The 44,773-nt window shown below is 60.7% G+C and carries 36 protein-coding genes and 2 pseudogenes; 20 read left to right on the forward strand and 18 right to left on the reverse strand.

Translation table 11 applies throughout. The annotated features are described in order from the left end of the window. Nucleotides 1-200 precede the first annotated feature (200 nt). Together ACIQTS_RS17755 and ACIQTS_RS17760 are read left to right on the forward strand one after the other, a co-directional pair. Nucleotides 201-1,733, forward strand: a complete 1,533-nt coding sequence (locus tag ACIQTS_RS17755; protein WP_365945776.1) for a dGTP triphosphohydrolase — start codon at nucleotides 201-203, stop codon at nucleotides 1,731-1,733. 630 nt (nucleotides 1,734-2,363) lie between these two features. Further along, a complete protein-coding gene (locus tag ACIQTS_RS17760) occupies nucleotides 2,364-2,861 on the forward strand; it encodes a hypothetical protein (protein WP_365945775.1) in 498 nt (165 codons plus the stop codon). Nucleotides 2,862-3,410: 549 nt separating this feature from the next. Here ACIQTS_RS17760 and ACIQTS_RS17765 read toward each other — a convergent pair. Together ACIQTS_RS17765 and ACIQTS_RS17770 are read right to left on the reverse strand one after the other, a co-directional pair. Then, nucleotides 3,411-5,633: an NADP-dependent isocitrate dehydrogenase gene (locus tag ACIQTS_RS17765; protein WP_402474244.1), complete on the reverse strand. Its 2,223-nt coding sequence runs from the start codon at nucleotides 5,631-5,633 to the stop codon at nucleotides 3,411-3,413. A 212-nt stretch (nucleotides 5,634-5,845) separates the two neighbouring features. Further along, nucleotides 5,846-6,439: a TetR/AcrR family transcriptional regulator gene (locus ACIQTS_RS17770; protein WP_400343547.1), complete on the reverse strand. Its 594-nt coding sequence runs from the start codon at nucleotides 6,437-6,439 to the stop codon at nucleotides 5,846-5,848. A 147-nt stretch (nucleotides 6,440-6,586) separates the two neighbouring features. Between ACIQTS_RS17770 and ACIQTS_RS17775 the strand changes: the two genes are divergently transcribed. Both ACIQTS_RS17775 and ACIQTS_RS17780 read left to right on the forward strand, forming a co-directional pair. Next, a complete protein-coding gene (locus tag ACIQTS_RS17775) occupies nucleotides 6,587-8,047 on the forward strand; it encodes an MDR family MFS transporter (RefSeq protein ID WP_402474247.1) in 1,461 nt (486 codons plus the stop codon). A 756-nt stretch (nucleotides 8,048-8,803) separates the two neighbouring features. After that, nucleotides 8,804-10,239, forward strand: a pseudogene (locus ACIQTS_RS17780) (IS1380 family transposase). Nucleotides 10,240-10,683: 444 nt separating this feature from the next. On the opposite strand, the gene ACIQTS_RS17785 reads toward ACIQTS_RS17780, so the two are convergent. After that, nucleotides 10,684-11,235, reverse strand: a complete 552-nt coding sequence (locus ACIQTS_RS17785) for a hypothetical protein (RefSeq protein WP_400291381.1) — start codon at nucleotides 11,233-11,235, stop codon at nucleotides 10,684-10,686. 777 nt (nucleotides 11,236-12,012) lie between these two features. Between ACIQTS_RS17785 and ACIQTS_RS17790 the strand changes: the two genes are divergently transcribed. The 7 genes from ACIQTS_RS17790 (at nucleotide 12,013) to ACIQTS_RS17820 (ending at nucleotide 20,467) form a co-directional block, all read left to right on the forward strand. Continuing rightward, nucleotides 12,013-13,698: a formate--tetrahydrofolate ligase gene (locus tag ACIQTS_RS17790; protein WP_402474249.1), complete on the forward strand. Its 1,686-nt coding sequence runs from the start codon at nucleotides 12,013-12,015 to the stop codon at nucleotides 13,696-13,698. A gap of 165 nt (nucleotides 13,699-13,863) precedes the next feature. Beyond that, a complete protein-coding gene (locus ACIQTS_RS17795; protein ID WP_166650680.1) occupies nucleotides 13,864-14,013 on the forward strand; it encodes a hypothetical protein in 150 nt (49 codons plus the stop codon). A gap of 225 nt (nucleotides 14,014-14,238) precedes the next feature. Beyond that, entirely contained in the window at nucleotides 14,239-14,997 is a 759-nt protein-coding gene (locus ACIQTS_RS17800) for a LamB/YcsF family protein (protein WP_402474252.1), read from the forward strand. Beyond that, entirely contained in the window at nucleotides 14,994-16,598 is a 1,605-nt protein-coding gene (locus ACIQTS_RS17805) for a carboxyltransferase domain-containing protein (RefSeq protein WP_402474253.1), read from the forward strand. Before ACIQTS_RS17800 ends, ACIQTS_RS17805 begins: the two co-directional genes overlap by 4 nt. Before the next feature lie 9 nt (nucleotides 16,599-16,607). Then, a complete protein-coding gene (locus ACIQTS_RS17810; protein WP_402474255.1) occupies nucleotides 16,608-18,347 on the forward strand; it encodes an acetyl/propionyl/methylcrotonyl-CoA carboxylase subunit alpha in 1,740 nt (579 codons plus the stop codon). A gap of 52 nt (nucleotides 18,348-18,399) precedes the next feature. After that, the gene (locus tag ACIQTS_RS17815) at nucleotides 18,400-19,074 is read left to right on the forward strand and encodes a GntR family transcriptional regulator (protein WP_105661647.1); all 675 of its coding nucleotides are present in this window, start codon (nucleotides 18,400-18,402) and stop codon (nucleotides 19,072-19,074) included. A 397-nt stretch (nucleotides 19,075-19,471) separates the two neighbouring features. Then, nucleotides 19,472-20,467: an adenosine deaminase gene (locus ACIQTS_RS17820; protein WP_402474257.1), complete on the forward strand. Its 996-nt coding sequence runs from the start codon at nucleotides 19,472-19,474 to the stop codon at nucleotides 20,465-20,467. A gap of 116 nt (nucleotides 20,468-20,583) precedes the next feature. On the opposite strand, the gene ACIQTS_RS17825 is transcribed toward ACIQTS_RS17820, so the two are convergent. Then, nucleotides 20,584-21,393, reverse strand: a complete 810-nt coding sequence (locus tag ACIQTS_RS17825; protein ID WP_402474258.1) for a putative hydro-lyase — start codon at nucleotides 21,391-21,393, stop codon at nucleotides 20,584-20,586. A gap of 13 nt (nucleotides 21,394-21,406) precedes the next feature. Continuing rightward, nucleotides 21,407-22,624 carry an NRAMP family divalent metal transporter gene (locus tag ACIQTS_RS17830; RefSeq protein ID WP_105661644.1) on the reverse strand — a complete coding sequence of 406 codons (1,218 nt, stop codon included), beginning with the start codon at nucleotides 22,622-22,624 and terminating at the stop codon, nucleotides 21,407-21,409. On the opposite strand from ACIQTS_RS17830, the gene ACIQTS_RS17835 reads away from it, so the two are divergent. Beyond that, nucleotides 22,578-22,799 (forward strand): hypothetical protein, encoded by a 222-nt coding sequence (locus ACIQTS_RS17835; protein ID WP_402474279.1) that lies wholly within the window; start codon nucleotides 22,578-22,580, stop codon nucleotides 22,797-22,799. The genes ACIQTS_RS17830 and ACIQTS_RS17835 overlap by 47 nt on opposite strands. Nucleotides 22,800-22,978: 179 nt before the next feature. Here the strand turns inward: ACIQTS_RS17835 and purH are convergent, their stop codons facing one another. Both purH and ACIQTS_RS17845 read right to left on the reverse strand, forming a co-directional pair. Next, on the reverse strand, nucleotides 22,979-24,649 hold the full coding sequence (gene purH / locus ACIQTS_RS17840) for a bifunctional phosphoribosylaminoimidazolecarboxamide formyltransferase/IMP cyclohydrolase (protein WP_332595201.1): 1,671 nt from the start codon (nucleotides 24,647-24,649) through the stop codon (nucleotides 22,979-22,981). Nucleotides 24,650-24,746: 97 nt separating this feature from the next. Continuing rightward, nucleotides 24,747-25,484 (reverse strand): hypothetical protein, encoded by a 738-nt coding sequence (locus ACIQTS_RS17845; protein WP_402474260.1) that lies wholly within the window; start codon nucleotides 25,482-25,484, stop codon nucleotides 24,747-24,749. Between the two features lie 187 nt (nucleotides 25,485-25,671). On the opposite strand from ACIQTS_RS17845, the gene ACIQTS_RS17850 reads away from it, so the two are divergent. Next, nucleotides 25,672-27,009 (forward strand): MFS transporter, encoded by a 1,338-nt coding sequence (locus ACIQTS_RS17850; RefSeq protein WP_402474261.1) that lies wholly within the window; start codon nucleotides 25,672-25,674, stop codon nucleotides 27,007-27,009. A 49-nt stretch (nucleotides 27,010-27,058) separates the two neighbouring features. On the opposite strand, the gene ACIQTS_RS17855 is transcribed toward ACIQTS_RS17850, so the two are convergent. After that, nucleotides 27,059-27,628, reverse strand: a complete 570-nt coding sequence (locus ACIQTS_RS17855) for a TetR/AcrR family transcriptional regulator (protein WP_402474262.1) — start codon at nucleotides 27,626-27,628, stop codon at nucleotides 27,059-27,061. A 207-nt stretch (nucleotides 27,629-27,835) separates the two neighbouring features. On the opposite strand from ACIQTS_RS17855, the gene ACIQTS_RS17860 reads away from it, so the two are divergent. Both ACIQTS_RS17860 and ACIQTS_RS17865 read left to right on the forward strand, forming a co-directional pair. After that, on the forward strand, nucleotides 27,836-28,504 hold the full coding sequence (locus ACIQTS_RS17860) for a histidine phosphatase family protein (protein WP_133833192.1): 669 nt from the start codon (nucleotides 27,836-27,838) through the stop codon (nucleotides 28,502-28,504). Nucleotides 28,505-28,612: 108 nt separating this feature from the next. Continuing rightward, entirely contained in the window at nucleotides 28,613-31,633 is a 3,021-nt protein-coding gene (locus ACIQTS_RS17865; protein WP_402474264.1) for an alpha-mannosidase, read from the forward strand. Between the two features lie 195 nt (nucleotides 31,634-31,828). On the opposite strand, the gene ACIQTS_RS17870 is transcribed toward ACIQTS_RS17865, so the two are convergent. Both ACIQTS_RS17870 and purN read right to left on the reverse strand, forming a co-directional pair. Beyond that, the gene (locus ACIQTS_RS17870; protein WP_105661637.1) at nucleotides 31,829-33,343 is read right to left on the reverse strand and encodes an SDR family oxidoreductase; all 1,515 of its coding nucleotides are present in this window, start codon (nucleotides 33,341-33,343) and stop codon (nucleotides 31,829-31,831) included. Nucleotides 33,344-33,375: 32 nt separating this feature from the next. Further along, the gene (gene purN / locus ACIQTS_RS17875) at nucleotides 33,376-33,945 is read right to left on the reverse strand and encodes a phosphoribosylglycinamide formyltransferase (protein WP_133833195.1); all 570 of its coding nucleotides are present in this window, start codon (nucleotides 33,943-33,945) and stop codon (nucleotides 33,376-33,378) included. A 146-nt stretch (nucleotides 33,946-34,091) separates the two neighbouring features. Here purN and ACIQTS_RS17880 point away from each other — a divergent pair, with 146 nt between their 5' ends. Beyond that, entirely contained in the window at nucleotides 34,092-34,622 is a 531-nt protein-coding gene (locus ACIQTS_RS17880) for a DinB family protein (protein ID WP_402474266.1), read from the forward strand. A gap of 105 nt (nucleotides 34,623-34,727) precedes the next feature. Next, nucleotides 34,728-35,366, forward strand: a complete 639-nt coding sequence (locus tag ACIQTS_RS17885) for a hypothetical protein (RefSeq protein WP_400291394.1) — start codon at nucleotides 34,728-34,730, stop codon at nucleotides 35,364-35,366. A gap of 18 nt (nucleotides 35,367-35,384) precedes the next feature. On the opposite strand, the gene ACIQTS_RS17890 is transcribed toward ACIQTS_RS17885, so the two are convergent. The 4 genes from ACIQTS_RS17890 to ACIQTS_RS17905 form a co-directional block, all read right to left on the reverse strand. Next, entirely contained in the window at nucleotides 35,385-36,716 is a 1,332-nt protein-coding gene (locus tag ACIQTS_RS17890) for a DUF6350 family protein (RefSeq protein WP_286172070.1), read from the reverse strand. 62 nt (nucleotides 36,717-36,778) lie between these two features. Then, nucleotides 36,779-37,588, reverse strand: a complete 810-nt coding sequence (locus ACIQTS_RS17895) for an aldolase/citrate lyase family protein (protein WP_402474268.1) — start codon at nucleotides 37,586-37,588, stop codon at nucleotides 36,779-36,781. Next, a complete protein-coding gene (gene hpaH, locus ACIQTS_RS17900) occupies nucleotides 37,573-38,358 on the reverse strand; it encodes a 2-oxo-hept-4-ene-1,7-dioate hydratase (protein ID WP_105657357.1) in 786 nt (261 codons plus the stop codon). Before hpaH ends, ACIQTS_RS17895 begins: the two co-directional genes overlap by 16 nt. 236 nt (nucleotides 38,359-38,594) lie before the next feature. Further along, the gene (locus ACIQTS_RS17905; protein WP_332489150.1) at nucleotides 38,595-39,278 is read right to left on the reverse strand and encodes a CE1759 family FMN reductase; all 684 of its coding nucleotides are present in this window, start codon (nucleotides 39,276-39,278) and stop codon (nucleotides 38,595-38,597) included. Between the two features lie 152 nt (nucleotides 39,279-39,430). Here ACIQTS_RS17905 and kynA point away from each other — a divergent pair, with 152 nt between their 5' ends. Together kynA and ACIQTS_RS17915 are read left to right on the forward strand one after the other, a co-directional pair. Continuing rightward, nucleotides 39,431-40,297, forward strand: coding sequence for a tryptophan 2,3-dioxygenase (kynA, locus tag ACIQTS_RS17910; RefSeq protein WP_332728464.1), 867 nt, complete (start codon nucleotides 39,431-39,433; stop codon nucleotides 40,295-40,297). 109 nt (nucleotides 40,298-40,406) lie between these two features. Further along, nucleotides 40,407-41,126: a PaaX family transcriptional regulator C-terminal domain-containing protein gene (locus tag ACIQTS_RS17915; protein ID WP_332489148.1), complete on the forward strand. Its 720-nt coding sequence runs from the start codon at nucleotides 40,407-40,409 to the stop codon at nucleotides 41,124-41,126. 1,380 nt (nucleotides 41,127-42,506) lie between these two features. On the opposite strand, the gene ACIQTS_RS17920 is transcribed toward ACIQTS_RS17915, so the two are convergent. From ACIQTS_RS17920 to ACIQTS_RS17930, 3 genes are all read right to left on the reverse strand, one after another. Continuing rightward, nucleotides 42,507-43,133: a helicase associated domain-containing protein gene (locus tag ACIQTS_RS17920; protein WP_402474272.1), complete on the reverse strand. Its 627-nt coding sequence runs from the start codon at nucleotides 43,131-43,133 to the stop codon at nucleotides 42,507-42,509. A 169-nt stretch (nucleotides 43,134-43,302) separates the two neighbouring features. Further along, nucleotides 43,303-43,869, reverse strand: coding sequence for a type II toxin-antitoxin system RelE/ParE family toxin (locus ACIQTS_RS17925; protein ID WP_402474275.1), 567 nt, complete (start codon nucleotides 43,867-43,869; stop codon nucleotides 43,303-43,305). Continuing rightward, nucleotides 43,866-44,174, reverse strand: coding sequence for a type II toxin-antitoxin system Phd/YefM family antitoxin (locus ACIQTS_RS17930; RefSeq protein ID WP_400291405.1), 309 nt, complete (start codon nucleotides 44,172-44,174; stop codon nucleotides 43,866-43,868). The genes ACIQTS_RS17925 and ACIQTS_RS17930 overlap by 4 nt, the downstream gene beginning before the upstream one ends. 66 nt (nucleotides 44,175-44,240) lie before the next feature. Here ACIQTS_RS17930 and ACIQTS_RS17935 point away from each other — a divergent pair. Next, nucleotides 44,241-44,315: pseudogene (locus tag ACIQTS_RS17935) on the forward strand (hypothetical protein); the annotation flags it as partial. Between the two features lie 92 nt (nucleotides 44,316-44,407). Here the strand turns inward: ACIQTS_RS17935 and ACIQTS_RS17940 are convergent. After that, on the reverse strand, nucleotides 44,408-44,773 hold a 366-nt coding region (locus tag ACIQTS_RS17940; RefSeq protein WP_402474278.1), incomplete at its 5' end, for a hypothetical protein.

Genomic DNA, 44,773 nt, shown 5'->3' on the forward strand with positions numbered 1-44,773 from the left:
CACTACAACTAGCGCCCCCCCCACTCCACCACCGCCTCTTGGTTGGGTTTCTGGTGGGGGGGGGGCGGCCGGGGGGGGGGGGGGGGGGCCCGCCCCCCCCCCCCCCCCCCCCCCACGGCACTGGACGTTCGTCGCCCCGAAACGAAGTTGCACCAATTCGCGTGGCTTCTCTTGCTCGATCGCCTAGGCTAGTTCATACGATGGAAACTAGAGCACAGACACATCAGACCGGCGGCCGCGACCGCGCGATCGCCGAACGGAATCGCACCGGTGAAGATGAGTTCCGCGTAGACATTGAGCGCATCCGCTTCTCCCCGTACTTCTCCCGGCTGTCCTCGGTGACGCAGGTGATTCCCCAGGCGGGTTCAGGCACCCTGGTCCACAACCGATTGACCCATTCGCTGAAGGTTTCGGCGGTGGCCCGTTCCATCGCCATCGGCCTCCGAAGGCGTGACGAACCTACTAGGCGACTAATCTCCGACTTAGGAGGGTGCGACCCGGTAGTTGTCCAAGCAGCGGCAGCCGCCCACGATCTGGGCCACCCGCCTTTCGGGCATCTGGGAGAGCAGGAACTCGACCGGGTCGCCCGCGATACCTTGGGGCTTCCCGACGGATTCGAAGGCAATGCACAGACCTTCCGGATCCTCACCGCCCTCGATAGCTGCGATGCCACACCGCGCGGCATGAACCTGACTCGCGCGGTTCGCGCGGCTGTACTCAAATATCCCTGGACGCGCAATGAATGGCGCAGCCAGGCCCCGGTCGCCCCGGAGCTGCTCCCCCGTGGCGTCGGCGCGAATCCGGCTGCTGGCGCCATGAAGTATTCAGCCTACGATATCGAGGCTGAGGAAATGGACGACGTCCTGTCGGTCTTCCCGGGCATCGGAAAATACCAGCAGACGCTGGAAAGCTCGGTTATGGATATCGCAGACGATATCGCCTACGCGGTTCATGACCTCGATGATTTCTATCGCGCTGGCATATTGCAATACACCAGCGTCTCCGCTGAACTGCGAGCGTGGCTGGATCAGTCTGTCCGCTTCCAAGCCCTGAAGGCCCCAGAGCTGGACCAGCGGCAGCCGGGCCACGCGCTGGAAATTACGTGGCGCCATGTCCTGGCGAAGGATCCTTGGATTGCCAATCCAGACGCATTCCGCGCCTCGGTGCAACGGGTCGGCCATGACCTCGTCGATGGCTTGCTCGCAGTTCCCTACGACGGCGGCCTGCAGGCGGACCGTGCGGTTACCGCCTTCACTCGGCGATGGATTGACCGGTTGCAGGAATCGATCACCGTTGAACGCACGCCTAATGTGCGCAGCGGCCATATCCGCTTGAGCGATGAAGCATGGCATGACGTCGTAGTACTCAAGTTCGTCCATGCCCGCTTCGTCTTGGACCGTTCAGACCTGGCGGTATACCAGCGTGGGCAAACGCGAATTATCCGTTCCCTGGCAGAAGGCTTCAACACCTGGCTCAATGATCCGGAGGATGCAGGGCGCGCACCGCGACGGTTGCTGGACTCGGTGGAAGCTACCACCGAGGAATACCGCCAATTGCGCGAGAGCACCCCGGAGCTGTTCTCGCAGTCCGGCCCGCAAGAGATCCAACGGCTGGGCCAGGCCCGGGCCATCGTCGATTACATTGCTTCCTTCACCGATGCCCAAGCCGTCTCGTTGAATTCGCTGCTAACCGGCACCTCGGACAATCTCTGGGAAGCCGGCCGCGGGCTCTAGTCAACGGCCTCTCGCGCACCTGCCCGCGGCAAAATCGCTAGTCCGATTAACGAGCCATTGGCCGTTGCTCGCCCACATGAGCAACGGCCAATGTCACCAACTCGAAAGTTGCGCTCAGGGGTTAGAGGCCCAGGCTTCGGATGAGTTCCACCAGGGTTGCAAGAAGATCGCTCAACATCAAAATACCTCGTTCTAATCAGTTGGATTGCTGTTTCGTTCCGGGTCGGAATTCCCGTTCCGGCACTTAGTACATTAGCGCAAAATATCCCTAGTCAAAGCGATTTTCGGCATTGTGAGAAACCTTTAACACAATGTAAATCGCCCCTTTACGCCACGTTTCTCATTGCCCGTATTTGGACCAGAAATACCGTCGCTGCGGCATGCGCCCCGCCCGGAGCGTGACAGATTATGACGACGTGCTCCTGCACGCCGGGCAACGCTTACGCGCCAAAGGCGTGGCGTTGAGCGGTGCATGAGCCGCACCGGAGGCCACGGGCCCAATTGCCCTGCAAACTGGTCTCCGCGCATGATCGGCGAAGAGCCTTTTCAGTCCGTGCCAATGAGTCGGTGGCCCGTGGGAGCATGTACTTGCAAGCGTCCATCTACTGTTGAGGAACATCAGGCCTGACCATGGATTCACAATTGGCTGTCAGAATTATCGAAGCTGTTCGGCTTCTCCACAGCCTGGGCTATCGCGGGTTGAGAATTCTCCCGGGAATCAACGCTTCAGGAACTGCCTGGAGAATTGCCGTCTTCAACGTGACGGAGTGGCGCGCCGATGATCGATTCGGCGGGCCTTTCCTGGCCCGGGAAAGTTGCCTCTACTCGACGGCCGATGAAAATGTGTTCAACCAGAAAATCCAGTTCCCCCACGACGTCAGCCATGTCAACGTTGCAGAAGCCATCCTCATTGGCATGCCATCGCTACAGCGTTCAAGCATGGAGGACACCGGCAATCGCGAATACGTTCAGTGGTATGCGCAATTGGCAGCTCGGGTCAACCAGCTCACCGATTTGCCGGTAGCGTACGCCGATTACTTCGACGACACGGAAGGTTGGGAAATCGGCTGGGGAAGCGAACAGCGCTTTCCGCATCCTCCTGCCTACGCGCCTGAGAACGCAGACTAGGATAGAAGCTCGGCATCCAGGTCTGCTCCATCTGCTTGAGCTATGCATGCATTTGGCTCCACCAGCGAGAACCAGAAGTCCCTTCCATGGCTCCTAGGTGATCCGTCGTTGAAAAACCAAACCTGGAAGAAGCTGCCGGTCGACGAGCTCTGAGATGACCATGATCCGGTTGTTGAATGCCACGAAAAACAGCACACTGAGCCAGTACCGTTCTTCGATTCAAGGACCACCTCGACTGGTATGCCACGCAGAGTACAGCGGAAAATCTATGATGCGCGGAAAGCCGGGCAAATCCCCGAGAACGGGAAAAGCTGGTCATCATCGACTACCGCGAGTTTCGGCACCCTAACGGGAAAATGATCAAGAATCCGGGACATGACCTCCGGGTGGTAGCCTCCATCCTGGAAAAGGCCATAAGAAGCTCGCGTCCCGAAATTATTATCATTTTCAAGGTACCCGGGCAGTCGAATAGTTGAAACGGTTCCACAGGTTGAAGCAGCTGGCCCCAATCCTCACTGAGGATTGAGGCCAGCTGATTGGCTGCAAGGACTACTTGGTCAGCAGTTCAAGAGCCTTGTTCAGGGTTGCGCTTGGGCGCATGGCCGCTGCGGTCTTGGCTTCGTCTGGGCGGTAGTAGCCACCCAGCTCGACAGCCTTGCCCTGCACCTCGGCCAGCTCGGCAACGATGGCTTCTTCATTCTCGCCCAGTGCCTTGGCAACTGCGGAGAAGGCCTCGGCCAGTTCTGCGTCCTTGTCCTGCTTTGACAGCTCTTCAGCCCAGAACTTGGCCAGGTAGAAGTGGCTGCCGCGGTTATCCAGCTCGCCCACCTTGCGCTTAGGCGACTTGTCTTCCAACAGGAAGGTGCCGGTTGCAGCGTCGAGGGTATCGGCCAGCACCTGGGCGCGGGCGTTGTTGGTAGTCACTGCCAGGTGCTCGAAGGAAGCACCCAGGGCCATGAACTCGCCCAGCGAATCCCAGCGCAGGTGGTTCTCGTTCACCAGCTGCTGCACGTGCTTCGGAGCCGAGCCGCCGGCACCGGTCTCGAACAGGCCGCCGCCAGCCAGCAGCGGAACGATCGAGAGCATCTTGGCCGAAGTGCCCAGTTCCAGGATCGGGAACAGGTCGGTCAGGTAGTCGCGCAGCACGTTGCCGGTCACCGAGATGGTGTCCTCGCCCTTGCGGATGCGGTCGATCGAGTACTGGGTCGCTTCGACCGGGGACAGGATCTCGATGGTCAGGCCCTCGGTGTCGTGCTCCTTGAGGTACTCGTTGACCTTGGTGATCAGCACTGCGTCATGGGCGCGGTTCTCATCGAGCCAGAAGACAGCCGGGGTCTGGGAGGCGCGGGCACGGTTCACTGCCAGCTTCACCCAGTCGCGGATGGCTACATCCTTGGTCTGGCAGGCGCGCCAGATGTCGCCAGCGAAGACCTGGTGCTCGATGAGCACTGCATCGTTCTCGTCGACGATCTGCACGTGGCCGTTGCCAGCGATTTCGAAGGTCTTGTCGTGCGAGCCGTATTCCTCGGCCTTCTGCGCCATCAGGCCGACGTTCGGCACGGTGCCCATGGTGGTCGGGTCGAACGCGCCGTTGGCACGGCAGTCGTCGATGGCCACCTGGTAGATGCCTGCGTAGGAGGAATCCGGGAGCACAGCCAGGGTGTCTGCGGTGTCGCCCTTGGCATCCCACATCTTGCCGCCCAGGCGGATCATGGCCGGCATCGAAGCGTCGACAATCACGTCCGATGGAACGTGCAGGTTGGTGATACCCTTGTCGGAATCGACCATGGCAACTGCCGGGCCCTCTTCCAGGCCCTTGGCGATCAGCTTCTCCACGCCGGCGCGCACCTCGTCGGACAGCTCGTCCAGGCCGCCGAGGATGGCTGCCAGGCCGTTGTTCGGGTTCAGGCCGGCTGCTGCCAGCTCGTCGCCGTAGGTTTCGAACAGCTCGGAGAAGTAGGCCTTCACCACGTGGCCGAAGATGATCGGGTCGGAGACCTTCATCATGGTGGCCTTCAGGTGCGCCGAGAACAGCACGCCCTCTTCCTTGGCGCGGGCCACGGAGTTCTTCAGGAACTCGGACAGGGCCGCGGCGTGCATGACGGTGCCGTCGATGACTTCGCCGGCCAGCACGTCGAAAGGCTTCTTCAGGACCTTGACTTCGCCGTCTTCGCCGACGAAGCGGATCGAGATCTTCTTGTCCGCGTCGATGACTACGGACTTCTCGTTGGCAGCAAAGTCGTCAACGCCCATGGTGGCCACGTTGGTCTTCGAATCAGCGGCCCACTCGCCCATGGAGTGCGGGTACTTGCGAGCGTAGTTCTTCACGCTCAGCGGTGCACGGCGGTCCGAGTTGCCCTCGCGCAGGACCGGGTTCACAGCCGAACCCTTGATCTTGTCGTAGCGTGCGCGGACGTCGGTCTCTTCATCCGAGGTCGGGTTATCCGGGTAGTCAGGCAGTGCGTAGCCGGCAGCCTGCAGCTCGGCGATGGCAGCCTTCAGCTGCGGAATCGAAGCCGAGATGTTCGGCAGCTTGATGATGTTTGCATCCGGGGTCTTGGCCAGGTCGCCAAGTTCTGCCAGAGCATCACCGATGCGCTGCTCTTCGGTGACATAATCCGGGAAGGTAGCGATGATGCGACCAGCCAGCGAGATGTCGCGGGTCTCAAGTTCCACACCGGCGGTCGAGGCGAAGGCCTCCACGATTGGCAGGAACGAGTGGGTCGCCAGCATAGGCGCTTCGTCGGTGTGGGTGTAAATAATCTTTGCCATAGGTGTGGCGTCTCCCTGAACGTCGTGCGGAAGCGGTGTTACCGCCCTGAACTCAACGTTCCAAATCTACCTGATTTTGCTCTGCACCACACTTTGCGGCAGCGGGAAATACGCGCGGCAACGCCGTTTATTCACCGAAATGCCGGGCTGGACAGCCTGCAAGCAGTTCGTCACATTTAAGTTAATCAGCGATAACTCAACAGAGTTATTCGCTATTCGGCTCTTCCGCCGGCCAGCGCTTCGAGATTCGCCATGGCCTCATCGAAGAGCTCAACTGGATCTGCAGGCTCCCCGGCGCTTTCCGCCTGGCCGAAGCTCTGCCAGGCCACGCGCCAGAGGGCGGCCAAGGCTTCGCCAATCATCAAGGCTGGCATGGCCGGCACCAGCCCGCGGCGGCGCAGCTCCTGCGAGGTGGCAGCGCAGAAGGCTTGATCTTGCCGGGTGATGGCCAATAGCAGCTTCGGCTCCGTGGCAATCAACCGGGAAATGCGCCGGTATTCGTTGCCGCGAATCTCGGCAACAAGGATTCGGCGGCATTCGTTGGCCAGCAGCCGAAAAATCTGCGCGCTCGTGGATCCGTCAGCGATGGGGCATTCGGTCACGGCCTGGATCAATTCATGCTGCGCCGGCACCATGGCCGCTTCCCTGGATTCGCAGTAGCGGAAGAAGGTCCGCTCGGAAATGCCGGCCCGGGCAGCGATCTGCCCCACGGTCACCGACTCCAGGCCCTGGAGTTCCACCAGCTCCAGGGTTGCTGCCCGGATGGACTGGATCGTTGCCTCTTTGCGTTCCTCGCGAATCCCCATGGCGCTCTCCGATGCTCCGGACTGCCTGTACTGCGCAGGCCTCGTCCACCAAATTTGTTTCCTGTCACAGTCTGACAGATTCGCTTACGAAAAAGTGGCAGAGTGTGACAGTATTTAGCGGTTGACACTCCACAGGAAGAAGACTTCGTGACTACAAATCCCCCTAGAACCAGCGCCAAGCCAAGCGCGGCGCCCGCCGGGCAACTCTCCACCAAAACCCTGACAGGCATCATCGCCTCGCTGGCCCTGGCCGCTTTCATGATGATCCTGAACGAGACCGTGCTCACGGTAGCGCTGCCCGGCATCATGCAGGACATGGGCATTTCGGCGTCCACCGGCCAGTGGCTCACCACCGGATTCCTGCTGACCCTGTCAGTCGTCATCCCCACCACTGGCTTCCTGCTGCAGCGCTTCGCGCACCGGTCGCTGTTCTTCTTCGCCATCATCAGCTTCATCCTCGGCACCGTCATCGCGGTGCTGGCGCCGAGCTTCGCCTTCTTGCTGCTGGCACGCGTTATCCAGGCCATCGGCACGGCCATCGTCCTGCCCTTGCTGATGACCACCACCTTGACGCTGGTGCCCGTCCACCAGCGCGGCACCATCATGGGCCTGAACTCGATCGTCATCGGCGTCGGCCCGGCTATCGGGCCTACCGCCTCGGGAGCCATCGTGCACGCATTGGGCTGGCATTACATCTTCATCCTGATGCTGCCGATCGCCGTGGCGGTCCTGGTACTGGGCGCCATCTTCTTCAAGATCCCTTCCAGTGCACGCAAGATCAAGGTGGATTCGGCTTCGGTGCTACTTTCCGCCTTGGCCTTCGGGTTCCTGGTGTACGGCATTTCCAGCATCGAGCATGCCGCGGATAACGCCACGATGATGATCGCCAGCTTCGCCATCGGCCTGGTGGCCCTGGCACTGTTCATCATCCGCCAGGTCAAGCTGGCCGCCAGCGGCCGCGAACTGCTGAACCTGACCCCGTTTGCCTCGCGCAGCTTCAGCTTCGCGATCGCGATGATCATGATTGCCTTCGGCACCCTGCTCGGTTCGCTGATGATCGTGCCGATCCTGCTGGAATCCGGGCAGGGCATCGACTCGCTGCAGATCGGCATCATGCTGCTTCCCGGCGGGCTGGCCCAGGCCATCGCCTCGCCGATTTTCGGGCGGATCTACGACAAGCGCGGACCGCGCCCGGTGCTGATCCCCGGCGCCGTGCTCCTGGCCGCCGGGCAGTGGATGTACACCACTGTCACCGCGCAGACCGAATTGTGGATGTTCATGCTCTGCCACATCGTCTTCTCCATCGGACTGGCCCTGCTGATGACCGGCTTGATGTCCTCCGCGATGGCTTCGGTGGATCCGCGCCTGTTCGGCCACGGTTCGGCAATCTTCAATACCGCGCAGCAGCTGGGCGGCGCCATCGGCACCACGGTCTTCGTGACCGTGATGTCGCTGCTGTCAAAGGTCCAGCTGGACGCCGGGTCCGAGCTGGCCGAGGCCTTGTTCTCTGGCGCGCATATCTCGTTCATCGTCGGCGCCGTGCTGGCCACGATCGGGATCGTCTTCGCCTTCATGATCAAGGGCGAGAAGCCGCACGCGAATCACTGAGGCGCCACTTCGGCGTTGCTGGCCCTCAAGGCCTGGAGGGCGGGAGCGCTGGCACCCGGACCAGCGGCAGATGGCCCAGATAAGAGAGCAATCAGCCCGAGCGATGGAATTCCTTTTGGCATTACACCGCTCGGGCTTCATTTGTCCTATGAATGCTTTTCTACCGGCCGGGAACGTGCCGAGGCGCTAAGCCGACTCCGCAAGGCAGGCCGTCCTTACACATCGGAAGATAGTGGGCAAACGACAAGAATGACGAAATGTCTAGAAACAGATAACCACCCGACCTCGGTCACCATTGCCCAGCGTGCTCCAATCATGCGCCAGCTAGGCAGTTCAATACAGCCTGAGCGGACCATTTATTGGAGGCAACTAATGGTAGAACCGGGTCGTGCGCCGTTAAGCATTCATTCATCGGAAAACGCGAGAACGAAGGATAAGACCTACGCCATCGAAACAGAAAACAGGCTCGGAGCATGACCGCACGCACAACATCAGCGAAGAGCTAAAAATCGACTCGAGTCATGGAAAGCAGAAGCCCCCTATTGTGATCCTGAAGTAGCAAAGGCGTAAATAGACTGTGTTCATGATCGTGATTGCTAAAGGCAGGTAATCGCTGCCGTTACTGCAGTCAGCTTAGCCCGGGTGTTTCATGATGGGTGCCGTAATTAACTGTCATTAAAGACGAAAGAGTGATCTGAACTGGGAAAATAAAGGTGTCTAAGCCAAAATTCCATGAGTTCAAGGATCACTCTTTCAGTGAATAATCATACCGGTCTTTACCCGCAGCTCCCAACCGTGACCATATCCCAGAATCTGGTGTCCCATGCTGGGCTGTCCACGCTGACCGGCCTGCTCAACAGCCTCGGGTTCCGGCAACTGGCCGAGGACCGGCTCGGCCAGTTCGTCCCCGCCACCGCGACCCACCGTCCAGGGAAAATGATCAGCGACCTGGTGCTGACCCTCGCCGCTGGCGGGGAGCACGTCACCGACACCGACCAGCTACGCGTTGCCCGAGGCGTGTTCGGGTCGGTGGCTTCCGAATCAACGTTCAGCCGCTTCTTCACCCGCCTCGCCGAGCATCCCGGCGCGTTCGACTAGCCTTCGCGACCATGCAAAGGGAGGTCCGTTCCCGGCTCTGGGCCGCTGCTGGCCGGCGCAGCCCGGCCGTGCGGACAACCCGCGCCAACCCGCTCATCTTGGATATCGATGCCTTATTGGTGCATGTGCACTCCGACAAGGAAGGCGCCAAAGGCACTTACAAGCGCGGGTACGGGTTCACTCCGATGATCGCCATGGCCGATTACGGCCAGGGCCATGGCACCGGGGAGGTGCTGGCGGTGAGGATGCGCCCCGGCAACAAGGGAGCGAATTCCGCGGCGGACCATATCAGCATCCTCACCGAGGCGTTGGCCCAGTTGCCTGATGATTTCTATGACCAGGATGGTTGCCTGATCGGTGAGAAGATCCTGGTCCGCACCGATAGTGCTGGGGCGTCCCGCGAATTTTTGCACCACTTGCATGCCCTGGGTTTGCAGTTCTCCACCTCGTACGCGCTGCCCGTGGTCAATGAGCGGTTCATCGGATGGATCAACGAGAAGAAGTATTGGGAGCCGGCACTCACCGCCACCGGCAAGATTCGTGAGGATGCGTGGGTGATCGACGCGACCAAGATCTTGGGGTTGAGGGATTATCCGCCGGGCACCAGGATTTATTTGCGGGCCGAGCCCTTGCATCCCGGGGCGAAGGCCAACCTGTTCGATACCGCCGGGAATCGGGTGACCGCATTCTTGACCAATGCTCCTCGGTTTGATCCGGCGTTCTTGGACGTGCGGCATCGGGCGCGGGGCCGGTGCGAGAACCGGATCAAGTCGTTGAAGGCTGCCGGGTTGGGCAAGTTGCCGTTTTTCGCGTTCGGCGCGAACCAGGCCTGGGCGAATCTGGCGATGTTCGCTTTGAACCTGGTGACATGGCTGCAGCTGGCGGTGCTGCCGGCCGAGCATGCCGCCGTCAGTTGGGATTTGAAGCGGTGGCGGTATCGTATCTGGTCGCTGGCCGGGAAGCTGGTGACCGGCAGCCGAAGGCCGCGAATACTGGTCAACCAGGACGCACCAGAAGCGGGTCTGGTGCTGTTGTTGCAGGAGCGGATCAGCAGGCTGGCTGGCAGGTGGCGAGACGGGCACTTGGCAGCCTGAGCCGCTGGCGTCCGGTCCCTGATTCCTTCAACGGCAATGCAGTTTTCGGTGGGTGGTGGCCGGTGCATGCGCCAGCGGGTGGCGCTCTTCGTCGTGCCCGCAAATGCGGAAACCCACCAGTGCGTGGCTTACGCCAGTCGTAGGTGGGTTTCCGGACCGTCATGAAAAAGTTGGGTTAGCTGATCTCGATTCTCACAACTCTTCTTTGTCATTGCGATGGTCTTTAACTGCGGTTAAAGCTGCAGTTACGAGTGCAAATGCGAACGCTATCCAGAGGTTCTCTAACACTTCAAGGAAATGACGGTTAGCCAGCGCGCAATAAACACCAGTCAACACCGAAAGACCGAGGATAGATATCGTAAGATACAAAGCGACCCGACGAACTACGAGTTTGCGAGCCCATCTCATATTAGGCAACTCCTGTCTGAACCAGTAGCTCCCACGCTATCCCGGGTATGGAGCATTGCGAATCGGAGCGAGTTGTGCTGCTGTCAGACCAACAGCAGCCAGTGCTGCGGCAATCTTCTTCCTATACTTCCAAACCAAACGTGCGACACGGACCAAAACCCAAGACGTTGCAGGAATTCCAACACAGCCAACAATCACTTCCGTGACCTGCATGATTACTTGGTTCTTGGAAACGCCTTTTCGGAAAACCCAGGCTGCAGTTAACGCGCAACTTACAATAGCAGCTGGGCCAGGGAGCGGTAACCCTGCGGGTTGCATTACACCCAGATCATTCAATCGCTTCTGACGCTTAGCCATCTGGGCAATCTCAATATCCGAGACTGAACCGAATTCTTCAAACGCACGCTCGAAATCTTCGATGTTCTGCAAATCTTTGCTATCCGGATCACAGGTATTGCAATCGTATAGTGAAGTTAATTTGTCGCCCGCTTGCTCATTGCGCCCTAGTTTAGCTGCTTGTGGCGCTAGTAACCCTAGTAGAACTACTGGGGCAAGGTTGAAAACTACATTCCGTCGATCTAACGACATCGCATCCAGACTTTCTATTTTTCAGTGATGAATTCTGTCCACGTATAGAAGCTACTAGTAAGATAGAGATATAGCAATCTTTTTTGGAAAATCGACATACCTTAGTAAAGAGGCGCGGACCCTTGGGATGCCATGGTGCTTCTGAGAGACTTTACGAACGTCAAGCAGCTTATCCAAGCCAGCGAGTTCCTACTCTTTGTGGCGCTCACTCCCTGGAAGGCTTTGAGAACAGGAGCTTCTTCAGGGTTGGGAATGAGCCTGCTCTAGTGCAGTGCAAGACTTGAATGGCTTTTAAATTGACATGTCGCCAGCAGATCAACGATCTTTTATCAGCGGGGGCTGCTCCCTGATTCTGGCCTCGATTGGGCGCTTATGCGGCCGTTTGAGATTACGGTTTTCACAATTCTTAACTCGTATATCACTCCGCAGCTCGAAGGTCTGACTTGTGCTTATGACAATCGGACGATGCGGTCCTGTTACACTCACGATGGCAACGCGATTTCTTCCATATGAATCCGACAAGTCAAGATTTATACACAAATTTTTGAAGCGGCGGGGCAGACATAGGTGATGGCCCATTAGTTATTTTTGGGATCGCACCACTTACGCCCCTTCTGGTTCCCAGCAAAGTACCGATCCACGTGCTGCCGGTGCATTCTGCCGGGTGTACCTTCTCGCCTTGTCTGCAAGGTGATAGCTTGAAGGCCAATCAGGGAAAACCAGAAGCCTTGGTCTTCCTCATCCCCGGGTCACCGGGCAGCCAGACAGGGACACAACATGGCAGCATTGCCGGAAACCGATATGAGCGATCTGGCCATTGCCTCGCGGGCAGTGCTCAGGCCGATCTCCCGGATTGCCGAGGCGGCCGGAATCCCGCAGGACGCGCTGGAGCCCTACGGCAAGTACAAGGCCAAAATTGATCCTGCCCTGCTGCCGGCCAACGGAAGCCGGCCCGGAAAAGTCGTCCTGGTCAGCGGCATGTCCCCGACGCCGGCAGGGGAAGGCAAATCCACCATGGTGGTGGGCCTGGGCGACGCGCTGGCTGCCACCGGGACCAAGACCATCATCGCGCTGCGCGAGCCCTCAGTCGGCCCGAGCTTCGGGATGAAGGGCGGAGCCACCGGTGGAGGCCAATCCCAGGTACTGCCCATGGACGAGATCAATCTGCATTTCACCGGGGATTTCCACGCCATCACCAGTGCGAACAACCTTCTCATGGCAATGCTCGACAACCACCTGCAGCAGGGCAACGAGCTGGGCATCGACCCGCGATCCATCACCTTCAAGCGGGTGCTGGACATGAACGACCGCGCATTGCGCCACGTGGTGATCGGCCTGGGCGGTACCGCCAACGGGGTGCCGCGCGAAACTGGCTTCGAAATCACCGCCGCCTCCGAGGTCATGGCTGTTTTCTGCCTGGCCACCGGGCTGGCGGACCTGCGCGCCCGATTGGGCAGGATCACCGTCGGATACACCTACGCCAAGGCCCCGGTCACCGCCGATGACCTGGGCGCGGCGGGTGCGATGGCGCTGCTGCTCAAGGAAGCCATCAAGCCCAACCTGGTGCAGAGCATCGGGGGCACTCCCGCGCTCATCCACGGCGGGCCCTTTGCCAACATCGCCCACGGCTGCAACTCGGCCATCGCCACCAACACCGCCCGCGCACTGGCCGACGTGGTGGTGACCGAAGCCGGCTTCGGCACCGATCTGGGCGCCGAGAAATTCATGGACATCAAGGCCCGCTACGCCGGGTGCCCGCCGGACACGGTGGTCATTGTCGCCACCGTCCGCGCACTGAAGATGCATGGTTCGGTGCCCAAGGAGGAGCTGGGGGAAGAAAACGTCGAGGCCGTGCGGGCCGGGCTGCCGAACCTGGAACGCCACGCCTCGATCGTCTCGAAGTTCGGCATCCAGCCGGTGATCGGCATCAACCGCTTCACCACGGATACCGATGCCGAGCTGGAAGCGGTCACCGGCTGGGCAAAGCAGCAGGGCATTGCCTGCGCCATCGCCGATGTCTGGGGCCAGGGCGGCTCCGGAGCAGGCGAGCTGGCCGCCATGGTGCTGCGGACCATCGGGGAACCGGGCAATTTTGCCCCGCTGTACGAGCTGCAGCAGCCGGTCGAGGACAAGATCCTGGCCCTGGTGCGCGGCGTCTACGGCGGCGAAGGCGTCGAGTACTCCCCCAAGGCCCGGCGGATGCTCCAGCAGATCCACGACAACGGCTGGTCGCACCTGCCGGTCTGCATCGCCAAAACCCAGTACTCCTTCTCCGATGACCCGCAGCTGCTAGGCGCCGCCAGCGGCTTCACCGTGCAGGTCCGCGAGCTGATCCCCAAGACCGGTGCCGGATTCATCGTGGCCATCACCGGGGCGCTCACCACGATGCCGGGACTTCCGCGGGTGCCAGCGGCCCTGCACATGGATGTCGACGAGCACGGCAACGCCATCGGACTGTCCTAGCGGCCAGGCAAGGCCGCGGGGATCGCCAGCGTGCCGGGATTCCACGGCGGGCGAACATGGTAATTCCCTGATCGCACCGCTTTTCGCCACGATTCACGGCTAGGCTATGTGAACCAGCACCCGATAGCTGGCAACCAAGCAAGGCACGGATGAAGGGAAATAACCATGGGAACCGAAAACCACGACGAAACCACAGGTCCAGCTCAGACTCCGGACCCAGAGGGCGAGAACACTACTGTCCCTGATCCGGATGCGGCCCAGAACGCGCCTATTCCGTTCGGGCATGAAGATTCCGACGGCGAAGAAGGCCAGTAGCCGCACCGCCAGCCACAAGACCTGCCCGAGGCCAGGATTCCGCAAGGATTCCTGGCCTCGGGCTTTAGTATTCCACGTGCAAAACGCCTGATCAGATGACAGATGGGAACACCGCTCCAGCAGAATTCCGGGAAGCGATGCTCAAAAACCCTGCCAAGATTGTTGAACAATTACCGAAAGTGGGGCATTCTTTTACCAAGAGGTTTTCACGAGACGGGGATCACAATGCCATATATAGACCTGAATTCAGACGTAGGCGAGTCGTTCGGCAACTGGACGATGGGCGACGACGCCGCCATCTTCACCTCCGTTTCCTCCGCCAACGTCGCCTGCGGCTTCCACGCCGGAGATCCGAGCACCATCGCCCAGACCTGCCGCGATGCGGTCAGCGCCAACGTCACCATCGGAGCCCATGTGGGCTACCGCGACCTGGCCGGTTTCGGCCGCCGCTTCCTGGATTGCTCGGCCACCGAATTGGCCGATGACGTGCTCTACCAGCTCGGTGCCCTGCAGGCGCTGGCCCGCAGCGCCTGCGGCGAAATCAAGTACGTCAAGCCGCACGGCGCCCTGTACAACACCATCGTGCACCACGAGGTGCACGCCCAAGCGGTCATCGATGCCATCAAGGCCTTCGGCACCGACCTGCCGGTCCTGCTGCTGCCAGGTTCTGTCGCCCTGCAAAAGGCCGAAGCCGCTGGCCTGCGCGGCGTTGCAGAAGCCTTCGCCGACCGCAGCTACACCCCCGAGGGCACCTTGGTCTCCCGCCGCGAATCCAACGCCGTATTGCACGACCCCGCGCAGGTCACCGAGAACATGGTCCGCCTGGCCACCGAAGGCACCATTGTTGCCGTGGACGGCAGCACCATCAAGATGGAAGCCGAGAGCATCTGCCTGCACGGCGATACTGCCGGTGCAGTGGCCATGGCCAGCGCCGTGCGCGCAGGACTGGAACATGCCGGCGTGCAGATCCGGAGCTTCGCGTGAGCATCCGCGCCATTCACCGGGCAGGTTCCCATGATCTGCTCATCGACCTGGACTCGCTCGATGCTGTCTTGGCGCTCAACGCCGCCTTGGAAACCTCTCCCCTGTCCGGACAGCGCGACCTCTTGGCCGCCGCGCAAACGGTACTGCTGAAATTCGATTCCGCGCAGAGCGCCGAACGGGCCATGGCAGCACTGCCAGAACTTGAAGTAGCTTCTGCACTCCACGCTGCGGGCAAGCTGGTTGAAGTACCAGTGAATTACGATGGCGAAGACCTCGCCGCAGTGGCCGGGCTGACCGGGCTGAGCACCGAAGCTGTGATCAATGCGCACACCAGCCAGAGGTGGCGTGCAGTATTTGGCGGATTCGCTCCCGGCTTCGCCTATCTGCTCGGCGAAAACCAGGACTTGCATGTCCCGCGCAGAGACTCCCCGCGCACCAAGGTGCCCGCCGGAGCGGTGGCGCTCGCCGGTGAGTACTCGGCCGTCTATCCGCGCCAATCCCCAGGAGGCTGGCAGCTGATTGGACATGCCGATCTGCAAATGTGGGATTTGCAGCGCGAAAATCCTGCATTGATCCGGCCGCAGGATACCGTGCAGTTCGTCCGGGCCACCCGGAAAATATCGGTGAGCCAGGCACCCGCCGCACAAGACGAAGCATCAGTGCAGGCACTTGCCGGTGGCCTGAAAATCATCGACGCCGGCCTGCAGTCCCTGCTCCAGGATGCCGGACGCATCGGCTATGGCAACCTCGGAGTTGGCGTCGCAGGAGCCGCAGACCCGGCCGCCTTCCACCAGGCCAACCGCCTGGTGGGCAACCAACCAGGCCAGGCCGTGATCGAGAACCTCGGCAGCCGCATCACCGTTGAAGCCGAGCAAGACCAGGTGTTGGCGCTTACCGGCGCCGAAGCAGAACTCTGGATCACCCCGGCCGAAGACGACCAGGTCCGCACCCCGCGCCAGGCCGCGGCCAATGCACCGTTCGCGCTGCTGCACGGCGAGCGCCTGGAGGTTGAACCCGCCGGCCGCGGGCTGCGCAGCTACCTTGCGGTGCGCGGCACCATCGAGCAGGAAACGGTCCTCGGCTCACTGTCTACCGACACCCTTTCCGGAGTCGGCCCCCAGCCTTTGCAAGCCGGTGGCTTGCTGCCGGTGAACCGCCCGCAGCTGGGCCACATCGTTGGCAACAGCGAACCGAGCACCCTGCCGGTCCCAGACGATAACGGCGTGTACACGCTGCGCGCCATGCCCGGTCCGCGTGCCGATTGGTTTGGCCAGGCGGGCCTGGACCAGCTGGCCGCCCAGATTTGGGATGTCACCAGCGAATCCAACCGCGTGGGCGTGCGCCTGGATACCGGGCAGCAGCCGCTGCAGCGCGTCCGCTCCGGGGAACTGGCCAGTGAAGGCGTAGCCCGCGGATCCTTGCAGGTGCCGCCCTCCGGCCTGCCGGTGCTGTTCCTCGCAGATCATCCGGTCACCGGCGGCTATCCGGTGATCGCCACCGTCATTGCCGAAGACCTCAGCGCAGCCGCGCAGCTTCCGCCCGGAAGCAGAATTCGATTCGAACTCCATCCCGCTGCCGGCCACGCGGCATCAGACGCCTAAGGAATTGCCATGAAAAAAGTTCTCATCGCCAACCGAGGCGAAATCGCGGTCCGCATTGCCCGGGCGGCCACCGACGCAAACATTTCGTCGGTAGCCATCTACTCGGACCCGGATGCCGACGCCCTGCACGTGCGCCGCGCAGATGAAGCGTACCCGCTGCACGGTTCCACCGGCGCGGACACCTACCTGGATATCGAGAAGATCATCGAGATTGCCAAGCGCTGCGGCGCCGATGCGGTGCACCCCGGCTACGGTTTCCTCTCGGAGAACGCGAACTTCGCCACCGCCGTCATCGAAGCCGGCATGAGCTGGATTGGTCCGCCCCCCGCGGCCATCGAAGCACTGGGCAACAAGGTCACGGCCCGGCAGATCGCGGTGCGCGCAGGTGCGCCGCTGGCCCCGGGCACCGACGGCCCGGCAGCGGACGCCGGCGAGGTGCGGGCCTTCGCTGAAGAGTACGGCGTGCCAGTAGCCATCAAGGCGGCCTTCGGCGGCGGTGGCCGCGGCATCAAGATCGCCTACTCGCTCGACGAGATCTCCGATGCTTTCGAGTCCGCCACCCGCGAAGCCACCGTGGCCTTTGGCCGTGGCGAATGCTTCGTGGAACGTTTCCTGGCCAAGCCGCGCCACGTCGAGGCCCAGGTGCTGGCCGATACCCACGGCAATGTGGTGGTCGTCGGCACCCGCGACTGCTCCTTGCAGCGCCGCCACCAGAAGCTGGTGGAAGAGGCGCCTGCCCCGTTCTTGACCGATGAGCAGCGGACCCGGATCCATCAGTCCGCGAAGGCGATCTGCAAGGAAGCCGGATATGTCGGGGCCGGCACCGTGGAATACCTGGTGGCCCAGGACGGTCTGATCTCCTTCTTGGAGGTCAATACCCGTTTGCAGGTGGAGCACCCGATCACCGAGGAGACTTCCGGCGTCGATCTGGTGGCCGAGCAGTTCCGCATTGCCGATGGCCTGCCGTTGTCCATTACCGAGGACCCCCAGTCCACCGGCCATGCCATCGAATTCCGCATCAATGCCGAGGACCCGGCTCGCGGCTTCCTGCCTGCGCCCGGCACCGTGGAGCGGTTCGAAGCGCCAACCGGCGCCGGCGTGCGCGTGGACTCAGGGGTCCGCAGCGGCTCGGTCATTCCGCCGTTCTACGACTCGATGATCGCCAAGCTGATTGTGCGCGGGGCCGACAGGAACCAGGCGTTGCGCCGTGCCCGCCTGGCACTGGAAGAAATCAGCATTGCCGGTGTTCCCACGGTCCTGCCATTCCACCGCGCCGTCATCGAGCACGAAGCGTTCAACGGCGAATCCCTGGGCGTCTACACCACGTGGATCGAGGACGAGTTCCTCAACGAGGTGGAGGCCAGCGACGAGATGGATCTGGACCAGCGCGATACCAGCCGTGAAACCATCACCATAGAGCTCGACGGCAAGGCCGTCCAGCTGGGTCTTCCCGCTGCACTGACCAACGCGTTGCGCAATACCCCGGGAGCCGGCACCGTCGCCGCCACCCAGGATGATGCTGCCGGTCAGGTCGATGCCGCCGCGGTACGCAGCACCATGGACGGGAATCTCGTCCGATTCGCTGCGGAAGATGGCAGTGCAGTCGCCGAAGGGCAGAGCATTGCCATCGTCGAGGCGATGAAGATGGAATCCACCATCACCGCGCACCGTGATGGCATCTTCCGTGCAGCGGACTTGAGCGCAGGGTCAGCCGTACGCCGCGGCGACACCTTGGGCACCATCGGCTAGCGTCCAGGCCATGAAGTCCGTAGCCGCAGGCCAGTTGGGATAAATTGGAAGCATGAAAGCCACCAGCAGCACCTCGCATCCAGCCAAGGCCCCACACGCGCACAGCGGGCTCTGGGCTGCCAATGAGCTGCGCCGCCGCATTGCCGAAGGCGAGCTACTGCCCGGTGACAAGCTTTCCGAACAGACCCTGGCTGAATCATTGGGGCTCTCGCGCAATACCTTGCGCGAGAGCTTCACCTTGCTCAATAGCGAGCTGATCATCACCCGGATCCCCAACCGGGGTGTTTTCGTGGCTTCTCCGGATGCTGATGATGTGCGGGAAATCTATGCGGTGCGCCGTACCGTCGAGCCGGCATGCCTGGCGTGGGGCCAAGACATCGACCTGGACCGGTTGGGCAAGATCATCGAGGAGGCTCGCACAGGTCTGGCTGCCGGCGACGTGCCGCGGATGGCCAATGCCAATCAGGCCTTCCACAAGCAGCTGGTCGCCTCCTCCGACAGCGAACTGCTCCAGGAGCTGATGAGCCGCGTGCTGGCCCGCATGCGCTTGGTCTTCCACGCCATGAGCGACGCCCCGGATTTCCATTCGCACTATGTAGAGCGCAATGCGAATCTGCTGGCCATGCTCCGCGCCGGAAAGCGCTTGGAAGCCGCCCAGACCCTGCGCGGCTATCTCGACACCGCTGAAGCTGAATTGCTCAGCCACATCGCCCAACGCCCGGAGTAGGCATGGAGCAGGGCCTTGGCCCATTCCGCTTGCGATTTCCATCTCATCCGCGCCGTGCATTCCTCACTGCTTTGCGGCAAATGCCAGCCTCCAGCGCATGCCTCATCGGGTTGCGCACTCTTGTTTTCCACGGATGCCCCAGAGGCCAAATCCGGGCTTGCCCCGCGGAATTTCCACGGCGATCACCGGTTTTTTTCCGGATCCTTGATGCTATCGCCGCCACCTGCCTGCCGGTGCGGGCAGCCGCAAGCCCAGCTCCCTGCGGGTTTCCTCGACGCACGGACAAGCCAAGCAAGCACATAGATAGCCAACGTATGGTTTAACGAAACCATTGCGCGCCACCGCCGTTTCATCACGGCCTAGGCCCTCGTCCCCTGCTTGGAAGGTCGCACGACCCGTGAAATTGCCTGTAGCCGAATTGCACATCCACCTTGAGGGAACGCTGGAGCCAGAAATGATCATGGCGCTGGCGGCAAAAAACGGTGTTGAGCTGCCCTATGCCACCGTTGACCAGCTGCGTGCCAAGTACCAGTTCAGCAATCTGCAGTCCTTCCTCGACCTGTTCTATGCGAATATGGCGGTCCTGCGCACCGCTGGAGACTTCCGCGAGATCACCGTGGCCTACCTGCAACGTGCCCATGACTCCGGCGTGCGCCATGTAGAATTGTTCTTCGATCCGCAGGCTCACATCCAGCGCGGACTGGGCCTGGGCGAGGTCATCGCCGGCATCCGTTCCGGTCTGGACGAGGGCGCAGAACGCTGGGGGATCTCCCACAAGCTCATCGCGTGCTTCTGGCGCCATGCCCCAGCGGAAGAAGCGATGGACTTGATGAAGGTGCTGGTCGCCGAGAAGCACGATATCGATGGCATCGGCCTGGATTCCTCGGAGGTGGGTTTCCCGCCCGAGCTGTTCCAGGAAGTCTTTGCCTATGCCCGCGCCCACGGCCTGCACGTCGTTGCCCATGCGGGCGAGGAAGGCCCTGCTGACTACATTTGGCAGGCGCTGGACTTGCTGGAGGTTGAGCGCGTGGACCACGGCATCCGTTGCCTGGACGACCCGACGCTGGTTCAGCGCTTGGTCGACGAGCAGATGCCTTTGACTGTCTGCCCGCTATCCAACATCCGCTTGCGTGCGGTGGACACCATGGCCGATCATCCGTTGCCGCAGATGCTCGAAAAGGGCTTGAAGGTTTCGGTGCATTCTGATGATCCTGCCTATTTCGGCGGATACATGGATGCCAATTTTTCCTCGCTCATGGCAAGCTTCAACTTCAGCACCGGGCAGCTGGCTACGCTGGCAAGGAATTCCTTTGAATCCGCATTCCTGGATGAAGAATCCAAGCAGGTACTGCTTGCCGAAGTCCAGGCCTGGGTTCAGCGGCAAAGCCTTTAGACATGGGAACGCGGCGGCCTCTTGGGGGAAGACCACCGCGTTCGATCCAGGGCCAAAGGCCCTGGCGGAAACTTGGCGGCCCCCTTGGGGTGAGGCCGCCTCGTTCGGTCTATGGGCTAGGGAACCTGGTATTGGGAATCCCTGATATCCGTGATGAGCATGTGCCCCGGTGCGTGGCCGATGGCCAAGGCCGGGCGGGACTCCATCACGGCTGCCTGCGGCGTGACGCCGCAGGCCCAGAACACCGGAATCGTCCCTTCCGGGATCTGCACTGCATCTCCGAAGTCCGGTGACCCCAGATCTGCTATGCCCAGCTCTTGGGGATTCCCGATATGCACTGGAGCCCCGTGCACAGCTGGATAGCGCGAGGTAATGCGTACCGCGTCGGCAACCTGCGAGGCAGGAATCGGACGCATGGAGACCACCATCGGACCGGACATCGCTCCGGCCGACTGCGAGCGGATATTGGTCTTGTACATTGGCACGTTCACGCCCTGGTCGATATGCGCGATGGAAATGCCGCTTTCCATCAGTGCGCTCTCGAAGGTGAACGAGCAGCCGACAATGAAGGTCACCAGATCATCCCGCCAGTACATGGACAGGTCGGTGGGTTCATCCACCTTGACCCCGTTTTCGTAAACCGTGTACTTCGGCACGTCGGTACGGATGTCCCCGCCTGCCAGCAACTCGTTGCTGGTTTGCCCCGCCTCCAGGACACCGAGGATCGGGCAGGACTTGGGGTTGCGCTGGGCAAAGAGCAGCACATCGAAGGCCAACTCCTGGGGAACGATGATCAGATTCGCCTGCGCATATCCAGCGCTGATCCCGGCGGTAGGCAGCACCTGCCCGGCACGGAACAATTCGCGGGCTTCGCTTGGGGCCATCGCCGCACGTTCGGAATGCCCGAGACTCTTCAGGTCCTTCATGATTGCTTGGCTCCTAGCCGTTCCAGAGGGCTGCCAGACCCGAAATCGAGTTCCAGCCGAGGTAGACGCTGAGCAGCCAGGTCAAGGCACCGATGACCAGCAGGGCCTTGGGGTAGTTGTATCCGTTCATCAGGTCGCGGCGGCGCCATGCGACCCAGAGCAGTACTGCGAAGCCCACAGGAAGGATCAGACCGTTGAAGGCTCCGGCGAAGATCAGCAGGGTTGCCGGCGCCTTGCCCAGGAACAGGTAGATGATCCCGCAGACCACGATGAAAGCCACGGTGATCAGGTTGCGGGTGCGCTCCGGGGTGGTGCGCTTGGTGATGAAGGAAACCGAAGTGTAGGCGGCACCGATCACACTGGTCAGCGCGGCAGCCCAGAGGATGATGCCGAAAGCACGGATGCCGATGGGGCCGGCGGCGTGGCCGAAAGCTTCGGCAGCCTTGTTGTCGCTGGTCAGCGCTACGCCGCCAGCCACAACGCCGAGGATCGCCAGGAAGAGCAGTACGCGCATGACACCGGTGACGATGATTGCCAGGGTCGAGATGTTGGAGATCGACTTGACATGCTCCACGCCCGATGTGCCCGAATCGATCATGCGGTGGGCGCCGGCGTAGGTGATGTAGCCGCCAACGGTGCCGCCGATCAGGGTGGTGATGATCAAGAAATCGATCTTCTCGGGGAGTACCACGTTGCGGATCGCATCGCCCACCGGTGGGGCGGCGACAATTGCCACGTACAACATCAGCAGGATCATGACGGCTCCCAGCATCACCACAATGCGGTCCAATGCCATGCCGGCTTTCTTGGAAAGGAAGACCAGGATGGCGATGGCCGCGGAGATGGCGCCGCCAATTTTGGCGTCAACACCCAGCATGGCGTTCAGGCCCAGGCCAGTGCCGGCGATATTGCCGATGTTGAAGACCATGCCGCCGATGAATACCAGTGCGGCCAGTACCCAACCGATGCCAGGGACGACTTTGTTGCCCAGTTCCTGGGCACGCATTCCGGATACCCCGATCACGCGCCAGACGTTCAGCTGGACCGCGATGTCCACAAGGATGGAGACGACAATGGCGAAGGCGAAGGCCGCGCCGATTTGGACCGTGAATTCTGTGGTCTGGGTAATGAAGCCCGGTCCAATGGCGCTGGTGGCCATCAGGAACATAGCGCCTAGGAGCGCCGTGCGCCGCGCCTTGCTGCTTTGGGATGTTGACTCAGGAAGTGCCATGATGACGTTCCAATGCGATAGTGGTGACAACCGTCACAAGGTCAATGTGATGGACAAGATTTTACAGGTTGTTGAACAACTCTGGCAACAGGTTGTTGAACAATTTACTTTGCAGGCCTCCTCCGATCCCATTGCAAATCACCATTTATTCGTTTTGGTGCTGAGCGCTGACTAGCAAATTCCCAAAATATACTCGAGGCCCAGCAGCCCACTGGACTCCTCGAAAATTCTTTCCATCAAGTGGCTCGCGTCAGCGCAACCGGAAGGTTCCATCTTGATTCGGCACTTAAAACACCACGGCCGCGGTCACAGCGATAATTCGCCGGGACCGCGGCCGCGGGGCACTAATCGGGTTTAGTGGAAGAAGTGGCGTGCACCGGTGAAGTACATCGTGATACCGGCTTCGTTCGCTGCCGCGATGACTTCCTCATCGCGCACCGAACCACCGGGCTGCACGACAGCCTTCACGCCGGCATCGATCAGGATCTGCAGGCCGTCGGCGAAGGGGAAGAAAGCATCCGAAGCGGCCACGGAGCCCACGGCACGCTGTTCCGAAGCAGCCGCGTCAGCGTTCTCAGCGCCACCGGCTGCATCCGCGCCGGACTCGACCTTCACGCCCAGGGTGTTGGCACGTTCCACGGCCAGCTTGCAGGAGTCGATGCGGTTGACCTGGCCCATGCCGATGCCCGTTGCTGCACCATTCTTGGCCAGCAGAATCGCGTTGGACTTGGCAGCGCGCACGGCGCTCCAGGCGAATTCCAGGTCTGCCAAGGTAGCAGCGTCAGCTGCTTCGCCGGCAGCAAGGGTCCAGTTCCCCGGATTGTCGCCCTCGGCGTCGATCTTGTCGCCGGCCTGGACCAGCATGCCACCGCTTACCTGGCGGAACTCGTTCTTGTTCCGGCCGTAGCCTTCTGGCAGGGCCAGCAGGCGGATGTTCTTCTTGGCCGAGAGGATCTGCACGGCTTCGGCCTCGAAGTCCGGGGCAATGACTACCTCGGTGAAGATGCCCTTGACGGTTTCTGCCATTTCCTTGGTGACCGTGCGGTTGGCGGCGATGACGCCGCCGAATGCGGACACCGGGTCGGTAGCGTGGGCCTTGCGGTGCGCGTCAGCGATTGGATCTGCAGCGTCATCCGAAGCGACGGCCACACCGCAAGGGTTGGCGTGCTTGACCACAGCCACAGCCGGCTTCTCGAAGTCGTAGGCGGCACGCAGTGCAGCATCTGCATCCACGTAGTTGTTGTAGCTCATTGGCTTGCCGTGCAGCTGATCAGCCTGGGCGATGCCGGCTGGAGCGGCTTCGTCAACGTAGAGCGCTGCCTGCTGGTGCGGGTTTTCGCCGTAGCGCAGCACATCGGCACGCTGCAGGGCCACGCCTGCGTAGGCTGGCCAGTCGATGACGCCGTCGCCGTCCTCATCCAGGAACTGGCTTGCGGTCCACGAAGCTACCGCGGTGTCGTAGGCTGCGGTGTGAGCGTAGGCCTTGGCGGCCAGGCGCTGGCGGGTCTTCAGATCGAAGCCGCCCTCGGCTGCTGCGGAGATGACCTGCGGGTAGAAAACTGGATCAACCACGATGGAAACGGCGGCGTGGTTCTTCGCTGCCGAGCGGACCATGGCTGGGCCCCCGATATCGATCTGCTCGACAACTTCATCCTGCGAGGCACCCGAGGCGACGGTCTGCACGAAGGGGTACAAGTTCACCACTACCAGGTCGATCTGCTCGATATCCATCGAGGACAGGGTATCCATGTGCTCGGTGACGCGTCGGTCCGCAAGGATGCCGCCGTGGATGCGCGGGTGCAGGGTCTTGACGCGGCCATCGAGCATTTCAGGGGAACCGGTCACCTGCTCGACCTCGGTCACGGGAATTCCAGCGGCAGCGATCTTCTTGGCCGTGGAGCCGGTGGATACCAGCTGCACGCCTGCGGCGTGCAATCCAGCGGCCAGCTCCTCCAAGCCGGTCTTGTCATAGACGGAAATCAGTGCGCGACGGATAGCGACTTTGTCCAGCACGGTCTTACTCACGAAATTTTTCTCCCGGCGGTGAGAATGAATGGGGCGGGCAGCGCAGAGGCCACCGCCTTCATTCTAACCAAGGAAGGCACCGGAATTTCAGTTCGTGTCAAGCCCCTTCCGGCAATGAGGAAAGCTGCGGGGAATATGAAGAAAGCTGCTTGTCAGTCAGGCAAAGCTGCAGAAGTTTCTCTGCATGTTCTTCATCTGCGACATAGGCCACGAGATCTGCCTTGGTCCGATCGCCCAACTCTTCGCGCAACGACCGGGCTACCGCAACCAGCGTGTGATAGTAGCGCTTGATAGTAGGTTCCCAGCCATCACGCGCTGCCAGTCCGGTCATCGCCTCGGACCATAGCGTGGCCGCGGGATCTTCGCATAAATCAATGGATGACCAGTGCCATTCGCTGGGTTCCCACTTATCCGAGTAGAAGCTCTCCTCGTCGCTTTCTTCCAGATCCGCTTCCAAGGAGGCCAAGACGTCGTCGAGATCTTCCCCGTCGGAATCCTCGTCATCCGGTTGGTCTTCGTCTTCATCATCGGAATCCGTGATCAGCAGCGAATCGTCTTCCAATGTGACGGTTTCAGGTTCAAGGCTTCCATCGCCTTCGGCATCGGGGCGGTCCTCGTAATCGGCAGGCTCATCGGCATCTTCACCGCGTTCCACCAATTGCTCGCGAGACTCCGTGAGGCGATCTCGTTCCAGGGCCTGCACCGAGTTCAAGGCCAGCAACGGCATGGCGATGCTTTCGCTTTCCTCGGTGCTGACTCCATGCAAGGCAATGGCATAGAAGTCCTGGTCGGGGTGTCCAGCTATCACTTCCGCTGCGTGTCGAAGGGCAGTCACCCGTATAGCCTCTTCGAGAGCGGTCCAATCTACTCCCATGTCCAGAGATTACCCCCTTGCCGGCGCAGACAACAGGCCTTGACGTGGCGGGAGAAGAAGCGTAGAGAGCTACACCTGGAACCTGGTTTTCGGCTATGCTTCACGCGGTACAAACCATTTCTGCTCGCACACCGAAAGGTGCACCACTGTGTCTTCCGCACCCCTGCCTTCTGGCACATCGATCGTGCAAGAGCTGCCGTTCAAATGGAAGGTGCAGGGCACCATTTTCATTATCGGCGGACTCGGATTCATGTTCGATGCCTGGGACGTGACCCTCAACGGCGCGTTGATTCCATTGGTCGCCGAAGAGTGGGGGCTTGACCGTCCCACCGCGGCCTTGCTGGGCACTTCCAATCTGGTGGGCATGGCCCTGGGCGCCTTCCTCTGGGGCGGGATTGCCGACCGCTATGGACGCAAGAACGCCTTCAGCCTGACGCTTCTGATGTTCTCGCTATTCACCATCCTCGGCGCGCTGTCCCCGAATTTCGGCTTCTTCGTCGCCTTCCGCTTCCTGGCCGGCGTCGGCCTGGGAGGCTGCATCCCGGTGGACTATGCGCTCGTCGGCGAGTTCACCCCTGCCAAGCTGCGCGGACGCGTGCTCACCGCCATGGATGGCTGGTGGCCGGTGGGCGCGGCATTGTCCTTCTTCGTTTCCGGGTGGGTGATGGCCACCGCCGATAATTGGAGGCTGATCCTGGCGGTCATGATCCTGCCCGCGTTCATGGTGTACCTGGTACGACGCTCCATGCCCGAATCCCCGCTGTTCTTGGCAGCCAAGGGCCGCGACGCCGAGGCCCGTGCGGTCATCGACGAGCTCGTGGAACGCACCGGGGCCACTGAGCGCGAGTACGTAATTGCACCTGTGGAATTGGAAAAGGCACCGCGCTGGTGGGAGCAGGTCGCCTCGCTGTGGCGGTACTCCTGGAAGATCACCGCCACCAGCTGGCTGCTGTTCATGACCATTTTGCTGGTCTACTACCTGGCCTTGACCTGGTTGCCATCGATTCTGACCGAGGCCGGAATGGCCCAGTCAGCGTCGTTCTTCGCTACCGCGGTGATGGCCTTGATGGGGCTGGTGGGCGTTGTTCTGGCAGCATTGCTGGTGGAGCGGGTTGGCCGTAAATGGCTGCTGGCGATCTCCGCGCCAATCTCAGGCATCGTGCTTGTGATCGTAGCCCAGAACCTGCATATCCCAGCGACCGCGATTGCCTGGGTGCTGGTCTTTGGCGTGGTGGTCCAGGTCGCTATTCCGGTGCTGTATGCCTACGTTTCCGAGCTGTACCCCACCGAATTGCGCGCCAGCGGTTTCGGCTGGGCCTCGACCATGTCCCGCTTTGCCGCCGGCTTCGGTCCCCTGCTCTTCGCGGCCCTGTGGCCAGTGGTCGGGCTGGGCTGGCTCTTTGCCGGCGCGACTGCGCTGGTGCTGGTAGCCGTCGTCTTCATGGCGCGATTCGCTCCAGAAACGCGCGGCATGAGTTTGGATTAAGGATCATCGGCCAGCGGCGAATGCCAGCACCTTCTGGTGCTGGCATTTGCTAATCCTGCGTAGTTTGCGGGCGCAAGCCATCGCGCATGATCTGCACGATGCGGTCCTCCAAACCAGGCTGGCTCTTGCTGAAGGCCCGCGGCAGTGGACGGGTCATGGCCCCGATGGTGGCAATCAGTTCTATCTCCGTTACGTCTTTGCGGACCAAATTCGCGTTTTTGGCCAAGTCCAAGGCGGAGTGCAGGGACTGGCCGGCCTCTGCCTGGACCTCCAGAATGCGGGGGCTGATCTTCTTTGGCAGTTGCAGCCCGAGCGCTTCGCTCAGTGCCCCGAGATTCTGCTGGACCAGCGTGCCAAGCAGAACTTCCCAAGCGTCCGTGTCGCCTTCTTCAAGCCGCTGAACCGCTGATTGGGAAGCGATTCGGATATCCCCAAGCGTGCCGAGGGTGACTTCTTCAACCAGCGCATTCCGGTCAGCAAAGTTTCGATACAGTGTGCCGATGCCCACTCCGCTGGCCTCTGCAATAGTTTCCATCGCAATCTGGGCGCCGTGTTCTGCAAATAATTCACGAGCTGCTCGAAGGATGTTCTCACGTCGCCGAAGAGCATCTGAACGCATGAGTGGAATCCGATCTAAAGGAAATTCTGGCGCACGACTTGCCACCTGACGATTTCACGATAGCGGACAGGCAGTGCTCTGACGAAGCGGAAATCAACTTTCCAGAACTAAAAGTTTGCTCCCCGCGCCCGCGCACAGCCATTCCGCATTTCCAGAAACCGTGCTATCCCTAGGATCTAGAACCTCAAGGCCAAGGAATCCTCGGATATGCGTTTTCAGCTCATCAGGCACGGACAAACCCCATCGAATGTTGCCGGGCAGCTTGATACCGCTTACCCGGGTGCCAGCCTCACTCCGCTGGGGCATCGCCAGGCTCGTGCCCTGCCGCAGGCATTCAGTGGCGGGCAGCTGCAGTCCATCTATGCCTCGACGCTGAACCGCACGCAGCTGACGGCCCGACCATTGAGCGAATCCACCGGACAGAAGTTGCAGGTCATTGACGGCCTCGAGGAGATTTCAGCAGGCACCTTGGAGATGCAGGCCGACGAGGCCTCACGCTTTGCCTACGGCATGTGCCTGCATTCGTGGATGCATGGCGACTGGGAGCAGAAGATGCCCGGCGGGCCGAACGGCTACGACTTCATTGAAAGATATTCCAAGGCCCTGGAAACCATCGCCCGGGCACAGGACTACTCCGGCACGGTCGCGGTATTCAGCCATGGTGCCGCCATTCGCGTCTTCAGCGCATGGGCTACGAAGATGGCGCCTGCCGATGCCGCAGAGCTGCATATCGAGAATACCGGTGGCTCCTTGCTGGAATTGGGCATCGGCGGAACGTGGGCCTTGGAACGGTGGAATCCAGAACCGCTCGGTGGCGACTTCGTTCGCGATGTTCTCACCGAGGACGTAACGGGTGGCGAGGACGGTATCCCTTGAGTACCGCGCTCCACCGGGGATCGCGAGTTGCACCAACTCAGCATCTATTTTTTCGGTAGTCTGGCAGGGGAGCTCATTTTCCGCTGAGCGCACAAACGGAAGGCCCTCATGCACGACGACATTTCCCTGACCACCGGACGCGTCCGTCGCGTTCTGACCGAACGTATCCTTCCAGCGATATATTCGGAAACCATGCCATTGACCCTCTCCTGGCACGAATTGCCAGGAGAGCCGATAGCTCCTGCGCAGGGCCTTGCACTGGACTACCAGCCTACAGAGGTTGGTACCCCGTGGGGCGCGGCCTGGGGCACCACATGGTTCCATTTGCAGGGCCAGGTTCCGGCGCATTGGGCCGGACGCCGGGTGGAAGCCGTGATTGATCTGGGCTTTGACGTCAACATGACCGGGTTCCAGTGCGAGGGCCTGGTTTACCGGCCGGACGGCATCACCATCAAGGCGATCAACCCGCGCAACCAGTGGGTGCCCATTGCCGGTCAGGCCGAAGGCAATGAGGTCATCGACTTGTACCTGGAAGCGGCATCCAACCCGGTGCTGCTGGACTACCACCCGTTCCTCCCCACCGAGCAGGGCGATATCCTTACCTCGTCTTCGCGCCGGCTGTACACCACCCGCCGCATGGACCTGGCGGTCTTTGAATCCGTAGTGCACGAGTTGTCGCTGGATCTGGAGGTGCTGCTGGATCTGCAAGAGCAGCTGCCGGCCGGCCCGCGCAAGATGCAGATCCTGCAGGCCATGGACAACGCGTTGGACGTGCTCGACCTGCAGCGGATTACCGAGACCGCACAGGCCGCCCGCAACGAGCTGGCAGAGGTCCTGGCCGCCCCAGCCGAGCACAGCGCGCACCAGATTTCCGCGATCGGCCACTCGCATATCGACTCGGCCTGGCTGTGGCCGCTGCGCGAAACCATCCGCAAGGTCTCCCGCACCTGCTCCTCGATGGTGGAGCTGCTGGGCGACGAGGAAGAATTCCTCTACGGCATGTCCAGCGCCCAGCAGTACAAGTGGCTCAAGACCCATCGCCCCGAGGTCTGGGATCGGGTGAAGAAGGCCATTGCCGACGGGCGCTTCCTGCCGCTGGGCGGCATGTGGGTCGAGTCCGATACCGTGATGCCCTCGGGTGAATCGCTGGTCCGCCAGTTCCTCTACGGCCAGAAGTTCTTCCGCGACGAATTCGGCATCGATTCAAAAGGCGTATGGCTGCCCGATTCCTTCGGATACTCCCCTGCCCTGCCCCAGCTGATGCGCCGTGCCGGCTTCGAATGGTTCTTCACCCAGAAGATCTCCTGGAACCAGCAGAACAAATTCCCGCACCACACCTTCGATTGGGAAGGCATCGACGGCTCGCGCGTGTTCAGCCACTTCCCGTCGATGGACACCTACAACTCGCAGCTCTCCGGGGAGGAAGTCGCCAAGGCCTCGCGCCAGTTCCGCGAAGCGCGGCTGACCAACAACTCCATCGCACCGGTCGGCTGGGGCGATGGCGGCGGCGGCACCACCCGGGAAATGACCGGCAAAGCCAAGCGCCTGGCCAATCTGGAAGGCAGTGCGAAAGTCCGGTGGGAACACCCGAACGACTTCTTCGACCGGGCCAAAGCCGAGCTGCCCAACCCTCCGGTATGGGTGGGAGAGCTCTACCTGGAGCTGCACCGCGCCACGCTGACCAGCCAGCACCAGACAAAGCAGGGCAACCGCCGCGCCGAGCAGCTGCTGGTCGAGGCCGAACTGTGGGCGGCTACCGCAGCCCTACGCACCGGGGCCGAATACCCGTACGAGCAGCTCGACGAACTGTGGGAAACCGTGCTGCTCCACCAGTTCCATGACATCCTGCCCGGCACCTCCATCGCCTGGGTGCACCGCGAAGTGGTGGCACGCTACGCCCAGGTCATCGAGCAGGCCGAAACACTGATCCGCGCCGCCCAGCAGCAGCTGGCTGGCGAGGGCTCCACCCCTATTGCATTCAACGGTGCGGCGTTCACGCGCAATAACCTGGCCTTCGGCCAGGCCAGGGAAGTGGAAGCCGTTCCTGTTTCCGCGGTCCGGGCAACGGTAGCCGATGGCGGCTACATCCTGGATAACTCGGTCATCCGGGTGGCGGTCAATGCCCAGGGCCTGATTGCCTCCGCGGTGGATCTGGCTACCGGCCGTGAAACTATTGCCGAGGGCCAGGAAGCGAACCTGCTGCAATTGCACCAGGACTTCCCGAACATGTGGGATGCCTGGGACGTGGACAAGTACTACCGCAACCAGGTCACCGATCTGCGCGAGCTCGATAGCCTGGAGCTGTCTTCGCGCGAGGACGGCAGCCAGGTCATCACGATTGCCCGCAGCTTCTCCAAATCCACGCTGGTCCAGGAACTGTCGCTGGCGCCAGGCTCGCGGACCGTGCAGATCTCGCAGAGTACCGATTGGCATGAGGCAGAGAAATTCCTCAAGGTCGCCTTCCCGCTGGATATCCGTGCCGAGCATGCAATTGCCGAAACCCAGTTCGGCTACCACAAGCGCGTTACCCACGTGAATACCAGCTGGGAAGCGGCGAAGTTCGAAACTTCCATGCACCGCTTCGTGCTAGCCGAGGAACCCGGCTTCGGCGCGGCACTGGTCAATGATTCCATCTACGGATTCGATGTCACCCGCGATGCCAAGGACGCGGCCGTCACGACAACCATGCGCCTGTCATTGCTGCGAGCCCCGCGCTTCCCGGATCCTGAAACCGACCAAGGCCTGCAGGCCCACCGCTACGGTTTGGTCATCGGCGCGGACGTGGCCATGGCAACAGAAGCCGGCGCCTTGCTCAACAGCGCAGAGCGAGTCGTCCATGGCGCCCACGGCGTGGACCCACTGGTATCGGTCACCGGCGAAGGCCTGGTGATTTCCAGCGTGAAGCTGGCTGCGGACCACTCCGGCGATTTGGTGGTGCGGGTCTATGAATCCCTGGGGCGCCGTGCCAGCGGCAGCCTGTTGGTCAACGCGCAGGCCTTGTCTGCAGCCACCGCGAGCCTGCTGGAAGATGAGCTGGCGGGGCAAGTCCTCGAGCTTTCCGATGGTGCTGTGCCGCTGAGGCTGGGCGCTTTCGAAGTGCGCACCCTGCGCTTCGCCCTGGCCAGGTAACCGCGGGTTCCGGGGCTGGCCCTTCGCACGCCATGGCGTGCGAAGGGCCAGCCCCGCTGCAATCCACGGTCCTGGCTTGCTGGAATCACTGGATCAGTCTCCCGTCCGGAGCAACCGCATAACCGACCCCGCCTACGCCCTGGCCGTTGGTATCACCGGGCTTGGCGTCCTAGCCGGGGAGGATTCCGCCGACCCCTACCAGGGCGATGGCTCATAGTCCTTGAGGAAGCAGCCATACAGGTCAATGCCGCGTTCCCCGTCAACGATCGGCTGGTACACCCGGGCTGCGCCATCAATCAGGTCCAAGGGGGCGTGCCACCCGTCGGCGACTTTCCGGACCTTCGCATCATGCGGGCGCTCATCGGTGATCCACCCGGTGTCCACCGCGCTCATGAGGATCCGGTCGGTCTTCAGCATCTCTTCCGCGCTGGTGCGGGTGAGCATGTTCAGCGAGGCCTTGGCCATATTGGTGTGCGGGTGCCCGGCCCCCTTGTAGCGGCGGGAGAACTGGCCTTCCATCGCCGAGACGTTCACGATGTACTTGCGCCGGGCCCCGCTGGCGGCCAAGGCCGGGCGCAGCCGCGAAGCGAGCAGGAACGGGGCGGTGACATTGCACAACTGCACTTCGAGCATTTCCAGGGCATCAACATCACCCAGGATCTGCGTCCAGGAATTATCCGTCACCACGTCCGGGATCAAGCCCCCGGCATCGATTGCGGTTCCCGCTGCGATTCGTTCCAGCGATGCGGAGCCGGCCCTCATGGCCAGATCGGCCAGCTGCTGCGCATCGTAGCTTTCCGATGCCGCCGGGGCCAGCAGGGCTGATTCTTCCAGGCGGAAGGCACTGGCCAGGGCCTTGGGATGCTCGGAGGGCGGGTTCGCTTCGCCCCACAGCTCCGGTCCCCCGTTGCCAGGCAGCAACTGCGCGGCCAGGGGCTGCTGCTCGGATTCAACCAGATGCTGGTAGGAGTTGGCCGTGCGCCGCACGGTCTGGGCGGCGTTGTTGATCAGGATATCGAGCGGTCCTTCGGCAGCCACGCGGTCGGCCAGGGAGATGACCTGTGCGGGGTCGCGCAAGTCGATGCCGGCAATGCGCAGCCGGTGCATCCATTCGGCACTGTCCTCCAGTGCCGCGAAGCGCCGTGCTGCGTCCTTGGGAAAACGCGTGGTGATGGTGGTGTGGGCTCCATCGCGCAGCAGCCGCAGCGCGATGTGCATGCCGATTTTGGCTCGCCCGCCGGTCAGCAAGGCGCGCTTGCCGCTCAGGTCCGCGCGCGCGTCTCTGCGTTCGCGTCCCTGTGCGGCGCAGTCAGGGCAGAGATAATGGTGGAAGGCATCCACGGTGGTGTAGCGCTGCTTGCAGATGTAGCAGCCACGCGGCTTGCGGAATTCCCCGGCGCTTGCGCTTCCGGTTGAACTGCTCAGGTCCAGGCCGAGGGTTTCGTCATCCAGCCGTTGCGGCGAGCCGGTGGCGGTGCGCTCGATCACTGCCCTGTCCGCGGCACTGATCTCGGCACGCTTTTGGGACTTGCGGTAGCGCTTGGCCGCCTTGAACATATTGCTGGTGGCCCTGCGCACGGCAATGTGCCGTTCATCCTCGGGATCCAGCTGGTGCACCACCGACAGGACCTTCAAAGCGGCGGATAGTTCTGCTTCGGTAAACAGTTCGGTTTCTGGTGCCTGCAAGGGCAGCGGCGTAGGTTCAGTCATCTCCCCACCAATTTTACGCGGTGGGCAGCGCCCTATTTTCCCTTGGCGAGATCGGCGAGCGTGGCAATGAGCAGGCGGCGCTCGACGAGCTTGATGCGCTCATGCAGCGATTCCTCGGTGTCGTGCTCTTCAATCGGCACGGCTTCCTGGCGCAGGATCGGACCGGTATCAACACCGGCATCGGCAATGTGCACGGTGCAGCCGGTGACCTTCACGCCGTAGGCCAGCGCATCGCGCACGCCGTGGGCGCCCGGGAAGGACGGCAGCAGCGCAGGGTGGGTGTTGATGTAGGTGCCGTCGAAGGCGTTGATGAATTCCTCGCCGACGATGCGCATGAAACCGGAGGAGACAACATAGTCCGGGGCGTAGGACAAGCACTTTCCGGTGAGCGCATGGTTCCATTCGCCGCGATCCGCGTAGTCCTTGAAGTTCACGACGAACGTTTCGATTCCGGCTTCAGCCGAACGCTGCACGCCGTAGGTGCCGTGCTTATCCGCTCCCACGGCCGCAATCTCGACATTGTCCAGCTGGCCGTCGGCCACTGCGTCGATGACTGCCTGGAGATTAGAACCGGTACCTGAAACCAAAACCACAATGCGCATGAATTCAATTCTACGGTTCGCCGGGTCCGGCGCTTCATCCCGGACGCAATGTTGCATGGCGTTTCGATCCGCAGGCCTTTTCCCGGCACCGTTGCCGCGCCGGCCCTAGACTGGCCGTAAGAGCGCCATTCGAAGTGGAGAAGTTGATGAGCCAGATAGTTCCCGACGGCAAGGACTGGACCGTTGTCCTGGACGCGGTGTGCGCGCAGTGCGCCGTCGATGTGCGCGGCATCTCGCCCGGCGATGCCATGACCCAGCTTCCGGTGGGCGTGGACCGCTACATCAAGGTGCTCGCGCGCCCCGATGCCCAGACCCGCACGAACCCTGCCCGCTGGAGCGACCAGGAGTACGTGGCCCACGTCGCCGAAATGCTGCAGGTGATGACCGGGCGCCTGGACCTGATGCTTGAGCACGATGACCCGACGTTCCCCAACTGGGACCAGGACCGGGCCGCCGACGAGGGAAACTACAATTCGCTGCCTGCAGGGCAGGTCGCCGAGCTGTTGCGCGAAAGCGCCGCCCGCTACGCCGCGAAGCTGTCGAGCATCGACCCGGCGCAGTATTCCCGCCGCGGCCTGCGCTCGAACGGTGCCGCGTTTACCATTGAAACGCTGAATCAGTATGCCTCGCATGACGTCATGCATCATCTGTGGGATCTGGCTCCGCAGACCAGCTAGGCGCGCCCGACACAAACGAAGGGGCCAAATGGCAGGTGCACTGCCCTTTGGCTAGACTTCTTGGCGTACGCGCGAAAACAGTTCTACATAAGGAGCCAGGCAGTCATGCCCAAGGCATATTTCGGGAAAATTTCTGCACTGGCTTTCACCGGGCTGCTGTCCTTGACCGCGTGTTCTGCCGGGATTCCGCAGACCGGTGAATCCGCTGCTCCAGTCCCATCGGCTGAAGAATACATGCCGCTTCTGGTGCAAACGCAGGATGATGAAGACAAGCTTCCCGAAGGCTTTGAGGATACCGAGTCCTACGACGCGGAAACCCGCCACCTGCTGGCCACCTCGGACTTCGGCAGGCACTACGTCGCAGTAGGCAGCGAAGGCCAGCTGTGCATGATCGCCGTTCCCAAGCCCGTGGAAGAAGATGGCGATTACGAGATCGCCGGGACCACCTGCCCGACGATGGATTATGTGGTCCAGAACGGTATTCCGCTCAAGGTCGATGGCGGTGAAAACAGCTTCAAGACCGTCACCTACCTGATGCCGGCTGGCATCAGCGACGTGACGGTGGAGAACTCCATCTCCGAGCTTCGCGCCGAGCATCCCGAACTTGAAGCCGAGGATATCCAGGTAGTTGCCGAGAATGATTCGGTGCTGCTGGTGATGGAGGAGTCGACTGCCAGTGCGCTGGGGACGATCACCATCAACCGCCCCGATGGCGATCCGCTGGTCCTGGCCAGCCTGACCTAGGCCAACAGCGGCAAGCCTCTAGCCTTCGAGTACAGGGTCGGTCTCGAACAGCGGGGCAATCAAGTAGCCGATCGCGGTGCCCACACCGATTTGCAGTGCCAAGGCACCTGCGGTCGCCCACATGTTCGGGCCGATCTCTACCAGTCGCCCAATGGCCAGGGAGCCGGATGACAGCCAGGAACCGATCAGGCTCAGCAGCCCGCAGACAATGCCGGTGAAGACCGCCAAGGACGCGGTCGATGCCGCCAGCGACAGGGCATTGAACGGAATGCGACGGGCAAACCAGTCTTCGAGGTGGTTCTCGCCAACGCGCAAGAAGTACCAGCCGGCCACGATGCCCGCGGCCACGGGAATCAGCAGGAACAGCCATTGATGGGCCATCTCGCCTGAAGGAAGTGAAGCCAGCATCGGAATCGACGGCAGCGGACCCACCGTGGTTTCCAAGGTGGACAGGGTGCTGCCGGTACCGATGCTGAAACCGCCGCCGCTGATCCAGGACAAGACCCAGAACACTGCGTTCGGGATGAAGGACAGCTGCACCGTGGTCAGCGCGGCCGAGCCGATCGGGCCGGGGCGCAGCTCCTGCGACACGTTGGCGACGTCGGTCCAGTGCACGCCCAGGTTGATGGCCAGCAGCAATCCGGAGATTCCCACGGCAGCGACATAGCCGAGGAACCCGGCCACGATCACATGCCATACGTAGGATCCGGCCCAGCGGCGATGCGGTGAGATCCGCTGGATATAGGCGGCCGTATCGACACCGAAAAGGCGAGCCCAGGAGCCTGCTTCGCGCCGCGCGCCAATGATCAGGCCCACGAGCGCGATGATCAGCGGAATGAAGGTCGCCGCGATGATATTGACCCGCGCATGCGCGTTATTGGCGAGGAACCCGATACCGGTACCGATGGCCCCGTAGGCCACGAAGGCGCCGAGCAGCCCTTGCCAGAGCTGGTCGGTGTAGGAAGCGCGAGCGATGCGCCGTCCTGCACGCAAGCAGAACAAGAACGGCAACAGCGATAGTCCCAACGGGATCAGCGTGACCCATCCGGTCACTGAACTGGGGTCAGCTTCGGGGCCGAGATTCAGGATCTCCACCGGCACGCCGTGGATAAGCAGCCAAATGAGGCCGCCGAACTGCAAGATGGCCTCAAACGAGTCTTCGAGGAAGCCTCCGCTGAAATAGACGGCGACCAGCGGCAGGGTGATCAGGGCAAGGCAAAAGACCACGGATTGCAGTATCTCGAAGACCCCCTGCAACGCCAGGGGCATTGGCCAGCCGTTGCGCAGGCGCAACATCACTGCCTTCATGGGTTTCTTTTCGCGGCTCATCATCTTCAATGTTGCCATCATTGGCGCCGACCGGCCTCGATCGACGCGCAATGATGACCTGAAGGGTTGCCTCGAACACTGGGCTAATAGCTGTCCGGAGCAGCGCTTTGGGCCTCGGAATTGAAGCTTGCAGCCAGTGCTTCGGTGGCACGCGCCAGCAGTGCCACGTCGGCACCCACGCCGACGTAATCCGCGCCGGCGGCCATGTATTCGCGGGCGCTCTTCAGGTCGAAGGCGTTGACCCCGGCATACTTGCCTGCGGCCTTGGCGGCATTGATGGACTTGATCACCGCAGCGACCACGTCCGGGTGGCTCTGCTGGCCGATGACGCCCATGGAGGCGGCCAGGTCCGATGGACCGATGAAAATCCCGTCAACACCTTCGGTGGCAACGATTTCCTCGACGTTCCGCACCGCTTCATCCGCTTCGATTTGAACCATGATGGTGATGGTCTCATCAGCGCGGGTCAGGTACTCGGGGATGCGGTTCCAGCGAGCCGAGCGGGCCAGGGCGGAACCGACACCGCGTACGCCCTTGGGCGGGTACTGGCAGGAGGCGACGGCAGCGGCGGCTTGCTGGGCATCATTGACCATCGGGATGATCAGCGACTGCACGCCCAGGTCCAGGAACTGCTTGATCACCACCGGATCGTTGACCGCAGGGCGGACCACTGGAACGACCGGGTAGCTGCGCACGGCCTGCAGCTGGGCCAAGATGTTCTGCAGGTCGTTGGGCGAATGCTCGCCATCGATGAACAACCAATCGAACCCTGCACCTGCGCAGATTTCAGCGATCAGCGGGGAAGCCGAACAGACCCAGATGCCTGCCAACGAGTGGTCGGCGTCCTTGAGCGCATCCTTCAGCGACGGATCCGCTTCTACTCGAAATGACATGTCACAGTTCCTAGCGGTCCGTAATCGGCAAAGACGGTATCCCCTGCATTGACCCACATCGGGCGGGTGAAGGATCCGGCCAGGATGATTTCCCCGGCCTTGAGCTTGTCGCCGTGCGGGGCAATCTTGTTGGCCAGCCAGTACACGCCAGCGGCAGGGTGGTTCAGCACACCGGCTGCGACACCGGTTTCTTCGACGGTCTGGTTCTTGAACAAGATCCCGGAAACCCAACGCAAATCGATGTTCTCCGGCTTGACCGGGTTGCCGCCGATCACCATGGCACCCATGGCGGCGTTGTCGCTGATGGTATCCACAATGGTGCGGCCTTCCATCTCCACGCGGGCATCGAGGATTTCCAAAGCGGGGATGACGTATTCGGTAGCTTCGAGCACATCGAAAATGTTCGCCCGCGGGCCTTCGATGTCCTTCTTGAGCTTGAAGGCCAGCTCCATCTCCACGCGGGCACCGGTGAAGTCTTCCCACTTCAGCTTCGCGCCGGAGTCGTAGACCATGTCATCGAAGATGATTCCGTAGTCAGGCTCGGTGATTCCGGTAGCCATCTGCATGGCGCGGGAGGTCAGCCCGATCTTGCGGCCGACCAGCACGCGGCCAGCGGCTTCGGAGCGCTGGCGCCACAGGTTCTGGACCCGGTAGGAATCTTCTACCGTCATTTCTGGATAGCGTGCGGTCAGACGCGGCACGGGAGTCCGTGTCTCGCCGGCCTGGACCAGCTCATCGGCAATGGCCGTGATTGTTTCCTCGGATAGCATCGACGGCTACACCTTTCACTACTGTTCAAACCTCTTGGGGCTGCCGCCATCTCGAGGAGATGACTTAGCTCACGGTTCTTGATCGTACCGAGGTTCGAGATTGAAGGCACATCGTACTAACATTCTGCTCGACTTTTCGTGGCCTTTCGGGCTCCTTTTCGCAAAAGATTTGGCCCACGGCCATGCGCCCCGGTGCGGGTGCATGGCCGTGGGCCCAACTTGGCGGAACGGCCGACTCAGGATCCGGATTTGAGGTTTGCCAGCAACGCTTCGAAGGGCAGTGAGGAGAGTTCATCATCGGGGTCGGCGAATTCGCTGACCGAGGGAGCGATGGAACGGGTATCCCCCAAATCCGCATCAGCGGAGAATTCCCCTTCGTTCAGGGACAGCGCCAGGACGACTTCTCGCGCAACCCGGCGAGCGCGATCTGCCAGCGTGCCAGTCAGCCCCTGTCCCCCGAAGTCTTCCGAAGACGCGAAAACCGTTGTCGGCATGATCTGCGCCCTGAGGTAGGAGAAGATCGGACGCATGGCGTAGTCAACCGCGAGCTGGTGCCGCTGGGTTCCCGCGGTGGCAGCGAGCACGACCGGTTTTCCGTTGAGCGATTTAGGGTCCAGGATATCGAGGAAGGACTTGAAGAGGCCTGAGACCGAGGCCGTGAAGACCGGGGTGACGGCAACGAGCACGTCCGCATTCACCACTGCGTCGATAACTTTTTGCAGGCCCGGGGCGGCGAAACCGGTCAGCATATTATTAGTGATTTCACCAGCATGCTCACGCAGTTCGATATTGCTCACGTCGGCTTGCACGCCGGCGGCAGCTAGCTGCGCGGCAATATTCTCTCCGATTTGTCGGCCCAGCAGCGAGGAGCTCGATGGGGTTCCCAGCCCACCGCTGATGACGACTACTGACTTGCTCACTGTTCTTGCCTTTCACTATTTATATGCGTATGCATGTATCAACAGCGGGGTCGCCGGACGTATTCCCGGCATCGGCAGTTCTTTTCGCCTCGTCAGCTCAATTCAGTTTTTCACTATTGTGACGGTCGCAATCTTATTGATAATATCTGCATATGAGCACTCCGAAGCCACAGACCGAGAATCAGCGCGCAATTGAAGATGGCGTCCGCACTGACTTCAAAAACACGATGTCCTACGGCAGCTACCTTGATCTGGAACGCATCCTGTCAGCACAGCATCCGGTCAGCGTTCCCGAGCATCACGATGAAATGCTCTTCATCATCCAGCACCAGACCAGCGAACTGTGGCTCAAGCTCATGCTCCATGAACTCCTCGAGGCTCGCCGCCTGCTGGGCCTCGATGACTTCGGCAAGGCCCTGAAATGCCTTGCCCGTGTAAAGCACATCCAGAAGACCCTGACCGAGCAGTGGTCGGTCCTGGCGACCTTGACGCCGCGCGAATATGCACAGTTCCGCGACTTCCTCGGCTCTTCCTCCGGTTTCCAGTCCTTCCAGTACCGCGCCGTGGAGTTCATTCTGGGCAACAAGCATGAAGGCATGCTCAAGGTCCACGAGGCAGATCCAAAGGCCCACGAGCTACTGTCCAAACTGCTTCACGAGCCAGGTCTCTACGATGTGTTCCTGGCCGCCCTGTCCCGCCACGGTTACGACATTCCCGAAGACGTGCTTTCACGGGACTTCACCAAGCCTTGGGCATTCCAGGAGGCACTGGTGCCAATATTCAAGGATATCTACGAGTCCGAGGACACCCGCTGGGGCTTCTACCAAGCCTGCGAGGACCTGGTAGACGTCGAGGACAACTTCCAGGCATGGCGCTTCCGCCATATGCGCGTTGTCCAGCGCACCATCGGATTCAAGCGCGGCACCGGTGGCTCCTCGGGCGTTGACTTCCTCAAGCGCGCCCTGGACCTGACCTTTTTCCCAGAGCTGTTCGCGGTGCGTACCGAAATTGGCAAGTAGCACCTCCCTCACGGCTCTGAGCCTCGATGACTTCGAGGCGAGATGCGGAAGCGCCACCTCGATTATCCGCACAATTACCGGCCTCTATATACGGCATGAGAAAACTCCGGTGGCGCGCACCCGAATAGTGGAACTGGCACATGCTGCCGGAGTTTCGGTCCCTGCGGCGCAAACCGCCATCTCCCGACTGATTGACCGGGAAGTGCTGGAAGCAGCGCAATCTTCCACCTTGCGCGTTTCGAGCGCGGCGCAACAAATGTTCGAGCGTGGCACCAGAAGAATATTCACCCCGCGCCAAATGTCAGGCAGTGATCCCTGGTGCCTGGTGGCCTACTCGCTGCCGGAGACCTTGCGCTCCTTGCGCCACCAGGTACGCAAGCATTTCTTGCAGCTTGGCGGCGGCACGCTCGGCTCCGGATTATGGATTTTCCCCGAGTACCTGCGAGAGGAAGTATCGGCGGTGCTCAATGCCCTGGGAGCCAGGGAACACGCGACGCTTTTTACCGCCCAGCAACCATACTTCCCCGGAACACCGCAGCAGGCTGCCGGGCAGTGGTGGGATCTTGAGCGCCTGGGCACGCTGCATCGAGCGTTCCTGGAGAGCACCGCTTCCCTGGATTCCAGCGACATTGCTCCGCCCAGTGCTTATCGGGGGTATGTCACGATGGTCGATTCATGGCGTGCTCTGCCCTACCTTGACCCCGGCTTGCCGGAGTTCATGCTGCCCGCCCACTGGCCTGGCGATGAGAGCAGGGAACGTTTCTTGGCACTGTCCACCGCATTCCAGGAATCGGCCTTGCTCTTCGCACGCTCGCTTCTGGCTTCCTAGTTCCAGACTGGTTCATCTTCTCCATACGGAGCAGGCGGACCAGGGTAGTCCAGCCCCTGGCCTGCCATGCTGAAGGAGCATAACCTCTAGTCGGTAAGATGAGAACTCGATCTTCGTCGAACTGAATGAGGGAAAATGTAAATTAGTCAAGATCGCTCCCCGCGCATCCGCGATTCTAGTTTTGGAAGGCAGTCTGGTGCGCTAAGAAAACTTTTATCTCTATTTTCCGCTTTCACCGTAATGTTCCTGTTGCTGTCATTTCTCACTGCTGTGGACGCCCAGGCATCTTCCAGGGACAAGCCGGAAACCAGCATGCGGGTATTAAGCGAAGTAGAGGTGGGATCAACTGCACGTGGCGTAATCGTGGGAGGCAACAAACTCACACGAGTCTGCTCTCCTAAAAAGTGCGTTTCCGTCCCAAAATCAAAGATCTGCACCGTTGGTAGCGGATGTGGTAAGGCTATTTATAAGGAATACAAAGGCTATTGCTCATCATCTACAGCCTGCTTTACCTACAAGGGCAAAAATTACGTATACACAGGGTTTAAGCCCACTGCTGCTCAAATGTCCCAAGCGCGTAAGTGCGCTGCAGGGCTAGGTGTGACTTGGCTCGGAGCTATTGCCGGCGGTCCTCTAGGAATTACAATACTAGGAGTTTCAGTGACTCTCTGGAGTTGCGGCTAGGAGAATATTCAATGAACAAAAGTTCCATTTCACCCCTTATTGCTTGGGTAGTTTCTGCGCTCTTTCTTCTCATCGGAATCTGGCAGATTAGTACCAATGCGTTTTGGCAAGGTGTCGCGCTTGTTGCTTTAGCACTAATTTGGGCCGTCGTAGCCTTACGACAATCCCGAAAGGCAAAGGTGTAAGGCTAGAAATACCCAAAAGCTACTAATCAACCCCTCATAGATTTTGGGTCTTCCCACAGACATAAGTGTTTGAGCATTATCAGCAAATCGTACAAAACGTTCGGCTGGAAGGCTCCAGCCGAACGTTTTGGTTAGATAGGTTCATTTCGCGGGACCGAAAACACCCCAATCGTAAGGGGTGGTTTCCGAATCCGTCGAATATACGATGCGAGGGATCTCGTCGTCCTGTAAATACCGTTTGCAAAACAATGGCGAAGCTTCCGCAAGACCCGAAGTCTTCGGGTGAGAATCCTTGCCAGTTGCCACATGCGAACCGATGTAATGGCTTTTAACCATTGCAATACCCCGCGCCTACGTACGTCGGATGTTTGCTGTGAATGGAACGGGTCAGAGGTCAGAGAAAGTTCTATTTCTGGCGGCGAATCGCGCTACCGTCGGCTATTTACTTTTTACAAACCATCCTACTTTTGTGCTGAAGTGGCCTACTTTTATTTGATCACACACGTTGTAGTCACATCCGGCTCTGCCAATGAAGGAACGCAGTATCCATCATCTCCAGACGCCACGGCAGCATCGTGCCCTCGGCTCGCCTTTGGTGCTGGACATGAAGCCAGACTCCGAGGATCCGCTCGGCCTCCGAGGAATAGTTCTGATACCTCGGCGTCCGATGATAGGTAGCCGCGAATTCGATTAGCGAGGTCAGCCGTGCCCGCCAGGCCTCATCCAGCTCCTGCTGGTGCACATCGATATTCCAGCCTGTGAGGTCCTCTAACAAAACGCTCTTAGGGATAGACATTGAGTTGTTGCGGTGGGCTCGTCGCTGCTCGAGCACCCACCGGTGCATCCGTGACTCTGCTTCTTCCCCGTCGTGGTGCGGGAGCCGGCCGTGGGTTTTCTGGAATTCCAGGACTTCGGCAAGTTTCTTGCGCCATCTGACCGTCGGACGGTCCGGTCCCCTGACTTCCAGTGCTGCTTCATGTTTTCCACGAAAACCGGGTTCATAGTGCTCACGCCGCTGCAGGTGGTAGTGGATAGTTGCTGCACCACGATGGCACAGGTCAGTGATCTCGCGGGCAGTCAGACTGGCAAGATGCATTTGGTCCCATTCAGGATGCCTGGATACTTTCCAGCTAACCATGGCTCCAGGCTACAACACAGTGAACAGTGTGGGCTTGCGGCTGAGGCAGCCTGGAATTCGAGTAGTGCGGGCAACGATATTTCATTGCCGGTGGGAGAGTATCACCGGAAATCTTCAGCCGTTCGGGTCCATGCGGTTGCCGCTGAGCCCGGCGGTGCCGGCGGACGGGTTAGCTGTCAGAGTTGCGGGACCAATGATGCATGAGTCTTTGCTGGGCTTGCTGTTCGCTCAGTCCTGAAATCTCTTGTGTGGACAGATGAAGTTGTTCTATGAGCGCAGCTTCCATCCATTCGGGCAAGACAGATCCCCGTGCGGGTTCAGGTGTGGCTTCAACGGATTCGTAGAGCCTTCCCATCTGGACAATGACGTCTTTGAGCGATTGAATCTTCGGGTCATCGCCCATGCGTGCGACCCGTGAGGTGAGCTCATCGTAGACCTCGCCATCCGAACGGGCGCCAACAGCCCAGACCTCGGAAATATCAAGAATTGGGCGCCCGGATGCGTCTTCGGTAATGCGCCATACGATTCTCCAGTCGCGATCGCCAACGACCAACTTGCGGAAACCGACTAGCGCACCGAGCAAGGGCTCGCCAGCCTCAGGAGATTTTTCGAGTAGCAGCATCTTCTTGAACACGGATCGCACGATCTGTGGATCCTTTTTGTGAAGACGATGCAGGTCAGATACTGCGTCTTCAGTTAGCCGGACGATGCACAGGCGGTCTTGAGGCTGATTCACGAATTATCAGACTGGGCTTCTTCGGCGTTTTCCGCCTCAAGCTCTGCGCGGTTCAAATTAAAGAATTCCATCGCATGGTCGAGCGTCGTGCGCACGCCGCTATCAGTGGCAAAGCGTGCCATCACCAACGCAGCATCGCGAAGAGTATCCCGGTCATGGCGCAGCTGAGCGATTTCCTTCGCGGAAACGACTTCGGCCACGACCTTGCCATGGCGCGACAAAGGGGTATCCCGGCCCTCTTCGGCGGCGGCGACAAGCGCAGAGAGTCCCGCACGTGATGCTTCGGTGATACTCAAAGTAGTCATATGAAAAACTATATAGATTTCTACCTAGATTTTCTAGGGGTTTCCATTCGGGAGTAGCGGAAGTTTTGTCAAAAACGGCGTCAGGAACGACTGAAGGGCATGGCGCCGATGGAATATCGATGCCATGCCCGTACGGCCTAATGCGGGACCATGATTTAGCTAGTCCAATTTTCGGGACCAATTTCATATCCCGTACATTAATCCTGCCCTTCAAAAGGAATGCGGCACAGAAATTAACTAATTCTTACACCCTTGGCCGCAACAGCATAATCGCCAAATGAGTAGCAAGTATTGTGGTTCGACACCGGTCCGCGCAAGGTGCTCCAGTAGTGCTGGTTCCCGTAGTAGTACCGGGTCTGACCACGATTGGCGCCAGGGCAGAGGTAGCGAACATTGTTGTACTTACTTATGTTGGCTTCTCCCTTGTTGGCGAAGCAAAGCACGTTTTTTCCGTCCTGGCCACGCCAGCGGTACCAATCAATGCGATTACCGCAGGTCACGATGTTGAACCGTCCCTGATTTGATGCCGCTGTCTTTCGAGAGAAAGATAGCAACCATGCCCAAGAAATACCCTGCCGAAGTTCGTGAACGCGCCGTAG

This window comes from Glutamicibacter sp. NPDC090743 (assembly GCF_044769125.1).
GTDB lineage: Bacteria > Actinomycetota > Actinomycetes > Actinomycetales > Micrococcaceae > Glutamicibacter.

Coding starts and splice junctions, on each gene's coding strand:
- ACIQTS_RS17760 (WP_365945775.1), top strand. CDS start 2,364: ATGGATTCACAATTGGCTGTCAGAATTATCGAAGCTGTTCGGCTTCTC.
- ACIQTS_RS17860 (WP_133833192.1), top strand. CDS start 27,836: ATGCGTTTTCAGCTCATCAGGCACGGACAAACCCCATCGAATGTTGCC.
- ACIQTS_RS17870 (WP_105661637.1), bottom strand. CDS start 33,343: ATGACTGAACCTACGCCGCTGCCCTTGCAGGCACCAGAAACCGAACTG.
- ACIQTS_RS17790 (WP_402474249.1), top strand. CDS start 12,013: ATGGCAGCATTGCCGGAAACCGATATGAGCGATCTGGCCATTGCCTCG.
- ACIQTS_RS17785 (WP_400291381.1), bottom strand. CDS start 11,235: ATGTCGTTAGATCGACGGAATGTAGTTTTCAACCTTGCCCCAGTAGTT.
- ACIQTS_RS17755 (WP_365945776.1), top strand. CDS start 201: ATGGAAACTAGAGCACAGACACATCAGACCGGCGGCCGCGACCGCGCG.
- ACIQTS_RS17920 (WP_402474272.1), bottom strand. CDS start 43,133: ATGGTTAGCTGGAAAGTATCCAGGCATCCTGAATGGGACCAAATGCAT.
- kynA (WP_332728464.1), top strand. CDS start 39,431: ATGAGCACTCCGAAGCCACAGACCGAGAATCAGCGCGCAATTGAAGAT.
- ACIQTS_RS17825 (WP_402474258.1), bottom strand. CDS start 21,393: ATGAAGGACCTGAAGAGTCTCGGGCATTCCGAACGTGCGGCGATGGCC.
- ACIQTS_RS17930 (WP_400291405.1), bottom strand. CDS start 44,174: ATGACTACTTTGAGTATCACCGAAGCATCACGTGCGGGACTCTCTGCG.
- ACIQTS_RS17865 (WP_402474264.1), top strand. CDS start 28,613: ATGCACGACGACATTTCCCTGACCACCGGACGCGTCCGTCGCGTTCTG.
- ACIQTS_RS17765 (WP_402474244.1), bottom strand. CDS start 5,633: ATGGCAAAGATTATTTACACCCACACCGACGAAGCGCCTATGCTGGCG.
- ACIQTS_RS17795 (WP_166650680.1), top strand. CDS start 13,864: ATGGGAACCGAAAACCACGACGAAACCACAGGTCCAGCTCAGACTCCG.
- ACIQTS_RS17890 (WP_286172070.1), bottom strand. CDS start 36,716: ATGATGGCAACATTGAAGATGATGAGCCGCGAAAAGAAACCCATGAAG.
- ACIQTS_RS17770 (WP_400343547.1), bottom strand. CDS start 6,439: ATGGGGATTCGCGAGGAACGCAAAGAGGCAACGATCCAGTCCATCCGG.
- ACIQTS_RS17830 (WP_105661644.1), bottom strand. CDS start 22,624: ATGGCACTTCCTGAGTCAACATCCCAAAGCAGCAAGGCGCGGCGCACG.
- ACIQTS_RS17885 (WP_400291394.1), top strand. CDS start 34,728: ATGCCCAAGGCATATTTCGGGAAAATTTCTGCACTGGCTTTCACCGGG.
- purN (WP_133833195.1), bottom strand. CDS start 33,945: ATGCGCATTGTGGTTTTGGTTTCAGGTACCGGTTCTAATCTCCAGGCA.
- ACIQTS_RS17880 (WP_402474266.1), top strand. CDS start 34,092: ATGAGCCAGATAGTTCCCGACGGCAAGGACTGGACCGTTGTCCTGGAC.
- hpaH (WP_105657357.1), bottom strand. CDS start 38,358: ATGCTATCCGAGGAAACAATCACGGCCATTGCCGATGAGCTGGTCCAG.
- ACIQTS_RS17895 (WP_402474268.1), bottom strand. CDS start 37,588: ATGTCATTTCGAGTAGAAGCGGATCCGTCGCTGAAGGATGCGCTCAAG.
- ACIQTS_RS17815 (WP_105661647.1), top strand. CDS start 18,400: ATGAAAGCCACCAGCAGCACCTCGCATCCAGCCAAGGCCCCACACGCG.
- ACIQTS_RS17800 (WP_402474252.1), top strand. CDS start 14,239: ATGCCATATATAGACCTGAATTCAGACGTAGGCGAGTCGTTCGGCAAC.
- ACIQTS_RS17855 (WP_402474262.1), bottom strand. CDS start 27,628: ATGCGTTCAGATGCTCTTCGGCGACGTGAGAACATCCTTCGAGCAGCT.
- ACIQTS_RS17810 (WP_402474255.1), top strand. CDS start 16,608: ATGAAAAAAGTTCTCATCGCCAACCGAGGCGAAATCGCGGTCCGCATT.